Annotated in this window: 57 protein-coding genes, 1 tRNA gene and 1 pseudogene (1 of these 59 cut by a window edge); 49 read left to right on the top strand and 10 right to left on the bottom strand. The window is 60.6% G+C overall.

The genetic code is table 11. The features are described from left to right. Together QZY67_RS01000 and QZY67_RS00995 are read left to right on the top strand one after the other, a co-directional pair. Positions 1–523 carry the 3' end of an ABC-F family ATP-binding cassette domain-containing protein gene (locus QZY67_RS01000; protein ID WP_295368133.1) on the top strand. The gene continues 1268 nt to the left of window position 1, outside the view, so 523 of the gene's 1791 nt are visible here — the last part of the coding sequence; its start codon lies beyond the left edge, outside the window; it ends in the stop codon at positions 521–523. 10 nt (positions 524–533) lie between these two features. Beyond that, entirely contained in the window at positions 534–974 is a 441-nt protein-coding gene (locus tag QZY67_RS00995) for a hypothetical protein (protein WP_295368132.1), read from the top strand. A gap of 515 nt (positions 975–1489) precedes the next feature. On the opposite strand, the gene QZY67_RS00990 is transcribed toward QZY67_RS00995, so the two are convergent. The 3 genes from QZY67_RS00990 to QZY67_RS00980 all read right to left on the bottom strand — a co-directional run bounded on the left by QZY67_RS00990 (position 1490) and on the right by QZY67_RS00980 (position 3991). Continuing rightward, positions 1490–1566: transfer RNA gene (locus tag QZY67_RS00990), tRNA-Arg, on the bottom strand. 385 nt (positions 1567–1951) lie between these two features. After that, positions 1952–3232: a LysM peptidoglycan-binding domain-containing protein gene (locus QZY67_RS00985; protein WP_295368131.1), complete on the bottom strand. Its 1281-nt coding sequence runs from the start codon at positions 3230–3232 to the stop codon at positions 1952–1954. A 15-nt stretch (positions 3233–3247) separates the two neighbouring features. Continuing rightward, complete coding sequence (locus tag QZY67_RS00980; protein WP_295368130.1) at positions 3248–3991, bottom strand: N-acetylmuramoyl-L-alanine amidase; 744 nt, start codon at positions 3989–3991, stop codon at positions 3248–3250. Between the two features lie 251 nt (positions 3992–4242). On the opposite strand from QZY67_RS00980, the gene rplS reads away from it, so the two are divergent. The 47 genes from rplS to rsgA all read left to right on the top strand — a co-directional run bounded on the left by rplS (position 4243) and on the right by rsgA (position 49520). After that, on the top strand, positions 4243–4584 hold the full coding sequence (rplS, locus tag QZY67_RS00975) for a 50S ribosomal protein L19 (RefSeq protein WP_294532164.1): 342 nt from the start codon (positions 4243–4245) through the stop codon (positions 4582–4584). Positions 4585–4782: 198 nt separating this feature from the next. Then, positions 4783–5670, top strand: coding sequence for a ribosome biogenesis GTPase YlqF (ylqF, locus tag QZY67_RS00970; RefSeq protein WP_295368129.1), 888 nt, complete (start codon positions 4783–4785; stop codon positions 5668–5670). Beyond that, entirely contained in the window at positions 5667–6299 is a 633-nt protein-coding gene (locus tag QZY67_RS00965; RefSeq protein WP_295368128.1) for a ribonuclease HII, read from the top strand. The genes ylqF and QZY67_RS00965 overlap by 4 nt, the downstream gene beginning before the upstream one ends. A 39-nt stretch (positions 6300–6338) precedes the next feature. After that, positions 6339–6698: a YraN family protein gene (locus QZY67_RS00960; protein WP_294532173.1), complete on the top strand. Its 360-nt coding sequence runs from the start codon at positions 6339–6341 to the stop codon at positions 6696–6698. 29 nt (positions 6699–6727) lie between these two features. Continuing rightward, on the top strand, positions 6728–7681 hold the full coding sequence (locus tag QZY67_RS00955) for a dipeptidase (protein WP_295368127.1): 954 nt from the start codon (positions 6728–6730) through the stop codon (positions 7679–7681). Continuing rightward, entirely contained in the window at positions 7669–9156 is a 1488-nt protein-coding gene (thrC, locus tag QZY67_RS00950) for a threonine synthase (protein WP_295368126.1), read from the top strand. The genes QZY67_RS00955 and thrC overlap by 13 nt, the downstream gene beginning before the upstream one ends. Positions 9157–9180: 24 nt before the next feature. After that, a complete protein-coding gene (locus QZY67_RS00945; protein WP_295368125.1) occupies positions 9181–9870 on the top strand; it encodes a metallophosphoesterase in 690 nt (229 codons plus the stop codon). A 116-nt stretch (positions 9871–9986) separates the two neighbouring features. Beyond that, positions 9987–11387, top strand: coding sequence for a trigger factor (gene tig / locus QZY67_RS00940; RefSeq protein ID WP_295368124.1), 1401 nt, complete (start codon positions 9987–9989; stop codon positions 11385–11387). A gap of 152 nt (positions 11388–11539) precedes the next feature. Further along, positions 11540–12121 carry an ATP-dependent Clp endopeptidase proteolytic subunit ClpP gene (gene clpP / locus QZY67_RS00935; protein ID WP_294532187.1) on the top strand — a complete coding sequence of 194 codons (582 nt, stop codon included), beginning with the start codon at positions 11540–11542 and terminating at the stop codon, positions 12119–12121. Positions 12122–12268: 147 nt separating this feature from the next. Then, a complete protein-coding gene (clpX, locus tag QZY67_RS00930; RefSeq protein ID WP_294532191.1) occupies positions 12269–13585 on the top strand; it encodes an ATP-dependent Clp protease ATP-binding subunit ClpX in 1317 nt (438 codons plus the stop codon). 111 nt (positions 13586–13696) lie between these two features. Then, positions 13697–16105 carry an endopeptidase La gene (lon, locus tag QZY67_RS00925; protein ID WP_295368123.1) on the top strand — a complete coding sequence of 803 codons (2409 nt, stop codon included), beginning with the start codon at positions 13697–13699 and terminating at the stop codon, positions 16103–16105. Positions 16106–16120: 15 nt separating this feature from the next. Next, the gene (yihA, locus tag QZY67_RS00920; RefSeq protein WP_295368122.1) at positions 16121–16720 is read left to right on the top strand and encodes a ribosome biogenesis GTP-binding protein YihA/YsxC; all 600 of its coding nucleotides are present in this window, start codon (positions 16121–16123) and stop codon (positions 16718–16720) included. Next, a complete protein-coding gene (locus QZY67_RS00915; protein ID WP_294532199.1) occupies positions 16717–17469 on the top strand; it encodes a fumarylacetoacetate hydrolase family protein in 753 nt (250 codons plus the stop codon). Before yihA ends, QZY67_RS00915 begins: the two co-directional genes overlap by 4 nt. A gap of 248 nt (positions 17470–17717) precedes the next feature. Then, positions 17718–18407 (top strand): site-2 protease family protein, encoded by a 690-nt coding sequence (locus QZY67_RS00910; RefSeq protein ID WP_294532201.1) that lies wholly within the window; start codon positions 17718–17720, stop codon positions 18405–18407. After that, positions 18404–19210: a segregation/condensation protein A gene (locus QZY67_RS00905; RefSeq protein ID WP_294532205.1), complete on the top strand. Its 807-nt coding sequence runs from the start codon at positions 18404–18406 to the stop codon at positions 19208–19210. Before QZY67_RS00910 ends, QZY67_RS00905 begins: the two co-directional genes overlap by 4 nt. Before the next feature lie 20 nt (positions 19211–19230). Continuing rightward, complete coding sequence (gene scpB / locus QZY67_RS00900) at positions 19231–19866, top strand: SMC-Scp complex subunit ScpB (RefSeq protein ID WP_295368120.1); 636 nt, start codon at positions 19231–19233, stop codon at positions 19864–19866. Positions 19867–19870: 4 nt separating this feature from the next. Continuing rightward, entirely contained in the window at positions 19871–20488 is a 618-nt protein-coding gene (locus QZY67_RS00895; protein ID WP_295368119.1) for a DUF2953 domain-containing protein, read from the top strand. 2 nt (positions 20489–20490) lie between these two features. Beyond that, positions 20491–20904, top strand: a complete 414-nt coding sequence (gene ytfJ, locus QZY67_RS00890; protein ID WP_294532212.1) for a GerW family sporulation protein — start codon at positions 20491–20493, stop codon at positions 20902–20904. Positions 20905–20994: 90 nt separating this feature from the next. Further along, complete coding sequence (locus QZY67_RS00885; protein ID WP_295368118.1) at positions 20995–22173, top strand: D-alanyl-D-alanine carboxypeptidase family protein; 1179 nt, start codon at positions 20995–20997, stop codon at positions 22171–22173. A gap of 19 nt (positions 22174–22192) precedes the next feature. Further along, the gene (locus QZY67_RS00880) at positions 22193–22918 is read left to right on the top strand and encodes a pseudouridine synthase (RefSeq protein WP_295368117.1); all 726 of its coding nucleotides are present in this window, start codon (positions 22193–22195) and stop codon (positions 22916–22918) included. Between the two features lie 305 nt (positions 22919–23223). Beyond that, positions 23224–24111 (top strand): MurR/RpiR family transcriptional regulator, encoded by an 888-nt coding sequence (locus tag QZY67_RS00875; RefSeq protein ID WP_295368116.1) that lies wholly within the window; start codon positions 23224–23226, stop codon positions 24109–24111. Then, positions 24108–25370 carry an NAD(P)/FAD-dependent oxidoreductase gene (locus tag QZY67_RS00870; RefSeq protein ID WP_295368115.1) on the top strand — a complete coding sequence of 421 codons (1263 nt, stop codon included), beginning with the start codon at positions 24108–24110 and terminating at the stop codon, positions 25368–25370. Before QZY67_RS00875 ends, QZY67_RS00870 begins: the two co-directional genes overlap by 4 nt. Then, positions 25364–26044 carry a (d)CMP kinase gene (gene cmk, locus QZY67_RS00865; protein ID WP_294532292.1) on the top strand — a complete coding sequence of 227 codons (681 nt, stop codon included), beginning with the start codon at positions 25364–25366 and terminating at the stop codon, positions 26042–26044. Before QZY67_RS00870 ends, cmk begins: the two co-directional genes overlap by 7 nt. Then, entirely contained in the window at positions 26041–26658 is a 618-nt protein-coding gene (locus tag QZY67_RS00860) for a lysophospholipid acyltransferase family protein (RefSeq protein WP_295368114.1), read from the top strand. The genes cmk and QZY67_RS00860 overlap by 4 nt, the downstream gene beginning before the upstream one ends. Beyond that, on the top strand, positions 26655–28676 hold the full coding sequence (locus QZY67_RS00855) for a bifunctional 4-hydroxy-3-methylbut-2-enyl diphosphate reductase/30S ribosomal protein S1 (protein ID WP_295368113.1): 2022 nt from the start codon (positions 26655–26657) through the stop codon (positions 28674–28676). The genes QZY67_RS00860 and QZY67_RS00855 overlap by 4 nt, the downstream gene beginning before the upstream one ends. A 179-nt stretch (positions 28677–28855) precedes the next feature. Then, positions 28856–29332 carry a CarD family transcriptional regulator gene (locus QZY67_RS00850; protein ID WP_294532231.1) on the top strand — a complete coding sequence of 159 codons (477 nt, stop codon included), beginning with the start codon at positions 28856–28858 and terminating at the stop codon, positions 29330–29332. Positions 29333–29507: 175 nt separating this feature from the next. Continuing rightward, complete coding sequence (gene ispD / locus QZY67_RS00845; protein WP_295368112.1) at positions 29508–30236, top strand: 2-C-methyl-D-erythritol 4-phosphate cytidylyltransferase; 729 nt, start codon at positions 29508–29510, stop codon at positions 30234–30236. A 51-nt stretch (positions 30237–30287) separates the two neighbouring features. Next, complete coding sequence (gene ispF, locus QZY67_RS00840; protein ID WP_295368111.1) at positions 30288–30761, top strand: 2-C-methyl-D-erythritol 2,4-cyclodiphosphate synthase; 474 nt, start codon at positions 30288–30290, stop codon at positions 30759–30761. 221 nt (positions 30762–30982) lie between these two features. Further along, entirely contained in the window at positions 30983–31240 is a 258-nt protein-coding gene (locus QZY67_RS00835; protein ID WP_294532295.1) for a DUF3343 domain-containing protein, read from the top strand. Beyond that, complete coding sequence (locus QZY67_RS00830) at positions 31237–32382, top strand: aminotransferase class V-fold PLP-dependent enzyme (RefSeq protein WP_295368110.1); 1146 nt, start codon at positions 31237–31239, stop codon at positions 32380–32382. The genes QZY67_RS00835 and QZY67_RS00830 overlap by 4 nt, the downstream gene beginning before the upstream one ends. A gap of 231 nt (positions 32383–32613) precedes the next feature. Then, positions 32614–33507 (top strand): diadenylate cyclase CdaA, encoded by an 894-nt coding sequence (gene cdaA / locus QZY67_RS00825; protein WP_294532243.1) that lies wholly within the window; start codon positions 32614–32616, stop codon positions 33505–33507. 13 nt (positions 33508–33520) lie between these two features. Continuing rightward, positions 33521–34747 carry a CdaR family protein gene (locus QZY67_RS00820; protein WP_295368109.1) on the top strand — a complete coding sequence of 409 codons (1227 nt, stop codon included), beginning with the start codon at positions 33521–33523 and terminating at the stop codon, positions 34745–34747. 75 nt (positions 34748–34822) lie between these two features. Beyond that, a complete protein-coding gene (locus QZY67_RS00815) occupies positions 34823–35722 on the top strand; it encodes a DUF5685 family protein (RefSeq protein ID WP_295368108.1) in 900 nt (299 codons plus the stop codon). A 33-nt stretch (positions 35723–35755) separates the two neighbouring features. Continuing rightward, entirely contained in the window at positions 35756–36379 is a 624-nt protein-coding gene (locus QZY67_RS00810) for a DnaJ domain-containing protein (RefSeq protein ID WP_294532252.1), read from the top strand. A gap of 1 nt (position 36380) precedes the next feature. Continuing rightward, a complete protein-coding gene (locus QZY67_RS00805; RefSeq protein WP_294532255.1) occupies positions 36381–36911 on the top strand; it encodes a hypothetical protein in 531 nt (176 codons plus the stop codon). An 82-nt stretch (positions 36912–36993) separates the two neighbouring features. Next, complete coding sequence (locus QZY67_RS00800) at positions 36994–37860, top strand: YicC/YloC family endoribonuclease (protein ID WP_295368140.1); 867 nt, start codon at positions 36994–36996, stop codon at positions 37858–37860. A gap of 14 nt (positions 37861–37874) precedes the next feature. Continuing rightward, positions 37875–38150: an extracellular matrix/biofilm regulator RemA gene (gene remA / locus QZY67_RS00795; protein WP_295368106.1), complete on the top strand. Its 276-nt coding sequence runs from the start codon at positions 37875–37877 to the stop codon at positions 38148–38150. Further along, on the top strand, positions 38147–38758 hold the full coding sequence (gene gmk, locus QZY67_RS00790) for a guanylate kinase (RefSeq protein ID WP_295368105.1): 612 nt from the start codon (positions 38147–38149) through the stop codon (positions 38756–38758). The genes remA and gmk overlap by 4 nt, the downstream gene beginning before the upstream one ends. A gap of 74 nt (positions 38759–38832) precedes the next feature. Next, entirely contained in the window at positions 38833–39036 is a 204-nt protein-coding gene (gene rpoZ / locus QZY67_RS00785; protein WP_294532263.1) for a DNA-directed RNA polymerase subunit omega, read from the top strand. A 105-nt stretch (positions 39037–39141) separates the two neighbouring features. Further along, positions 39142–41616, top strand: a complete 2475-nt coding sequence (gene priA, locus QZY67_RS00780) for a primosomal protein N' (RefSeq protein WP_295368104.1) — start codon at positions 39142–39144, stop codon at positions 41614–41616. 13 nt (positions 41617–41629) lie between these two features. Further along, complete coding sequence (gene def, locus QZY67_RS00775; protein ID WP_294532270.1) at positions 41630–42124, top strand: peptide deformylase; 495 nt, start codon at positions 41630–41632, stop codon at positions 42122–42124. After that, the gene (fmt, locus tag QZY67_RS00770) at positions 42121–43056 is read left to right on the top strand and encodes a methionyl-tRNA formyltransferase (protein WP_295368103.1); all 936 of its coding nucleotides are present in this window, start codon (positions 42121–42123) and stop codon (positions 43054–43056) included. The genes def and fmt overlap by 4 nt, the downstream gene beginning before the upstream one ends. Before the next feature lie 69 nt (positions 43057–43125). Beyond that, complete coding sequence (rsmB, locus tag QZY67_RS00765) at positions 43126–44469, top strand: 16S rRNA (cytosine(967)-C(5))-methyltransferase RsmB (RefSeq protein WP_295368102.1); 1344 nt, start codon at positions 43126–43128, stop codon at positions 44467–44469. Between the two features lie 32 nt (positions 44470–44501). After that, on the top strand, positions 44502–45524 hold the full coding sequence (gene rlmN / locus QZY67_RS00760; RefSeq protein ID WP_295368101.1) for a 23S rRNA (adenine(2503)-C(2))-methyltransferase RlmN: 1023 nt from the start codon (positions 44502–44504) through the stop codon (positions 45522–45524). 67 nt (positions 45525–45591) lie between these two features. Next, positions 45592–46317, top strand: a complete 726-nt coding sequence (locus QZY67_RS00755) for a Stp1/IreP family PP2C-type Ser/Thr phosphatase (RefSeq protein ID WP_294532282.1) — start codon at positions 45592–45594, stop codon at positions 46315–46317. A gap of 150 nt (positions 46318–46467) precedes the next feature. Further along, positions 46468–48618, top strand: coding sequence for a Stk1 family PASTA domain-containing Ser/Thr kinase (gene pknB, locus QZY67_RS00750; protein WP_295368100.1), 2151 nt, complete (start codon positions 46468–46470; stop codon positions 48616–48618). Next, on the top strand, positions 48615–49520 hold the full coding sequence (gene rsgA, locus QZY67_RS00745; RefSeq protein ID WP_295368099.1) for a ribosome small subunit-dependent GTPase A: 906 nt from the start codon (positions 48615–48617) through the stop codon (positions 49518–49520). Before pknB ends, rsgA begins: the two co-directional genes overlap by 4 nt. 130 nt (positions 49521–49650) lie before the next feature. Here the strand turns inward: rsgA and QZY67_RS00740 are convergent. The 7 genes and pseudogenes from QZY67_RS00740 to speD all read right to left on the bottom strand — a co-directional run. Continuing rightward, positions 49651–49848 (bottom strand): annotated as a pseudogene (locus QZY67_RS00740) (manganese catalase family protein); the annotation flags it as partial. 18 nt (positions 49849–49866) lie between these two features. Continuing rightward, positions 49867–50988, bottom strand: coding sequence for a carboxynorspermidine decarboxylase (gene nspC, locus QZY67_RS00735; protein ID WP_295368098.1), 1122 nt, complete (start codon positions 50986–50988; stop codon positions 49867–49869). A gap of 3 nt (positions 50989–50991) precedes the next feature. Next, positions 50992–52251 carry a saccharopine dehydrogenase family protein gene (locus QZY67_RS00730; RefSeq protein WP_006572513.1) on the bottom strand — a complete coding sequence of 420 codons (1260 nt, stop codon included), beginning with the start codon at positions 52249–52251 and terminating at the stop codon, positions 50992–50994. Between the two features lie 37 nt (positions 52252–52288). Then, positions 52289–53149, bottom strand: coding sequence for an agmatinase (speB, locus tag QZY67_RS00725; protein ID WP_295368096.1), 861 nt, complete (start codon positions 53147–53149; stop codon positions 52289–52291). After that, positions 53130–53990: a polyamine aminopropyltransferase gene (gene speE / locus QZY67_RS00720; RefSeq protein ID WP_294537058.1), complete on the bottom strand. Its 861-nt coding sequence runs from the start codon at positions 53988–53990 to the stop codon at positions 53130–53132. The genes speB and speE overlap by 20 nt, the downstream gene beginning before the upstream one ends. A gap of 4 nt (positions 53991–53994) precedes the next feature. Beyond that, positions 53995–55467, bottom strand: a complete 1473-nt coding sequence (locus QZY67_RS00715) for an aminotransferase class I/II-fold pyridoxal phosphate-dependent enzyme (RefSeq protein WP_366448915.1) — start codon at positions 55465–55467, stop codon at positions 53995–53997. Positions 55468–55475: 8 nt separating this feature from the next. Continuing rightward, complete coding sequence (gene speD, locus QZY67_RS00710) at positions 55476–56234, bottom strand: adenosylmethionine decarboxylase (RefSeq protein WP_294532914.1); 759 nt, start codon at positions 56232–56234, stop codon at positions 55476–55478. Between the last annotated feature and the right edge of the window lie 635 nt (positions 56235–56869).

Here is a 56869-nt window from a genome sequence, read left to right as displayed (position 1 = left end):
GCTGCTGGACGAGCCCACCAACGACCTGGATATCCAGACGTTGGCCATTCTGGAGGACTATCTGGAGACCTTTCCGGGGGCGGTTATCACCGTCTCTCACGACCGGTTTTTCCTGGATAAGGTGGTGCGCCGTGTGTTCGCCGTGGAGGCGGACGGCGTGGTGCGGGCCTATCCGGGCGGGTACACCGAGTATCTGGCCGCCCGGCAGGCGGAGGAGAAGACCAAAGCACCCAAAACTCCAACGGCTGAGAAAAAGCAGGAGCGGCCTCAGGGCCCCAAGAAGCTGAAATTTAGCTACAAAGAGCAGCGGGAGTATGAGTCCATCGACGGAGAGATTGCCGCTCTGGAGGAGAAGCTGGCCGATGTGAAGCGCCGGCAGGAGGAGTGCGCCAGCGACTATGTTGCCCTCCAGCAGCTTCAGGAGGAGCAGGCCCGCCTGGAAGGGGAGCTGGAGGAGAAGATGGACCGGTGGGTCTACCTCAACGACCTGGCGGAACAGATTGAAGAGCAGAATCAGAAGTGAGGTGCGCGGGATGGTAATTGGAATCATGGGGGAGAGCTGTACCGGAAAATCTTTTTTGGCAGAGCAATTGAAATCGGCGCTCCACGCCCAGGTATATACCGGCAGGGACTACCTGCGCCTTGCCGGTAATGAAGCCGCAGCCCAAGCGCTCTTTTGCAAAAGGCTGCAGGAGGCAGTGGAGGGTGAATCTGTTATTTATGTCATCTCTGAGAAGAAGCACTTGACGCTGCTGCCGGACCGGGCGATCCGGATTTTGGTGACAGCAGATCTGGATACCATCAAGAACAGATTTACGCTCCGCATGCACGGAATATTGCCCGCTCCCGTGGCAGCCATGCTGGAAAAGAAGCACGGCTGCTTTGATAACGAGGCCCATCATATTCATGTGGTTGCCGGGCAGTATGATCCGGACCAAGTCTGCGCCGAAATTTGCAGCTTTGCCGGCCAATGAGGCGCTGACATGTCTGTTGGACAATAGAACTGGGGAGCATCCTGTTAAAGATGCTCCCCAGTGTTTGATTATGAGGCAAGTCCGTGATTATAAAAAAGTTCGCCGTAAGCGTTTTTGATTACTGCGAACTGGAAGAGAATATAAAAATCGATATTTGGGATTGACAGGACCGTTGCAGGAGAAGCGCCCAACAGGCCCTTCTGGGCCGCGGCGTAAGTACCGCCGTACAAGCGTTTTCACCGCAGATGAAAACCTTGGTGCAAGGGTGACTTTGCTGCCCTGAGCATTGAAATACCGCGGGGTGGAGGCCGCATAAGGCGGCCAGAACCCAAAAAGAAGGGATGGTTAAAATCGATATTTTTTAATGGAGAAAAATGCCGCCCGCAGGGCGGTTCACCAACTGTGAGCCCACACAGCAGGCCGCGGTTGAAAAGGAGGAGCAAGGGAGCGGCGGATGACGTCTTTTTTGCCCTGGGCAAAAAAGACGTCGGAGCAAAGCAAACTTTGCTCCGACGTGGTACGGCTGAAGGGATTCGAACCCCCGACCTTTTGGTTCGTAGCCAAACACTCTATCCAGCTGAGCTACAGCCGCATATCGTTTTGCTGGCGATTTCATCAACCACTCGCTGACGACTCGACTATAATATCACAAGAAAAAATAAAATGCAAGAGGAAATTTCAAATTTCCCGAAAAATTTCTTTTACAAAGAGCAAGGCGCGGCAAGAGCCGCGTCTCAAGCATTTCCTCTATAAAAAACGTCTGTAAAAGACGCTGAAATTTTGGTCTGTCTGCCCCGCAGAGAGCGATTGCCGCTCTGCGGGGAGACAGTGTAGGTTCCTGAAAAAGAGAGAGGAGGTCAGTTGTATGGGTTCCTGACATCTATAAGAATACCATGTTTTGAAAGAAAGTGGTGGACAGTTTGAGAACACGGAATGAACAAATTGTGAACGACAGCTTTTCTCCTGTTTCGCGGCGACTATGGGTCCAGAATATCGTACAGCGCGTTGAGCACCCGCCAGTTCTGGGGGAAGGCGCGCATTAGATTCCAGTAGCCCACGCCGCTCAAGCCGTATCGGGGTACAAGGGCAAGCTTGGCACGGATGCTGCGGGCATCCTCAAACCAGACCACATGGGCGGCGGCGCCTTCATCGGTATAATAGAAGAAGGGGGACTGCGCCTGGACCGAATATTGAATTTCAGCGCTGTACCGGATGGCCAGTGCCACCGCCTCCTGGCTGGAGAGGGAGCGGGCCCTGCTCTCGCCCTGGACAAAGGGGAGCGTCCAGTCATAGCCGTAGTTTGGGATGCCCAGCCACAGCTTTTCCGCCGGAATTTCTGTCAGGGCGTACTCCACCACCTGCTGTACATTGGGCAGAGGGGCCACCGCCATGGGCGGACCATAGGTATAGCCCCACTCATAGGTCATGAGAAACGCCCGGTTGACAGCCTCACCAATGGCCCGGTAGTTGTGCCCCTCGTAGAGCTGGCCCTTCTGATCGGCGGAGGTCTTGGGCGCCAGTGCCGCGATGACAGGGTAACCCATGGGGTTGAAGTGTGCGGAGAGCCGTCCGAGAAAGTCTGCATAGGCACCGGCGCCCTGAGGGAAGACAAACTCAAAATCCACATCCAGCCCCTGATAGCCCCGCTCCAGCACAGTCTCTTCCAGGTTGTCTATCAGCGCATCCTGTACAGCCATATCATTGAGCACCAGACTGGCCAGTTCGTTGGAAAAGCCGCCCTCCTCCGCAAGGGTGGAGAGATGGAGGAGAGGAGCTGTGCCGCTCTGAAGGGCTGTGGAGATCAGGGTGCTGTCGTCGGGAGGAATCAGTTTGCCCTGGGAGGTGATGCCATAAGTAAAGGGGGTGAGATAGGTGAGATAGGGGAGGAGCGCCTGAATCTCGCGCTGCCCGATGAAAGGATAGGCATAGCCATTGACTGTGAGGGCCCCCAGCTTCTCCCCCTGGAACGCGATAACCAGCGTCTGTCCGGGATAGATGAGGGTGTTGCCGCCCAGCACCGGATTGTTGCGCAGCAGCTGCCGGAGTGAGATGCCGTACTGGGCGGCAATGGCGGAGGTGGTCTCGCCGGGGCGGACGGTGTGGGCCAGACGGGGAAACTGGACCACCAGCGCCTGCCCTACCGCCAGCTGGTAGGGGGCGGAGAGGCCGTTGTCAATGGCCAGGAGGGAGAACGGGACGCCGTAGGCTTCGGCAATGGAGAAGAGCGTGTCGCCGGGGGCGACTACATGGATAACCATGGCGCGCCCTTCCGCTTAGGAGAGCAGGGTGATGAAGTCGCTGCTGGCATAGCCCACAACGCCGTCAAACTGCACCAGATACCACCCCTGCCATTGGTTTATCACCGTGAGCCGGGCGCCGTCGTAGGCCTTGGCAATCACTTGGGCGGAAGTGTCCGGGCGGCTGCGGATGTTGAGATAGCCCCAGCTGACATCTACGACGCCCTGCCGCGCCGGAACAGGCGTGAGGAAGGGAATGCCGAAATACTCTGTGAGGGAGAGCACCAGATTGCGGGCAACCGGCTCGATGTTGCTCTTAATCCAGGCCGCATCGTCCGGATTGTCGTGGTAGCCCAGCTCCAGAAAGACCGACGGCGCCCGCACCCGGCGCACCTCACCGATAGAGGTGGTGCCCTCCGCCCGGACATTGTTGGGGAGGGGATAGATGGTCTTCAGATTGTCGGCCATCATGACGGCAGCCCGCCGTCCCCTGGCGGAGGTAGGGTAGTAGAAGACGATGATGCCCCGGATTCGGCCGTATTGAGCGTCAGGGGCCGCGTTGGAGTGGAGGGCCAGGTGGAGATCGTACTGCCCCGCATTGGAGGCGGCGATGGAGGAAGCAGCGGTCATGTCCGGCGTGTTGCGGGTAAACTGGATGCCGCTGGAGATGAGGTAGGGGACCATGGCATCGGCCAGGCGGTTCATCCATTCCTCCTCCGTGCCGCCGTTGACATAGAGGTTATTTTCCTGGGTAGAGGGCGAGAGATAGATTTTCGGCATGGGAATACCTCCTTTTTGCCCCATCCTATGCAGCAGGAGGCGGAGGTGCCAGCGCAAACGTAATTCAAGCCGGCCGATGAAACAGAATTGTGGGAGAAAAGACGGCGGAAGCAGAAGTTTTCCTTGCATTTTGGAAAAGTATGTGATATCATATCTCAGTCTGAATAAAGGGTGTTCCTCTGCCGCTGCCGGAAAATGTGTCCGGCGTGTAAAAGCGGGCATGAACGCCTATAAACTAGGAGGAAATAACAATGGATCTGATGAAGGCATTTACCGAGAAGCACCTCAAGGCTGAGCCCCCCAAGTGCGACGTGGGCGACACCGTCCGCGTTTCCATCAAGGTTAAGGAAGGCAACCGCGAGCGTACCCAGGTGTTCGAGGGCACCGTGATTGCCAAGAAGCACGGCGGCATTGAGGAGACTGTCACGGTTCGCCGCGTCTCCTACGGCGTTGGCGTGGAGAAGGTTTTCCCCATCCATGCTCCCTCCACTGAGAAGATCGAGGTCGTCCGTCACGGCAAGGTCCGCCGTGCCAAGCTCTACTACCTGCGCGACCGCGTGGGCAAGAGCGCCAAGATCAAGGAGAAGCTCTAATCCAAAACCGCAGAAGGGGAGCCGCCGGAAGGCGGCTCCCCGTTTGCATTACCACAAAACAGGCCGGACAGGGTTTCATTTTCCGGCAGAGTTGTGTATAATGGAGCATGCTGAACAACCTTGGACCGATGGAACAGAGTTTGCGGCCGCCATTTAGTGCCTGACTTTGACGGTCGGCGGAAATACGGAGGAAAAAAGATGGAGATTCAGTGGTTTCCCGGCCATATGAAAAAGACCCAGCGGATGATCGCCGAGAACCTGAAGTATGTGGACATTGTGGCCGAGGTGATTGACGCCCGGATTCCGGTCTCCAGCCGCAACCCGGACATTGATGCCCTGGTGGGGGAGAAGCCCCGCCTCATCGTGCTCAACCGGGCCGACCAGGCCGACCCTGCGGGCAACCGCCTGTGGGGGGACTGGTTCAGGAGCCGCGGCTGGTCTGTGCTGGAGACCGACGCCAAGGAGGGAAAGGGAATTAACCAGTTCTCCCCCGTGGTAAAGGAGGTCCTGAAGGACAAGATCCAGCAGTGGCAGGCCAAGGGACAGGTGGGCCGTCCCATCCGCGCCATGATTGTGGGCGTGCCCAACGTGGGAAAGTCCACCTTTATTAATAAGGTGGCCCGCCGGAAGTCGGCCAAGGCCAGTGACAAGCCGGGCGTCACCCGGGGCAAGCAGTGGGTGGCGGTGGACGCCGGCCTGGACCTGCTGGACACGCCGGGCATCCTGTGGCCCAAGTTTGAGGACCCCCAGACCGGCCTCCACCTGGCCTTTACCGGCGCGGTGAAGGACGAGATTATGGACACCGAGACCCTGGCCTGTCACCTGCTGGAGGAGCTGGCCGCCGCCTACCCCGCCGCACTGACGGAGCGCTACAAAATAGTAGTGCCGGAGCGGGGAGAAGAAGAGAGCCTTGCCTACGGCTATGCCCTCCTGGAGCAGGCGGCCCGGAAGCGGGGCTTCCTCATCTCCGGCGGTGAGCCGGACACGGAACGGATGGGTAAGGTACTTCTGGACGAGTTCCGGGCTGGCAAGCTTGGACGCTTTACACTTGAGAAGCCCCAGGCAATTTCGGAGGAGATGGAATGAAGCAGACGGTGCAGGTTGACCTGTGGGAGATAGAGCGCTCCTGTAAGGCGCGGGGATACCGGCTTATCTGCGGCGCTGACGAGGCGGGGGCCGGCCCCCTGGCCGGCCCAGTCTATGCCGGAGCGGTGATCCTCCCCGAAGGCCTGGTTCTGGAGGGGCTGAACGACTCCAAAAAGGTGACTCCCAAGCGGCGGGACCGGCTTTTTGAGGAGATTCAGGAGAAGGCCGTGGCCTGGGCGGTGGCGTCGGTGGACGAGAAGGAGATCGACGCCATCAACATCCTGAACGCCCGCATGAAGGCCATGGAGTTGGCCATTCAGGCCCTGAAACCGGCCCCTGATTACGCCCTGATTGACGGAAACCGGGACAACGGCATCACCATTGCCCACGAGACTGTGGTCAAGGGGGACGGCCGGAGCGCCAACATTGCCGCCGCCTCTATCCTGGCCAAGGTGAGCCGGGACCGCTATATGGAGGAGATGGCGAGGATATATCCGGAGTATGAGTTTGAGCGGCACAAGGGCTACGGTACAAAGCGGCACTTTGAGCTGCTGATGAAGTATGGCCCCTGTCCCATCCACAGAAAGAGCTTTCTGAAAAAACTGGAGTTCGCTCAAAGCAATGACTGAACAGCAAAATGGCTTTATATAAAAAGGGAGAGAGGGCGTATGAACACCAGCCTGCTGGGCCGCTGGGGGGAATCCCTGGTGGCGGAGGAGCTGCGGCGGCGGGGCTGCCGCGTGGTGGCCTCGGGCTATCGGACCCGCTTTGGGGAGATCGACCTCATCGCGGAGGACGGCCCGTATCTCCTCTTTGTGGAGGTCAAGCTCCGCAAAAGCGACCGATTTGCCCCCGGCCGGGCCTCTGTGGACCGGGGAAAGCGGGAGCGCATCCGCACCACAGCGGAGCTCTATCTGGCCCAGAACCCCACGGAGCGCCAGCCACGGTTTGATGTGGCGGAGGTCTATGCCCCCCAGGGGACGGCCACGGCCCAGCCCCGGATCATCTATCTTGAGAACGCATTTTAGCCCGTCCCGCCACCCGGGGCGGAGAGGAGGTGATTCCGACGGAGCGGATATGTCTGTTTGACGGCCACTGCGACACCATTTCCCGCTGCCTTGAGCAGGGAGGCGGCTTCCGCAGAAACGCGGGCCACCTGGACCTGGAGCGGACGGCGGTCTTTGGGCCGTACGCCCAGTTTTTCGCCATCTTCGGCGACGCCGCCACACAGCCCGGCCTGCCGCTGCGGCAGCTGTTCCAAAAGGAATACGCCATTTTTCGGCGGGAGATGGCGGCAAACAGCGGCCTGGCGGTTCACTGCCGCACGGCTGAGGAGGCGGACGCCGCCTTTCGGGCCGGAAAGCGGGCTGCCTTTCTCTCCGTGGAGGGAGCGGAGCTGCTGGACTGCGACGTGGAGCGCCTGGAGGAGGCATATCGGCTGGGCGTCCGGGCGGTAAATATCACCTGGAACCACGCCAATATTCTGTCCGGCTCCAACGCGGAGGAGAAGGAGCGGGGACTGTCCGGGCAGGGAAGGGAATTTGTCCGCCGGATGAACCGTCTGGGCATGCTGGTGGACGTGTCCCACCTGTCCGATCCCGGTTTTTGGGACGTGGCGGAGTTGTGTAAAGGGCCTTTCATTGCCAGTCATTCCAATGCCCGTGCTGTATTTTCTGCCCCAAGAAACTTGACCGACGGGCAATTTACTGCCATAATAGAACATCATGGTGTGGCGGGGCTGAACATGTTTGCCGACTTTCTGGGGGCTGACCCGGACTGCGACACGGTGATTTCCCACCTGGAGCATTTTCTCTCCCTGGGCGGAGAGAAGAATGTGTCCATTGGCGGAGACTGGGACGGAATATCCAGAATGCCCCGGGGGATGTCCGGCATTCAGGATATGGCGGAGCTGTACGAACGGCTCCTGCGGCGCAATTATTCAGAAGCGCTGGTGCGCGATGTGTTCTTCAATAATCTGATGAGGGTTGTGAGTGAAGTATGTACTATGTGAGCACAAGAAACAAGCAGATGCGGCTTGCCGCTTCTCAGGCCATCGCACAGGGGCTTGCAGAGGACGGCGGTCTGCTGACCCCCGAGGTGTTTCCCAAGCTGTCCCAGAACGGGCTGAAGACCCTCACTGATATGTCTTACCAGCAGCGGGCCGTGTACATCATGAAGCCCTATCTGGACGACTTTACTGCCTCTGAGCTGGCATCCTTTGCCGCCAAGGCTTACAGCAAGGACAAGTTCGACGTCCGCGAGGTGGCCCCTGTCCGCAAGGTGGACGAGAATACTTACTGCCTGGAGCTGTGGCACGGCCCCACCTGTGCCTTCAAGGACATGGCGCTGCAGATGCTGCCCCACCTGCTGACCGCCTCCCTGAAGAAGAACGATGAGAAGAAGACCGCTTGCATTCTGGTGGCCACCTCCGGCGACACCGGCAAGGGCGCCCTGGAGGGCTTCCGGGACGTGGACGGCACCAAGATTCTGGTGTTCTACCCCAAGGACGGTGTCTCCGCCATTCAGGAGCTGCAGATGTGCACCCAGGAGGGAGGAAACGTCGGCGTCTGCTCCGTGGTGGGCAATTTCGACGATGCCCAGACCGGCGTCAAGCGTCTCTTCTCCGACGGGAAGCTCCGCGCGGAGCTGGCGGAGCGGGGGTATTTCCTCTCCAGCGCCAACTCCATCAACTGGGGCCGGGTGCTGCCTCAGATTGTCTACTACGCCTCCGCCTACTGCGACCTGGTGCGGGAGGAAAGGATCGCCCTGGGCGACCCGGTGAACGTCTGTGTGCCCACCGGCAACTTCGGCAATATCCTGGCCGCCTATTACGCCAAACAGATGGGAGTCCCCATCCAGAAGCTGATCTGCGCGTCCAACAGCAACAACGTGCTGACCGACTTCCTGAACACCGGCGTGTACGACCGCAACCGGCAGTTCTACAACACCATGTCTCCCTCCATGGATATCCTCATCTCCTCCAATCTGGAGCGGATGCTCTTTGAGCTGACCAACAACAACGACGAGGAGGTCCGGGGCTACATGGCTCAGCTGGCCGCCGAGGGACGTTATGGGGTCAGCGGGGAGATCAAGAAGAAGCTGGACAAGCTCTTTGCCGCCGGCTTCTGCGACGACGCCGAGACTCAGAAGGTCATCGCCAAGGTGTGGAACAAGTTCCACTACCTCATTGACCCCCACACCGCCGTGGCCTACGACGTGCTGGAGCAGTACCGCAGGGAGAGCGGGGACAACACCACCGCTATCGTGGTGTCCACCGCCAGCCCCTTCAAGTTCTGCGACACTGTCCTGGGCGCTCTCGGCGTGACGGAGCTGGCCGAGGGCACCGACATCATCGCCCAGCTGGCCAAAAAGACCGGCGTGGAGGCCCCCGCGCCCCTGGCCGGACTGGCCGGCAAGGCCAAGCGGTTTGACAAGACTGTCACCAAGGACCACATGGTGGACGCAGTCCTGGACATGCTCCGCTGAAGAAATTTTGCCTGGAGGTATGGCATGGCCCTTTACGCAATCGGAGATACCCACCTGTCCTTGGCAGTGGACAAGCCCATGGACGTGTTCGGCGGCAATTGGACAGGGTATGTGGAGAAGCTGAAACGGGGCTTTGAGCGGGTGGGGCCGGAGGATACCGTGGTGCTCTGCGGGGACATCTCCTGGGGCATGAGCCTCCAGCAGGCCCGGGAGGACTTCGCCTTCCTGGACGCCCTGCCCGGAAAAAAGAAGTATATTTTGAAGGGAAACCACGACTACTGGTGGACCACGGCCGCCAAGATGAATAACTTTTTCGCGGAGAATGGCTTTACCACCCTGAATATTCTCCACAACAACTGCGGGGAGTACGGCGACATTGCCCTCTGCGGCACAAGGGGCTGGTTCTATGAGGAGGACCAGAACGGCCACAATGAGAAGGTGTTCAACCGGGAGCTCATCCGGCTGGAGGCGTCCCTGAAGGCGGCTGGGGAGCGGGAGAAGCTCTGCTTTCTCCACTACCCGCCCCGCTACCAGGGGTACACCTGCCCGGAGATTATCGCCCTGCTGGAGCGGTATGGCGTGCAGCGGTGCTATTACGGTCATCTCCACGGCGGCAGCCACCGGCTGGCCATTGAGGGAAGGTGCGGCGCGGTGGAGTATCACCTGGTGTCGGCGGATTACCTCAACTTCCAGCCGCAAAGAATCTGTGAATAATTCGAAAAAAGACTGGTAATTTAGAAAAAGATCTGGTAGTATAAATCGGATAACGCAAATAGGCGCCCGGATGGCACAATTTTTTCGTCCCGGTGCTGACAGGAGGAAGTAACAAGATGAATGTCAAAAGCGTAGAGAAGCAGGAGAAGAGCAAGGTTGAGCTCGTCATCGAAGTGAGCCGCGAGGAGTTCGAGGCCGCCATTGACAAGGTCTATAAGAAGCAGCGCGGCAAGATCGCTGTCCCCGGCTTCCGCAAGGGCCATGCCCCCCGCAAGATCATCGAGGGTATGTATGGCTCCGGCGTGTTCTACGAAGATGCCATCAATGAGCTCTACCCCGAGGCCTACAGCAAGGCTGTGGAGCAGGAGAACCTGGACGTTGTGGCCTGGCCCGACGTGGAGGTCCTGGAGGCCGGCAAGGACGGCTTTTCCTTCAAGGCTGTCGTCACCGTGCGCCCCGAGGTGAAGCTGGGCGAGTATAAGGGCCTCACCGCCCCCAAGGCCGAGGTCAGCGTCACCGACGAGGACATCGAGAACGAGCTCAAGCCCTATATCCAGCGCGCCACCAGCCTGGTGGCTGTGGACCGTGAGGCTCAGCTGGGCGACACCGTGGTGCTGGACTTCGAGGGCTTTGACAACGGCGTGCCCTTCGAGGGCGGCAAGGCCGAGGGCCACAGCCTGGAGCTGGGCTCCGGTTCCTTTGTCCCCGGCTTCGAGGACCAGCTGGTTGGCATGAAGGCCGGCGAGGAGAAGGACATTGACATCACCTTCCCCGAGAACTATCACGCTGACCTGGCCGGCAAGCCTGTTGTCTTCCACGTGAAGATCAACGAGGTCAAGGAGAAGAAGGTCCCCACCGTGGACGACGAGTTCGCCAAGGACGTGTCCGAGTTTGAGACCCTGGCCGACTTCAAGGCCGACCTGAGCAAGAAGCTGACCGAGCGCCGGGAGAAGCAGGCGCAGGACGACTTCGAGAACGCCCTGCTGGAGCAGGTTGTGGCCAACATGGAGGTGGAGATCCCCGACGCCATGGTGGACTACCGTGCTGACCAGATGATGGACGACTATGCCCGCCGCATTACCTCCCAGGGCATCCCCTTCGAGAACTACCTCCAGATGATGGGCATGACCAAGGAGTCCATGCGTGAGCAGGCCAAGGACGGCGCCCTCCATCAGATTCAGGTGGAGCTGGCGCTGGACGCCGTCGCCGCCGCTGAGAGCATTGAGATCTCCGACGAGGAGAAGGAGGCCGAGTACAGCCGCCTGGCCGAGCAGTACGGCATGAAGGTCGAGCAGGTGAAGGCCGCCGTGGCTGAGAGCGATCTTGTCAATGAGCTGAAGACCAAGAAGGCCGCCGAGGTTGTCTACAGCAACGGCAAGGCGGGCGAGGCCAAGAAGGCCGAGGGCGAGGGCGAGGAGAAGCCCAAGAAGAAGGCCGCGCCCCGGAAGAAGGCCGCCAAGAAGGCCGAGGCTGAGGAGCCCAAGGCTGAGGGCGAGGAGCCCAAGACAGAGGAATAAGATTCCAAACGGCGGGTATACTTTAGCAGTATGACTGCCCGCCGCTTCGCCAGGGGTATGTGTGTGCCCCGGGGTGAGATGGGAGCGGACGTGCTGGACGGGGAAGCAGACCTTTTCCCGTGTCCCTACATCCGACAAAGGAGATCGTGAACATGAGCTTAGTACCTTATGTAGTGGAGCAGACCAACCGCGGTGAGCGTTCCTACGACATCTTTTCCCGCCTGCTGAATGACCGCATCATTTTCCTGGGCGAGGAAGTCAACGCCACCACCGCCAGCCTGGTCGTGGCCCAGATGCTCTATCTGGAGGCCCAGGACCCGGACAAGGACATCCAGTTCTATATCAACAGCCCCGGCGGCTCCGTGACCGACGGCATGGCCATCTACGACACCATGCAGTATGTCAAGTGCGACGTGTCCACCATCTGTATCGGCATGGCGGCCAGCATGGGCGCGTTTCTGCTCTCCGCCGGCGCCAAGGGCAAGCGGCTGGCCCTCCCCAATGCGGAGATTATGATCCACCAGCCCTCTGCCGGCACACAGGGCCAGATTACCGACATGGCAATCCACCTCAAGCGCCTGGAGGTCATCAAGAAGCGGATGAACAAGATCCTGGCTGACAACACCGGCAAGCCGGTGGAGGTCGTCACGGCCGACTGCGAGCGCGACAATTTCATGTCCGCGGAGGAAGCCTGCGAGTATGGCCTGATTGACAAGGTCATCTACCAGAGATAACCCCAAGACAGCGCGGGAGCATTCTGTGCCCCCGCGCTGTTCCAGCATTCCTTCGGCGGCCAGCGGCGGAAGGAACGCCGAAACTGAGGACCGGGCAGGCTCCGCCCGGCGCCGCCGCAATTGAACAGAGAGTCAAGAGGTAATGATATGGCAAAAAACGACGAAAAGAAATCGGTTCGCTGCTCTTTCTGCGGCAAGCATCAGGAGCAGGTATCCCGTATTATCGCGGGGCCCGGTGCCTATATCTGCAACGAGTGTGTCCATCTGTGCATGAGCATTCTGGACGACACCTATGATCCCGAGGAACAGTTCAGCCCGGATATCCCCGATGTCATCCCCACTCCCCGGGAGATTCGGGAGGTGCTGGACCAGTATATCATCGGCCAGGAGGATGCCAAGGTGGCCCTCTCGGTGGCGGTGTACAACCACTACAAGCGGATCTACTTCGGCGGCGGGGAGGACGTGGAGCTCCAGAAGAGCAATATCCTGCTGGTGGGGCCCACCGGCAGCGGCAAGACCCTGTTCGCCCAGACCCTGGCCCGGATTTTGAAGGTGCCCTTCGCCATTGCCGACGCCACCACGCTGACTGAGGCCGGCTACGTGGGCGACGACGTGGAGAACATCCTTCTGCGCCTGGTCCAGGCCGCCGACTTTGACATTGAGCTGGCCGAGCGCGGCATCATCTATATCGACGAGATGGACAAGATCGCCCGCAAGAGCGAAAACACCTCCATCACCCGGGATGTGTCCGGCGAGGGCGTCCAGCAGGCGCTGCTGAAGATCCTGGAGGGAACTGTGGCCAATGTCCCGCCCCAGGGCGGCCGCAAGCACCCCCACCAGGAGTTTATTCAGCTCAACACCAAGAACATCCTCTTTATCTGCGGCGGCGCCTTTGACGGCCTGGAGAAGATCATCGAGCAGCGGCAGGACCGTAAGACCATGGGCTTCGGCGCGGAGATCAAGAGCAAGAAGGAGCTGGACCGCTCCGCCGTGCTCAAGGATGTCCAGCCCCACGACCTCATCAAGTTCGGCATCATTCCCGAGCTGGTGGGCCGTCTGCCTGTGGTGACCACTCTGCGGGCCCTGAGCAAGGAGCAACTGGTGCAGATTCTCACCGAGCCTAAGAACGCTCTGGTGAAGCAGTACGAAAAGCTGCTGGAGTATGACAATGTGGCCCTGCACTTTGAGCCGGAGGCTCTGGAGGCCGCGGCCGACAAGGCCATTGAGCGGGAGATCGGCGCCCGCGGCCTGCGCGCGGTGCTGGAGGAGAGCGTAACCCAGATTATGTACGATGTGCCCTCCGACCCCACCATTACCGGTGTGACCATCACGGCGGACACCATCCGGGATCACGCGCAGCCCATCATCGAGCGCGACCCCAGCCGGACCGAGCGGCCCCGCCTTGGCGGCGCGGCCCTCCGGGCGGAGCGGGGCGGTATGCCGGCCCAGGGCAACGTGTCCTGAGGCTGAAAAAGCGTCCGGCCCGTCCTCACGGGGAGACAGCTGTAACATTCTGAGGGGCGGGGGATTATGGCTCCCGCCCCTTTTGCATTCCCTGAGAAGGAAGTGAATTCCATGTCTGAAGAGAAGATATCCGCCGTCATGCCCGCCCTGGCCCTGCGGGGCCTGACCATTTTCCCCAACATGCTCCTGCACTTTGACGTGGGCCGGGAGGCGTCCATCAAGGCGCTGGATGAGGCAATGACCAGCAGCCAGCCCATCTTTCTGGTGGCCCAGCGGGATCTGATGGTGGAGAATCCCCGGCTGGAGGATCTGTACACCATCGGCACTGTGTCCACGGTGCGGCAGATTCTGCGCCTGCCGGGGGACAATGTGCGCGTTATGGTGGAGGGCGTGGCCCGGGGCCGCCTGGAGGCCCTGACCCAGACCGCGCCCTACCTCCAGGCGCAGGTGGGGGAGATTGAGGCGGGAGAGCCGGTAAAGAACTCCGCCAGAACCGAGGCCCTGATCCGCCAGACCTATGATCTGTTTGAGTCCTATACGGAGCTGGCCCCCAGAATGACGCCGGATGTGCTCCTGAGCGTGATGGCCAGCGATGACCCCGGCTATATTGCCGACTATATCGCCCAGAACATTGTCATGCGCGGTGAGGACAAGCAGATCATCCTGGAGGAGCTCCGCCCTGTCCGCCGGCTGGAAAAGCTCCAGCAGATGCTCCGCCGGGAGGTGGAGATCCTGGAGCTGGAGCAGTCCATGCAGAACAAGGTGCGGGAGGGCCTGAGCCGGAGCCAGCGGGACTTTGTGCTGCGGGAGCAGCTGAAGGTCATCCGCCAGGAGCTGGGTGAGGACGCTGACAGCGACAGCGAGATAGAGGAGTACCGGCAGAAGATCGCCCGTGCCAAGCTGCCTGCCGAGGTGGAGGAGAAGCTGACCAAAGAATTGGGACGGCTGGAGAAGCAGCCCTTTGGCTCCGCCGAGGCCACCGTGCTGCGCAATTACCTGGACGTGTGTCTGGAGCTGCCCTGGAACAAGAAGACCAGAGAGCGGGTGGACGTGGCCGCCGCACGGAAAGTGCTGGACGGAGACCATTTCGGGCTGGAAAAGGTGAAGGAGCGGATCCTGGAGTTCCTGGCCGTCAAGCAGCTGGCCCCTGAGCTGAAGGGGCAGGTGCTCTGCCTGGTGGGCCCGCCGGGCGTGGGCAAGACCTCCATCGCCATGTCCGTGGCCAGAGCGACCAACCGGAAGCTCTCCCGTATCTCCCTGGGCGGCGTCCACGATGAGGCGGAAATCCGCGGCCATCGCAAGACATATGTGGGCGCAATGCCCGGACGCATCATCTCGGCCATCAAACAGGCGGGAAGTAATAATCCTTTACTGCTGTTGGACGAGATAGACAAGCTGGCCTCCGATATCCACGGTGATCCCTCCTCGGCGCTGCTGGAGGTGTTGGACGGGGAGCAGAACAGCACCTTCCGGGACAACTTTCTGGAGCTGCCCTTTGACCTGTCCGACGTGCTCTTCATCACCACCGCCAACACCACGGACACCATCCCAAGGCCCCTGCTGGATCGGATGGAGGTCATCGAGCTGACCAGCTATACCGATGAGGAAAAGCTGCAGATTGCCAAGCGGCACCTGCTGCCCAAGGAGCTCAAGCGCCACGGCCTGAAGCGCAGCCAGCTGCGCATCACGGATGACGCCATCCGGGAGATTATCTCCGGGTACACCCGGGAGTCCGGCGTCCGTGTGCTGGAGCGGCAGTTGGCCGCTGTGTGCCGGAAGGCGGCAATGCGTGTTGTGACAGATGATGTAAAGTCTATAAGCGTTACAGGCGACAGCTTGGAGGATATGCTGGGTGTGCGCCGTTATCAGCCGGAGAAGCGTCCCGTGCAGGCCCTGGTGGGCGTGGTCAACGGCCTGGCCTGGACCCAGGTGGGGGGTGAGCTGCTGGAGGTGGAGGCCAATGTGGTGCCCGGCAGCGGCAAGATTGAACTGACCGGCAACCTGGGCGATGTGATGAAGGAGTCGGCCCATGCGGCCCTCACCTATATCCGCAGCCGGGCGGCCCGGCTGGGTATTGAGCCGGATTTTTATAAGACGCGGGATATCCACGTCCATTTCCCCGAGGGCGCGGTGCCCAAGGACGGACCCTCCGCAGGCATTGCCATCACTGTGGCCATGGTCTCCGCCCTGACCGGTACGCCGGTCCGGCAGGATGTGGCGATGACAGGCGAAATTACGTTACGGGGCAGAGCCCTGGCCATCGGCGGCCTGAAGGAAAAGACCATGGCCGCACTGCGCAATGGCATCCGCACGGTGCTGATTCCGGCGGACAATGTGAAGGACCTGGAGGAGATCGACCAGACTGTCCGTTCCGCGCTGCACTTTGTCCCCATCGAGGAGGCGGACCAGGCTCTGGCTGAGGCGCTGTGTCAGGACTGCGCGGGCGGGGAAACAACGGCTCCGGCGGCTCCGCTGACGGAGCCCCGACACACGGACGGCGATGTCCGCATCAGGCAGTAAAGGAGGCGCGGCACCATGGCTTTGAATTTGCAGCGGGCGGAATTTGTCCGCTCCGCCGCCAAAGCGGCAGATTTTCCCCGGGACGGCCTGCCCCAGGTGGTTTTCGCCGGGCGGTCCAACGTGGGCAAGTCCTCGGTGATCAACAAAATTCTGCTGCGGAAGAACTTGGCGCGGGTGGGCGCGGCCCCCGGCAAGACCACCCACATCAACTATTTCCTCATCGACGAAAAGCTCTATCTGGTGGACCTGCCCGGCTATGGCTACGCCAAGGTGTCCCAGGCGGAGAAGGAGCGCTGGGGCCGGCTGATCGAGAGCTGGTTTGCGGACAACGCGCTGATGACCCTGGGCATCATGGTTGTGGACGCCCGCCACAAGCCCACGGCGAACGACTGCACCATGGGCGAGTGGTTCAAGCAGAGCGGAAAGCCCTTTCTGGTGGTGGCCAACAAGCTGGACAAGCTCCGCAAGAGCGAAATTGAGCCCAACCTAGCCCGCATCCGGGAGACCCTTGGATTGCCGGATGATGTAAAGGTAATTACCTTCTCAGCGGAGAAAGGAGAAGGGCGGCAGGAGCTCCTGGGTGAAATCCTGAAGAGCATGGGGGAGTCGGAATGAAGTTGGTGCGGATTGAGCGGGATGGAACGGCTGTCTGGGGTGTTTTAAAGGATGATGAAGTCCTGACCCTGGCCGGCGCGCCCTATGAGAGGCTGACCTTTGACGGCGGGCGCCTGCCCCTGAAGCAGTGCCGGCTACTGGCGCCCTGTGAGCCCACCAAGATTGTCTGCGTGGGCAAGAATTACTACGACCACGCCATGGAGATGGGGGAGGGCGTGCCTGACCGGCCCATCCTCTTCCTCAAGGCGCCCAATACGGTCAACCGCCCCGAGGGCGAGGTGTCCGCGCCCAGCTTTGTGGAGCGGCTGGACTACGAGGGTGAGCTGGCCTTTGTGGTGAAAAAACGGGCCAAGCACGTGAAGGCGGAGGAGTACAGGGACTATATCCTGGGCTACACCTGCCTCAACGACGTAACGGCCCGGGACGTGCAGAAGGCGGACGGCCAGTGGAGCCGGGGCAAGAGCATGGACGGCTTTGCGCCCATCGGCCCTCTGGTGACGGACGAGGTGGACGGCTCTGACCTGAAGATTGAGACCCGGCTCAACGGCAGGACCGTGCAGAGCGCCCGCACGTCTCTGTTTATGACCAAAATTCCGGCGCTGATGGAGTTCATCACCGCCTCCATGACCCTGGAGCCCGGCGACGTGGTCACCACCGGTACCCCCGCGGGCATCGGCGCCATGCGGCCCGGCGACGTGGTGGAGGTGGAGATCGAGGGCATCGGCGTCCTGCGCAATTACATCCGGTAAAAAGCGGCCGGCCCGGTGACGGATATCTGTCCCCGGCCCGGCCTTTTTCCGCTGCCATATCCGGGAAAAACTTGAAAAACAGCGGCGAGAGGGCTTTTCCTTGTGTTTTTCGTTTATCTTTGATATAATATTTTCTCTACGATTGATTCCGTCGCCTGTTTCGGAGCGGATCCCGGGATGGCGCCCGTGCTGTGGGGCGGTGCAGACCCGCGAAAGGGGACTTTTTTGTGCACAGAGTAATGGAATACATGACGAATATGAACTGGATGGGGCTGCTCTCTCTGCTTGTGAGCGCAGTGGCGGCACTGGTGTGCATCACGTTCCATGAACTCTCCCACGGCTATGTGGCCTACCGCCTGGGGGACCCCACCGCCAAGCGGATGGGCCGGCTTACCCTCAATCCCATCAAGCATCTGGATGTCATCGGCTTTCTGATGATGATTTTCGCGGGCGTGGGCTGGGCCAAGCCGGTGCCGGTGGACATGCGCTACTTCAAAAATCCTAAGCGGGATATGGCGGTCACCGCCCTGGCGGGGCCCGTCTCCAATTTCCTGATGGCCATTGTGACCATGCTGATCTGCTCCCTGGTATACCGTCTGTTGCTGCCCACAGACAGTATAGTGCTGCTGGTTGTGTTTTATTTCCTGTGCAATGTGGCTATTCTGAGTGTGGGCCTGGGGCTGTTCAACCTGATTCCCATCTCGCCTCTGGACGGCTCCAAGGTGCTCTTTTCCTTCCTTCCTGACCGGGTGTACTACACCATCCTGCGCTATGAGCGGTATATCATGATCGCGGTCATTTTGCTGGTGTTCTTCAATGTGCTGGACGGGCCGCTGTCCTTCTGCATCAACGGCGTGCTGCAGTTCCTGTGCCGGGTCACCGGACTGCCCTGGGAGGCGCTGGTGATCGGCTCGCAGATTCTGGACATTCTGGGGTGAGTGACATAGAGACGCCGATTTTTCATCTGGAAAAGGTGGTCAAGGCAAAGGCGGAGGACATGGAGGACTTTACCGGCCCTCTGGACCTGATCCTCAGCCTGCTGGCCAAGAACAAGATGGAGATCAAGGACATCCAGATTGCGGTGATTCTGGACCAGTACATGGACTGGATGAACAAGCGCAAGGAGCTGGACCTGGAGGTGGCCAGCGAATTTGTAGCCATGGCGGCCCAGCTGGTATTCATCAAGACCAGAATGCTCCTCTCCATCCACGACGAGGAGGCCCTCTCCGAGATGGAGCAGCTCATCGCCTCCCTGGAGGAGCACCAGCGCCACGAGAATTTTAACCGCATCAAGGCGGTCATTCCGGCGCTGGCCGACCGCAATGAGGTGGGCCGGGACTACATCACCAAGACGCCCGAGCTGATTCCAACCAACAAGGCTTACCGCTATGTCCACAAGGCGGAGGATCTGCGCCGGGCCATGCTGGCGGTGCTGGAGCGGTCGGACAACCGGCTTCCGCCGCCCATGGCGGCCTTTGAGGGAATTGTGGGCCGGGAGCCCTACCCGGTGGCCGACAAGGCGGGGGAGATTCTCCGGCAGCTCATTCGTTTCGGCGTGACCCGGTTCCGGGCCCTGTTCAAGGGGAACCGCAGCCGCAGCGAGATTGTAGCCACCTTCATCGCCGTGCTGGAGCTGTGCCGGGCCCGGCGGGTGCGCCTGGCGGGCACGGAGACCGACTGCACGGTGACCTGCACCGACGAGGCGGCGGAGGATTTTGAGTTTACCACGGATGTGAACTGACAACACAGGGAGGGCTGCGCATGGAAGTGAAGGAGATAGAGTCCGCCATTGAGGGAATTCTCTTTGCCGCTGGTGACCCGGTGGGCGTGGAGCGGCTGTGCATGGCGCTGGACCTGGACCGGGCCACGGTGGATGCCGTCTGCCAGCGGCTGGCCGATTATTACAGCTACGAGCGCCGGGGCGTGCGCCTGCTGCGGCTGGAGAACAGCTACCAGCTCTGCTCTGCGCCGGAGCATGCCGACTGTATCCGCCGGGCCTTTGAGAGCCGCCGCCCGGCCCGGTTGTCCCAGCCCGCCCTGGAGGTGCTGGCCATCATCGCCTACTATCAGCCCACCACCCGGGCCTATGTGGACCAGATCCGGGGCGTGGACAGCGCCTATACCGTGGGGCTGCTGCTGGAGCGGGACCTGATTGAGGAGTGCGGCCGCCTTTCCGTGCCCGGACGGCCAATCCTCTACCGTACCACCCAGACCTTCCTGCGGTCCTTTGGCCTGAGCAGCCTGGAGGACCTGCCCGAGCTCCCCAGCGCCAGCCCGGAGGACGGACAGATCACCATGGAGATGCAGGCAAACCTGGAGCGGCTGAAGGCAGTGCAGGAGGACGCGGCGGCCCAGACAGAGGACAACGGGCAAAGCGGCGAGGGGACGGAGGCGTGAGCGCATGACGGTATGGGTTGTCCTGGGGGCAATCGCCGCCGCGCTGGTGCTGCTCTCCCTGGTCCGGGTGGGCGGTACGGTGGAGTACAGCCGCTCCGGCGTGCTGATCCGCCTGCGTGCGGGCCCGTTGCGTATCAGGGTGTACCCGCCCAGGCCGAAGAAGGCGGACGGGCAGGAAAAGCCAAAGCGGGTAAAGAAGAAACCGAAACCCGAGGAGGAGCAGCCGGAGCCCAAGCCGGGCGGGCAGCTCGGCCCGCTGAAGGCGATACTCCCGCTGGTAGCGGACGCGGCAGGCCAGCTGCGGCGCAAAGTGCGGGTGGACAGGCTTCTGCTGGATGTGACGGCGGCGGCTTCCGACCCGGCGGCGGCGGCCCTGGCCTTTGGCGGCGTAAATGCGGCAATCGGTATGATCTGGCCCCTGCTGGAGAATAATTTCAATATTGGCGACCGGCGTATCAGAACCAGAGTGGATTTCAACCTGACGGAGCCGGAGATCTATCTCTATGGGTCCTTCTCCCTGCGCTTGGGGCAGGCGGCGGCTCTGGCCCTGAGGCTGGGAATTCGATTTTTAAAGCTGTGGTCCGGACGGAACCAAGAGCAAACAAAGAAAGAGGCGGTCTGACTATGGAAAACAAGCAGCATCCCATCGGCGACCTGATGAGCACCACCATGCAGAAGATCCGCGAGATGGTGGACGTCAATACCATTGTGGGCAAGCCCATTGAGGCGGGAGATGTAACCATTATCCCTGTGTCCAAGGTGAGCTTCGGCTTTGCCTCCGGCGGCAGCGACTTTACCACCAAGAACCAGAAGCCTGAGGCGGACAACGCCTTCGGCGGCGGCAGCGGCGCCGGCGTGAACATCATGCCCATCGCCTTCCTCATTGTCAAGGGGGACACGGTGCGCATGCTGCCTATCGCGCCGCCCCCCGGGACCACGGTGGACCGGGTGGTGGAGATGGTGCCCGAGGTCATCGACAAGGTGACAGGCTTCATCGAGAAGCAGCAGGAGAAGAAGGCGGAGACGGAACCCTTCTGATTTCAGGTATGTTCCGGCCCGATTCGGCTCATACTAGCATCAACATGCGCCCGCGGCGTAGGGCTGGCGGGCGGCCTGAGGTGATGCTGTATGAAGCGCGTTTTCGCGGCGGTTGCAGCCACTCTGCTGTGCCTGACCTGGCTTCCGCTGTCCGCCGATGGGGCCGGAACGCCGGGGGTTTCGGCGTCCTGCGCCATTTTGGTGGACGCGGAGAGCGGCCGGGTGCTGATGGAGAAAAACGCCCATGAGGAGCGGGCCATTGCCAGCATTACCAAGCTGATGACCGCGCTGGTGGCCGTTGAGTCCACCTCTGATCTGGACAGGGCGGTGACCATCCAAAAAGAGTGGACTCTGGCGGAGGGGTCCTCCATGTACCTGCGGGAAGGGGAGGAGCTGACCCTGCGGGAGCTGCTGTACGGCCTGCTGCTGGTGTCGGGCAATGACGCCGCCCTGGCCATTGCCGGCTTCTGCGCCGGAGACGTGGACACCTTTGTGGAGTGGATGAACCTGCGGGCCCAGGAGCTTGGCATGGAGCACACCCATTTCGTCAACCCCAACGGCCTGCCGGCGGAGGGACACTACTCCACTGCGGCGGATATGGCAAAGCTGGCCATTGTGGTCATGGAGCAGCCGGACCTGGCCGAAATTGTGGGCACAAAGTCCGTCACCATGGCGGGGCGGACTATGACCAACCACAACAAGCTTCTGTGGCGGTATGAGGGCTGTGTGGGCATGAAGACTGGCTACACCGACGCGGCGGGCAGGACCCTGGTGTCCTGCGCCGAGCGGGACGGGCAGCGGCTTATTGCCGTCACCCTCAACGCGCCCAACGACTGGGCCGACCACGCGGCCATGTTTGACTACGGCTTCTCCCAGTGGCCGTCCATTCTGCTGGCGTCCGCCGGGCGGGACCTTCGCACACTGCCCATTGCCGGGAGTCTGGTCCGGTTTGTGCCGGTTCAGGTTGAGCGGGATGTCCGCTATCCGCTGGCGGCAGACGAGCGGGTGACGGCGAAGATTGATCTGCCGGATGAGGTGGAGGCCCCGGTGAAGGAAGGCGACATCGCCGGGAGCCTGACCTATTATGTGGACGGGAAAGAGGTGGGCAGCACCTATCTGGTGTATTCCCACAGCGTGGAACGCAATGCAGCTCAGCCCAAGAGCATATTGGAACGGATTTTTTCCTTTTTCCTGGGTGAAGGCGGCGGCATGAAGGCCGCGTTTTATCCCCAGATACTAAATTCGTACAGCCGGCGGCAGTGGAGCTGACGAAATTCGGAGGCAGCTTATGGAAGAGAGAATCCAGAAAATATTGTCTGCCGCCGGCCTGGCCTCCCGCCGGCGGGCGGAGGAGTACCTCTCGGCGGGCAGGGTGACGGTCAATGGCCGCACCGCCGCGCTGGGCGAAAAGGCAGACCCGAAGCAGGATGACATCCGGCTGGACGGGAAGCCCGTCCGCCCGGCGGGCGCCCATACATACCTGATGCTTTATAAGCCCAGGGGCTATGTAACCACCCTCTCCGACGAGCGGGGGCGCAGGACGGTAGCGCAGCTGGTGTCTGGCTGCGGCGCCCGGGTCTGGCCGGTGGGGCGGCTGGACCTGGATTCGGAGGGCCTGCTGCTGATGACGGACGACGGGGACTTTACCCAGCGGCTGATTCACCCCAGCCACCAGGTGGAGAAGGAGTACCTGGTGACAGTAGAGGGGGACGTGGATCGAGCGCTTCCGGTGCTGTCCGGCCCCATGGAGCTGGACGGCGTGCCGCTCTCACCCGCCAAGGTGGGGGTGCTCAGCCGGGAGGGCGCCGCCCGGGCCCGGCTGTCCGTGGTCATTCATGAGGGGCGAAACCGTCAGGTGCGCAGAATGTGCGCCCTGGCGGGTCTGGAGGTAAAGCGCCTCAAACGGGTGCGGGAGGGCGACCTGACCCTGGGCGGCCTCCGCCCGGGGGAGTGGCGGCGGCTGACGCTCCGGGAGCTCCGGCTGGCGCTGGGGGAGCGGGGAGAGGAGACATAATCCCACCCGGAAAAGACAGTTGATTTTCTTACGGATAACCGCTATCATTAAAACAGCCGCCTATTCAGGGCGGCTGCCTCCGCGCGGCGAAACAGCCGCGCTGTTTTTCCGAAAGACTGTGACAGGCGGCGATGCCTGCCGCTCTGTGAGCCGCGCTGCGGCTTGCCCGCGCATCAGCCCGGCGCACGGCTGATGCGCGGTATCTTTGCCGCATATCCGGCGCCGAACGGTATACCGGCGACTTAGCAGGCAGCCATAGACCGGGGCCGGACAGCTTCATTGTGCAGACGCAGGAGGTCGCATTCATGCCGAGAGATGTTCTAGCATCCATTCAGTCCAATATGAGCACCTTCTCCAAGGGGCAGAAGCTCATTGCCAATTTTATACTGGAGTCCTATGACAAGGCCGCCTTTATGACGGCCAGCAAGCTGGGCAAGACGGTGAACGTCAGCGAGTCCACGGTGGTCCGCTTTGCGGCAGAGCTGGGATACGACGGATACCCCGCCATGCAGAAGGCTTTACAGGAGATGATCCGCAACAAGCTCACCAGCATCCAGCGGATTGAGGTGTCCAATGACCGTATCGGTGACCACGATATTCTCTCCATGGTGATGCAGGCGGATATGGAGAAAATCCGCCTGACCATGGAGGAGACCAACCGGGAGGCGTTCACCGCCTCTGTGGACGCCATTGTGTCCGCCAGACGGATCTATATTATGGGTATCCGCTCCGCCTCCGCCATTACCAGCTTTCTGGGCTTCTATTTCAATCTGATTTTTGACAATGTGGTGGTGGTGCATACCTCTGCCGCCAGTGAGCTCTTTGAGCAGCTGCTCCGGGTGGGGGAGGGCGACGTGGTCATCGGCGTCAGTTTCCCGCGCTACTCCCGGCGGACGGTGCGGGCCATGGAGTTTGCGCGGAAGCAGGGGGCCACGGTGCTGGCCGTTACGGACAGCGAGGCGTCCCCGCTGGCGGCCATTGCCGACCACGCCTTGCTGGCCAAGAGTGACATGGCGTCCTTTGTGGACTCCCTTGTGGCGCCCCTCTCCCTGATTAACGCCCTGATTGTGGCGGTGGGCCGGAAGAAGAACGACGACCTGTCCGAGACCTTTGGAAAGCTGGAGAAGATCTGGGACGAGTATGAGGTCTATGAAAAAATTGAAGACGGAACAGATAGGAGCGGGGGAACTTGACCATAGAGACAGAGATTGTTGTCATTGGCGGCGGCGCGGCGGGCTGCATGGCCGCCCTCACCGCGGCCCGGAACGGGGCGTCCGTCATACTGCTGGAACGCAACCAGAAGCTGGGCCGCAAGCTGTACATCACCGGAAAGGGCCGCTGCAACGTCACCAACGACTGCGGCCCCGACGAGGTATTGAAGAACATCCCCCACAACGGCCGGTTTCTCACCAGCTCGGTGACTCGATTCCCACCCGCGTCGGTAAAGGAGCTCTTTACCTCTCTGGGGGTGACCCTCAAGACGGAGCGGGGGAACCGGGTGTTTCCCCAGTCTGACAAGGCGGCGGATATCATCGACGCTCTGTTGTTGGGGCTGCGCCGGGCGGGGGTGGAGATCCGGGAGGAGCGTGCGGCGGATATCCGCTCCTCCGGGGAGGGCCTGCGGGTGCGCACGGAGCGGGGTGAGTACCATTGTAAGGCGGTTATCCTTGCCACCGGCGGCGTCTCTTATCCGCTGACCGGTTCCACCGGCGACGGCTATCAGATGGCGGCGGCGCTGGGCCACACCATCATTCCGCCCAAGCCCTCCCTGGTGCCGCTGGTGGCAGAGGGAGAACTGTGCCGCAGAATGCAGGGGCTTTCCCTGCGGAACGTGGCGATTAAGGTGAAAAACAGCAAGAAAAAGGTGATTTACCAGGAGCAGGGGGAGATGCTGTTCACCCATTTCGGCCTCTCCGGGCCTCTGATTCTCAGCGCCAGCGCCCATATGCGGGACTTTGACAAGGAGCACTACACGGTCTGGATTGACATGAAGCCGGCGCTGGACGAGAAGACCCTGGACGCCCGCCTCCTGCGGGACCTGGGGGAGAACCCCAACCGGGAATTTCACAATGTGCTGGACGGCCTGGTCCCCCGGCTGATGGTGCCGGTGCTGGCGGAGCTGACCGGCATCCCGGCCGGGACAAAGGCCAACTCTGTGACCCGGGAGGGGCGGAGGCGGCTGCTGGAGCTGCTGAAGGGCTTTCCGGTGGAGATTACCGGTCCCCGGCCGGTGGAGGAGGCCATTGTGACCTCTGGCGGCATCAAGGTGACCGAGGTGGATCCCAAGACAATGCAGTCAAAGCTTGTAAAGGGCGTTTACTTTGCAGGTGAGGTGCTGGACGCCGACGCCTACACCGGCGGCTTTAATCTTCAGATTGCGTGGTCTACCGGCCATGCGGCGGGAGAATCTGCCGCGGAGACTGTATTACAGGCGGGAGGAGATTTATATTGAAGTACAGAAGCATTGCGGTGGACGGGCCGTCCGGCGCGGGAAAGAGCACACTGGCCAGGATGCTGGCCAAATCCCTTGGGTATCTCTATGTGGACACAGGCGCCATTTACCGCACGGTGGGGCTGGCCGCCTGGCGCAGCGGCATTTCGCCGGAGGACAGCGGCGCCGTAATCGGCATGCTGCCCGGGCTGTCCATTGACCTGCGCCACGGTGCGGACGGCCTCCAGCATATGTACCTGGACAATGAGGATGTGAGCGAGGAGATCCGTCTGCCCGAGATCTCCCGCTATGCCTCAGCGGTGTCTGCGGTCCCCGAGGTGAGAGCCTTCCTGATGGATATGCAGCGGGATCTGGCCCGGCGGCAGAATGTGATTATGGACGGCCGGGATATCGGTACTGTGGTGCTGCCGGAGGCAGACGTAAAGATCTTTCTCACCGCCACCTCCGAGGATCGGGCTCGCCGCCGGTATGCCGAGCTGAAGGAGCGGGGCGTGGACAGTGATTACGACACTGTGCTCTCCGAGATCGTGGCCCGGGATGAAAAGGACACCCAGCGGGCCGCCGCGCCGCTGCGCAAGGCGGAGGACGCGATTCCGGTGGATACCACCGGCAACTCCCTGGAAGAGAGCTATGAGGTGCTGCTGAAAACCATTAAGGAGCGTCTGGACGCATGAGAAGCATATATAGAGTATATTCCATTCTGTGGACCATTATCTGGCCCTTCTTCAGCCTGTGCCACCCCTGCCGGGCCATCGGGAAAGAGAACCTGCCCCAGGGCGGGGCCCTGTTCTGCGCCAACCACTCCTGTCTGAACGACCCGGTCTGCCTGGTGATGGCGGTGGGGCGGAAGTATCAGCTCCGGCCCATGGCCAAGTCCGAGTTTATGAACATCCCGGTGCTGGGCTGGCTGCTGAAAAAGGCAGGGGTATTTGCCGTCGACCGCGGCAAGTCCGACGTGACCGCCATCAAGACCGCTATCAAGTACCTAAAGAGCGGTGAAAAGGTGCTGCTCTTCCCCGAGGGCACCCGCGTAAAGGGCGGCGTGGATAAGCATGGCCACGAGAGCGAGGCCAAGAGCGGCGCGGCCATGTTAGCCGTCCGTACCGGCGCGCCGATTGTCCCGGTTTACATCCCGGAAAAAAAGAAGTGGTTCCGGTTTACTAATATCGTGATCGGTGAGCCATACTATCCCCATGTGGAGAGCAAAAAGGGAACCGCGGAGGAGTATAAGGAGATCGCCGAAGAGCTGATGGAGCGCATCCACGCCCTGGGGGCCAAGGCGGCATGAGCAGGGTGACAATGGCGGAGCACGCCGGCTTCTGCTACGGCGTCAAGCGGGCGGTGGAGATGGCGGAGCAGGCGGCCGCCTCCGGGAAGCGATGCGTCATGCTGGGCAGCCTGATTCACAACGACAGCGTGGTGCGCCATCTGGAGTCCATGGGCCTGACCAGCGTGTCGCGGCCCGAGGAGGTCCCCGAGGGAGCGGCGGTGCTTATCCGGTCCCACGGTGAACCCAGGGCGGTCCATGAGGTGCTGAGGGCCCGGGGGGAAATTCTGGATGCCACCTGCCCCAATGTGTCCCGCATTCACAGAATTGTGGCCGAGGCGGAGCAGGCGGGCCGACAGCCCGTTATCATCGGGACGCCCAACCATCCGGAGATCACCGCGATTGCCGGATGGTGCGCCCATCCGGTGGTTTTGGAGAACGCGGAGGCGCTGGGAAAATGGCTGGAGAAAGAGCCTGAAAACCGGGAAAAGCCCCTTACTTTGGTTTCTCAAACCACCGCTGCCAGAAAAAGTTGGGATTTGTGCGTAGAAAAAGCAAAAAAAGAGTGTACAAATTTAAAAGTTTTTGATACAATATGTAGTGCTACGTGCAAGCGCCAGGAAGCGGCCCAGGCTCTGGCCGCCCAAAGTGATGCCATGATTGTAATTGGAGACCGCAAGAGCTCCAATACGAGAAGGCTTGCGGAGCTGTGCGCGGCCCTCTGTCCTCAGGTCCTCTGGATCGAAGGGGCGGAGGATCTGGAACCTTCCAACCTGTACGGGAAGGCTTCTATTGGAATCACCGCGGGTGCGTCCACGCCCGGGTGGATTATAAAGGAGGTCTATGACAAAATGAGCGACGAAACCATGGAGATCGAGGAATCCTTCGCTGAAATGCTGGAGAAATCGATCAAAACTTTAAATACAGGGGAGAAGGTTACAGGCGTTGTCACTGGCATTACGCCCACTGAGATCTATGTCGATCTCGGCACCAAGCACGCCGGTTACATACCGGTGTCTGAGCTGACCGACGATCCCACTGTAAAGGTCGAAGATCTGGTCCACGTGGGCGACGAGATCGAGACCTATGTCATGCGCGTCAACGATCAGGAGGGTGTTGTCACCCTGTCCAAGAAGCGTCTCGACACCGTCAAGAGCTGGGACGATATTGAGCAGGCCCGTGAGGATCACACCACTGTCGAGGGCGTTGTCACCGAGGAGAACAAGGGCGGCGTTGTGGTCAGCATCAAGGGCGTCCGGGTGTTTGTGCCCGCCTCCCAGACTGGCCTGCCCCGCGAGACTCCCATGAGCGAGCTGCTGAAGAAGCACGTCCGCCTCCGCATCACTGAGGTTAACCGCGCCCGCCGCCGCGTGGTGGGCTCCATCCGCGCTGTCACCGCCGAGGAGCGCGCCGCCAAGGCCGCCGAGGTGTGGGAGAACATCGAGGAGGGCAAGAAGTACACCGGCACCGTGAAGTCCCTGACTTCCTACGGCGCCTTTGTGGACATCGGCGGCGTGGACGGCATGGTCCACATCTCTGAGCTCTCCTGGAGCCGTATCAAGCACCCCTCTGAGGTGGTGAAGGTGGGCGACACCGTGGAGGTGTACGTCATTTCCTTCGACAAGGAGAAGAAGAAGATCTCCCTGGGCATGAAGGACCGCAGCCAGGATCCCTGGACTGTGTTCACCACCAAGTACGGCGTGGGCGACACCGCCAACGTCAAGGTGGTCAAGCTGATGACCTTCGGCGCCTTTGCCGAGATCGTCCCCGGCGTGGACGGCCTGATCCACATCTCCCAGATTGCCGATCACCGCATCGACAAGCCCGGCGATGTGCTCAGCGAGGGCCAGATGGTAGATGTGAAGATCACCGATATCGACATGGACCGCAAAAAGGTTTCCCTGTCCATCCGCGCTCTGCTGGAGGATGCCCAGCGCTCTTCCGCCGCCGATGCTGACGGCGCCGACGCTCTGGTTGCCACCTCTGACAGCGAGGGCACCGAGGTGGCCGGCGACTTTGCCGGTACCGACGCGGAGTAATTCCACAATAGGCAAAGCCCGGAAGCGGCCTGTTTTCTTCTGAAAACAGGCCGCTTTTTCACAATATTTACAGTTTGGTTAATGATTTTGCCGTTTTTCCCTTGCAAAATGAGCGAAAATTGACTATAATATAACTATAAAAGTATAGTGGAGGTATGAGCGGTAACTGGAGGTGTAACATGTTTCAGGTAGGCGATAAAATCGTCCATCCAATGCACGGTGCAGGCGTAGTAGACAGCATTGTCCGCAAGAAGGTAAACGGTGTGGTGCGGGAGTACTACATTCTCAAGCTGCCTGTTGGCGGGATGCTGGTTATGGTCCCCACGGAGCACAGCGAGGAGATAGGTGTGCGGCCTGTCTGCAGACGGGACGAGGCAGACAGGGTCCTTGCCGCCATACGGGACATTGAGGTGGATATGACCCAGAACTGGAACCGCCGCTACCGGGAAAACATGATGCGCCTAAAGAGCGGCGATCTGCTGGAGGTGGCCCGGGTGGTCAAGGGGCTGATGCGCCGCGATGTGGACCGGGGACTCTCCACCGGGGAGCGCAAGATGCTGCACTCTGCAAAGCAGATTTTGATTTCTGAGATTGTCCTCTCACAGAATGCCAGCTACGAGGACGTGGAAGCGCGTATAAACGGCGCGATGGCCTAATAAAGATAGAAAAGAAGGATTGTCTGCCGCAGGCCGGAAAGCCTGCGGCTCGTCGGAAGCATAACTTCCCCTCGGCTGACGCGGGGGCGTCAAGAGTCGGGAGGAAGTTGTGCTTTTTTGGTATATCCATGGCGGAAAAGAAGGCGGGGCACGCTACCTGAAAGGGAGAAGGAACGTGGGACTGATTAAAAGGCTGCGAAGGAAACGGGAGCCGCAGGGGCCGCGGTGCGCGGCGGTTGTGCCTGCGGCAGGTTCATCCCGGAGAATGGGGGGGCAGGACAAAATCCTGCTGCCCCTGGACGATATCCCCGTCCTGATGCATACGCTGCGGGCGCTGAGCGCCTCGGAGCGGATTCAGGAGATTGTGGTGGTCACCCGGGAGGATTTAATTGTGCCGGTGGGACAGCTCTGCCGGGACTGCGCGCTGGACAAGGTGACAAAGGTGCTGGTTGGCGGCGCCACCAGGGCGGACTCCGTGCTGATCGGCGTGGAGGAGGTGAGCGGCAGGGCGGAGCTTATTGCCGTCCATGACGGCGCCCGACCGCTGGTGACAGTGGAGGTGATCGACGCGGCCATCCGGAAGGCTGCGGAGTGCGGCGCCGCCGCGCCGGCGGTGCCGGTGAAGGACACCGTCAAGCGGGCGTTGGATGGCGTGGTGGTGGAGACGCCGGACCGGACACAGCTTTTTGCCGTCCAGACGCCTCAGGTGTTTGACAGCGACCTGCTGCTGGGCGCACTGCGCAGAGCTGGGGAGGACGGCGCGGCCATTACCGATGACTGCGGCGCGGTGGAGCGCATTGGTATGAAGGTCTGCCTGACAGAGGGTTCCTATGAGAACATCAAAATTACAACCCCGGCAGATATGCTGATGGCCGAGGCCATTCTGCACAGCAGGGATACATAGAGATATTATGCTGCCCGGACAGCAGGGGCAGAGGAAAGCGAGTGAGCGGGATTGCGGATTGGACATGGATATGACGTGCACCGCCTGGTATCGGAGCGGAAGCTGATTCTGGGTGGGGTGGAGATCCCCTGGGAGAAGGGACTGCTGGGGCACTCGGATGCCGACGTGCTGACTCATGCATTGATGGACGCCCTTTTGGGCGCTGCGGCGCTGGGGGACATCGGGAAGCTGTTCCCCGACAACGACCCGGCCTATGGGGGGATCTCCAGCTTAGTACTGCTGGACCGGGTAATGGAGCGGCTGCATTCCAGTGGGTTCAGACTGGGAAATGCGGATATGACCATTCTAGCCCAGCGGCCCAGGCTGGCGGGCCATATTCCCGCTATGCGGGCTGTGCTGGCGCAGCATATGGGCGTCCCTGAGAGCCGGGTAAACGTGAAGGCCACCACAGAGGAGGGCCTGGGCTTTACCGGAAGCGGGGAGGGGATTGCCGCCCACGCGGTTGTCCTGCTGGAAGAGGTATAATGAGGGGCGCTGCCATTTGGCGGCGCCCCTTTTGCCGTGCTCCGGGCGCATGGAAGTTCTCGTCCGGTGACCGGACGCCTCTGAACGGCATATACTGGGGCGAGAGGAGCGTTTTGTCCCGCCATGCCCGGCAGGGGCAGCGCAGAACGCAAGGAACAATGACATTCCTCTCAGAAGGCTGCGGCCATTGAGAATACCCAGGAAAGGAATGGTCATGTTTGATGGTATACTACCTGATTATCTGCCGCTCCCTGACCTATGCCCAGCGGACAGCCCAGGCATTGGAGCGGGCTGGTATTACGGCCCACATTCTGCGCTCCCCCAGAAGTATTTCCGGAGAGGGATGCAGCCACGCGGTGAAGGTGTCAGAGCGCAATCTGGCGGATGCCCTGACAATTCTGGGGCGGGTGGGGCTCGCCCCCAGACGGGTCTTTATCCAGTCCGCCGACGGGAGCTACAAAGAGGTACGGCTGCTATGATATATCTGGACAGCGCTGCCACAACCATGCAGAAGCCGCCGTCCGTGGCCCGGGCGACGGCCTATGCCATGGGGCATATGGCCAGTCCGGGCCGCGGGAGCCACCGTCCGGCGGCGCTGGCGGCAGATACCGCGTTTGCCTGCCGTCAGGCCGCCGCCGAGCTGTTCCGGGTGGAGAACCCTGAGCAGGTGGTGTTTACCATGAACGCTACCCACGGGCTCAACCTGGCGATCAAATCCCTGGTCCATCCGGGAGATACCGTGCTCATCTCCGGCTATGAGCACAATGCGGTGACCCGCCCGCTCCACAGTATGCGGGACGTGCGGATTAAGGTGGCCTCCGGGCCACTGTTTTGTCCGGACCAGCTGGTCCGGCAGTTTGAGGAGCAGCTGACCGGAGAGGTACGGGCGGTGATCTGCAACCATGTGTCCAACGTGTTCGGCTATATTCTCCCCATAGACCGGATTGCCGCGCTGTGCGGGGAGCGGGGCGTGCCGTTCATCCTGGATGCCTCCCAATCTGCCGGCTGCCTGCGGGTGCACATGGATGAGCTGAGAGCGGCCTTTATTGCTATGCCAGGGCATAAGGGGCTGTACGGTCCCCAGGGCACCGGGCTGCTTCTGTGCGGCGCGGAGACGCAGCCCCTCCTGGAGGGGGGCACAGGGAGCCTTTCGGCCCTCCAGGAGATGCCGGATTTTCTGCCTGACCGGCTGGAGGCGGGCACCCACAATATTGCGGGCATTGCCGGTCTGCTGGAGGGAATCCGATACGTATCCAGAATGGGGACAGATAAAATTTTTGCACACGAAGCGATGCTTACCAGACGTACTGCCCGGGCGCTGGCTGGAATTCCCGGTGTGACCGTATATGCGGCGGGAGAGGGCACAAGGCAGGCGGGGGTCCTGTCTTTCTGCGTTCAAGACATGGACTGCGAGGAGGCAGGAGCCGCGCTGGGAGAGATGGGAATTGCGGTCCGGGCGGGGCTTCACTGCGCGCCGCTGGCCCATCAGTCTGCGGGCACACTGGAGACAGGCACAGTTCGTGCCAGCTTTTCCGCCTTTAACAGCCTTTGTGAAACAGAGCAGTTTGTCCGGGCCGTGAGGTGCATCGCCGCCTGTGCGCAGGACACTGTCCGGCATTAAAAAGCCGCTATGCTTTGCAGCCCAAAGCATAGCGGCTTTTTCATAAAACAGTGGAAAAGAGAAGGACAGCAGTAGAGGACCGCGGGAATTTATAGAAAATTCATGTCTGCTGTATTGCCATTTCCACAGCGATAAAGTATAATCTTTAAAATAGGCAGAGTATGAAAACGTCAGTCCGACCAGTCCATAGATGAACATACCCGGACGGCTAAAGTGCAGGTGAAGGGAAGAATGGAACAGATAATACAGTGGGTTCAGGAGACCTTTATGGCCTTTCCTGCCATTGGTGTAGCAGATATCCTGGACATCATTATCATGGCGTTTATTTTCTATAAGCTGCTGATGATTGTCCGCCGCACCAGCTCTGGTCAGGTTATGAAGGGCGTTCTCCTTGTAATCGTGGCCTTTGTGCTGGTCAGCGCATTTAACCTTCGGATGCTCAGCTATGTGATGGGCAGGGTGTTGGAGTGGGGCGTTCTGGCCCTGGTCATTTTGTTTCAGCCTGAGATACGGCGTTTTTTGGAGCAGATGGGCCGCAGCCGTATCGGCAGCGTGTTTGTCAGGGAAGAGGCGCCCGGCGAGCTGGAGAATGCCATTACCCAGACAGTGCGGGCCTATACGGACCTCTCTAAGACCAAAACCGGCGCATTGATGGTCTTTGAAAGGAAAAACCAGCTGGATGACGCCATAAAAACCGGAACAGCTCTGGACTGCGTGGTCAATGCCGAACTGCTGAAGAATATTTTCTGGAACAAGGCGCCGCTCCATGACGGCGCGGTCATTGTAAGGGCCGGGCGGATTGCGGGCGCAGGCTGCATGCTGCCCCTGTCCGGAAATGTGAATCTCTCCCGTGACCTGGGCATGCGCCACCGGGCCGGTATCGGCGCCAGTGAGCATTCAGACGCGGTAGTGGCCATTGTCTCGGAGGAGACAGGCTCCATCTCCGTGGCAACGGGGGGCATGCTGAAGCGCCATCTGGCGCCTGAGACCCTGGAGCGTCTGCTGCGCAACGAGCTTCTGCCTCAGAGCGATGAGAATGATAAGCCCAAATTCAACCCCCTTAACATCATTTTTAAGTCGAGAAGAGGTGAGAAGGCCGATGTGGAAAAAAGTAAGGGACAGTAAGTGGCTCTACGTCGTGATCTCACTTCTGATGGCCTTTGTCCTTTGGATCTATATTGTGAAGGAGGCCAACCCCACAGTGGATCACTCCATCACCAATATTCCCATCACCTTTACCGGGACGGAAATTCTGGCGGCCCGCAACCTGATCATCTCAGAGGGCGCGGATCAGACCATGACGCTGAACCTGGAGGCAAAGTCAGATGTGTTCGCCAAACTGAGCCGGGAGAATATTACCCTGAGCGTGGATGTGTCCCAGATCTCAGAGGCGGGCACCTACCGTATGCTGGTAAGGCCCAGCTATCCGATCAACGTCAACCAGCTGGATGTAACGGTAAACAACGATGTGTCTGAGCTCTATGTGGAGTTCACCGTCTCTGAGCTGGAGAGCAAGGAGATTCCCGTCCGTCTGGAGTTCAACGGCAGCTACGCCGAGGATTATATGGCGGGAAAACCCACCATTACGCCGGGCACTATCAGCATCAGCGGCCAGCAGGAACTGGTGAACCAGGTGGCCTACGCAAAGGTGGTGCTCACCATCGAGAACATGAGCGAGCGCTACGAGGGGGACCTGTCCTTTGTATATGTGGGCGCGGACGGTACAGAACTGACGGATCTGGATGTGACATCCAATGTGGATACCGTTCACGTGGAGTACCCCATTGTCAAGACCAAGCAGGTCCCGGTGACCGTTGACATTATCCCCGGCGGCGGCGCCACAGAGGAAGATGTGGACGTCACCTACGGCGTCAACCAGGAGACGGTTATGTATCTCACCATCTCCGGCCCGGAGGATGAGCTGGAGGCATATGATAAAATTGTCCTGGGTGAGATTGACCTCTCCAGGGTATATACCCAGGAGACCTTTACCTTCCCGGTGGTGCTCAATGAGGACTTTACCAACGAGAGCGGCATCAGTTCGGTGGATGTGACGGTTACCATTGATGACACCAGGCTGACAACCCGGGAGTTTACCGTGGACAACATCCAGATGATCAACAAGCCGGAGGGCTATAACGCCGAGCTGGTGACCGAGTCCCGTCTGGTGACCGTCCGCGGCCCCGAGGAAGCGGTGAATGCCCTCTTCCAGTCCCAGCTGCGGATTGTGGTGGACCTCTCCCAGGCCCAGCTGGCCACAGGGCGGCAGACCGTCCAGGCACAGGTTATCATAGACGGCAGCAGCGAGGTAGGCGTGCTGGGCGGCGAATATGACGTTCTGGTCAACTTCACCTTGGCAGAATAATGGCAGGAGGCAGTATTATGGCGGAGGCCGCCGGATTAAGACAGCGCAGGGACCTGAACGGCAGGCAGAGCTGACATGTTTGGATATATTCGCCCCTGCCGGGAAGAGCTGAAGGTTCGGGAGCTGGAGGACTATCAGGCTGTCTACTGCGGTCTGTGCCATGTTATAGGCAAGCGCTGCGGCTTTGCCGCCCGGATGCTACTCAACTATGATTTTACCTTTCTGGCCATGCTGCTCGCACAGCCTGAGTCCCGGCCGTCCACCTGCATGTGCCGCTGTCCCGCCAAGCTCTTCCTGCGAAAGAAGTGTGCCTGCGTTTCCAGCCCCTGGCTGGAGACGGCGGCAGACGAGAGCGTCATCCTCAGCTATTGGAAGCTGCAGGACAGCATTGAGGACGGCGGCTTCTGGGAGCGGCTGGGCGCCAGGATACTCTCTCTGCTCCTCAGGCGGGGTTACCGCCGGGCTGCTGCGGCAAGGCCGGAATTTGATCGGGAGGTCCGCCTTCAGCTGGAGACGCTGCACCGGCTGGAGGAGGAGCGCACGCCCTCGCTGGACCGGACGGCGGATACCTTTGCACGGATTCTTCAGGCCGCAGCCCCCAAGACAGGGGATGAGACGGAAAGCCGTGCGCTGGAGCAGCTGCTTTACCATGTAGGACGGTGGATCTATCTGGTGGATGCGTGGGATGACCTCCAGGAGGACGTGGCTGCGGGAAGGTACAACCCCATTCATGCCCGCTTTGGCGGCCGGGAGGGGGAAGAGCAGGACTATCTGCGCACCACGCTGCTCCACTCCCGCAATCTGGCCCTCTCGGCCTTTGCTCTTTTGAAACGGGGCTGCTGGGAGCCGGTATTGGGCAACATTTTATGTGTAGGCATGCCTATGGTGGAGGAGCTGGTGTTCCGCGGCTGCTGGAGGCAGATGAAGCGGCAGGCCATATTGGGCGCTGGAGCGGGCAGAGCCCGACAGAAATAAATGCCAATGACTTATGACAGGAGAAAATGACACATGAGCGATCCATACAGCGTTCTCGGGGTATCCCCTAACGCCAGCGATGAAGAAATTAAGAAAGCATATCGCGAACTGGCCCGGAAGTACCATCCGGACAATTACCAGAACAACCCTCTGGCCGACCTAGCCGAGGAGAAGATGAAGGAAGTCAACGAGGCCTACGACGCCATCAACAAGATGCGCAGCGGCGGCAGCCACAGCGGCGGCGGGAGTTACGGTGGAAGCGCCTACCAGCAGAGCGGCGGCTATGGCTACGGCTATCAGCAGCGCCAGTCCTCCTCGTCCGGCGCGCTGTACAGCCGCGTCCGCCAGGCCATTAACGCGGGCAATATTGACGCCGCTGAGCGCCTGCTGCGGGAAGCTCCCACTCAGGACGCGGAGTGGCACTTCCTCTCCGGCTGCATCGCCTACCGCCGCGGATGGCTGGATGAGGCCCGGCAGCAGTATCAGATTGCCTGCAACGCAGACCCGGGCAACATGGAGTACCGTCAGGCTCTGAACATGATGCAGCAGGGAGGACAGGCTTACCGCCCCTATGGCAATACAGCTACGGGTATGGAGGCCTGCGACTGCTGCACTACGCTGATGTGCGCACAGTGCCTGTGCGGAGGCTGTAACTGAGATGAGACGGCGAAATTCAGGAGGCGCCGGGCAGGTGGCGCTGGTAGGGGTTTTGGCGGCGCTCTCGCTGGCGCTTCTGCTGCTGGCGTCTTTCTCCCCGTCGGGGCGTATGGGTATTGCGGCAGTGGCCGGACTGGTCAACGCCGCGGCCGTGATATCGGGCGGGCTTCACTCCGGGTTTTTGTGCTGGGCTGTGGCTGGTATTCTGGGCCTGATTCTCTCACCCGACAAGGGGAACATACTGCTCTATTTGGTCTTTTTCGGCCTTTACCCCATGGTGAAGAGTCTGATTGAACAGCTGCATAAGGCACCGCTGGAGTGGCTGTGCAAGCTGGCGTTTTTTAACGCGGTGCTGACCTTCTGCTGGTTTGTGCTGCGGGATGTGCTGCTGGCGGGGCTTCCGGCTGTGTTTGAGCAGCTGTGGGTGCTCTATCTGGGCGGGAACATTGTGTTCCTGATCTATGACTACGGCTTCTCCAAACTTGTGATGTTCTATGCCGCACGGATTGACAAAGCGATACGGCGGAGATAGAGGGTTTTCAAAGCGGGAAAAATCTGATATAATAGATTGCTAAACAATTGAAAGAAGGGAAGCGAACCCTTTGGTGAAGAGCATGACCGGCTATGGAAAAGGTGAGGCGGCGCTCCACGGACGCACCATCACGGTGGAGATCCGTTCCGTCAACAACCGCTATCTCGACTGCACCATCAAGCTGCCACGCATCTATGTCTTTGCTGAGGATGCCATCAAGACCCGGGTGCAGAAGAGCATCTCCCGGGGCAAGGTGGACGTCTTTGTGACCATTGGTCAGTCTGAGAGCGGCGATGTGTCCATCTCCCTGAACAAGGGCGTGGCGGACGGCTACTACGCCGCGCTGTGCCAGATGCGGGATACTTACGGCCTGCGGGACGATATCTCGGTCTCTCTGCTCTCCCGGTTCCAGGATGTGTTCCTGGTGGAGAAGAACCCGGAGGATCTGGAGGCGGTGGCTGCCGATATCTGCACTGTGCTGGATATGGCGCTGGCCGATTTTGACGCCATGCGCACCCGGGAGGGCGGCAAGCTGAAGGAGGATATTCGCAGCCGGGCCGTCACCATCGGCAACCTGACCTCTCTGGTGGAGGAGCGGGCGCCCGGCATCGTGGCGGGCTACCGGGCCCGCCTGGCGGCCAAAATGACAGAGGTGCTCCAGAACACCCAGATCGACGATAGCCGCATCCTCACCGAGGCGGCTATCTTTGCAGACAAGGTGGCGGTGGATGAGGAGACGGTGCGCCTGCGCAGCCATCTGGACCAGCTCTCCCACATGCTGGACCAGGGCGGCGCCATTGGCCGCAAGCTGGACTTCCTGATTCAGGAGTTCAACCGGGAGGCCAACACCATCGGCTCCAAGTGCAACGACATTGAGACCGCCCGTTATGTGGTGGACATCAAGGCGGAGATCGAGAAGATCCGGGAGCAGGTCCAGAACATCGAGTAAGGAGGCGGAGGGCAGTGAAGCTTATCAACATCGGATTTGGCAATATGGTCTCCGCCGGCCGCCTCATCGCCATTGTGAGCCCGGAGTCTGCGCCTATCAAGCGTATGATTCAGGAGGCAAGGGACAGGGGCATGCTGATTGACGCCACCTACGGACGCAGGACCCGGGCCGTTTTGATCATGGACAGTGACCATATCGTCCTCTCGGCCATTCAGCCGGAGACCGTGGCGGGCCGCCTGAGCGGCAAGGACGCGCCGGAGCCGGCAACCGAGGAGGATGACGAGAAATGATACGAAAGAAAAAGACCCGCGGCCAGCTGATTGTGCTCTCCGGCCCCTCCGGGGTTGGAAAGAGCACTGTGATTGCGGAGCTGCTGGGAGAGCGGAAGGATATCTATTTCTCCGTCTCTTTCACAACCCGCAGCCCCCGCGTGGGCGAGGCGGATGGAGTGAACTACAACTTTGTCAGCCGCGAGGAGTTTGAGCGGATGATTGCCGCCGACGAGCTGCTGGAATACGCCCAGTACGTGGGCAACTACTATGGCACCTCTCTGAAGGTCATCCAGGACAAGCTGGCAGCCGGCGTTGATGTGTTGCTGGATATCGATGTCCAGGGTGCCGCCAAGGTGCGGAGCAAGTGCCCCGAGGCGGTGCTGATTTTCATCATCCCGCCCTCCTTTGAGGAGCTTTCCCGCCGCCTCCATGGCCGCGCCACCGACAATGAGGACGTGATTGCCGGCCGGCTCCAGAAGGCGCGGGAGGAGTACCAGCAGATCCCCAACTACGACTATCTGGTGGTCAACGACAAGGTGTCCACTGCGGCGGCGGAGATTATCTCCATCCTGACGGCGGAGGACTGCCGTACCCGGAACCGCCTGGCCCTGGTAGAGGGAGTTTAACAGCCTCCGGCTGTCTGCCATAATGCGCACCGCCATAAATGACGGTCGCGCCCCAGAGAAAGGAACGATGCTTTATGATGCTGAAACCTGCAATGAACGAACTGCTTGACCAGATCCCCAGCCGCTATATGCTGGTGAACGTGGTGGCCCAGCGTGCCCGCCAGATTGCCAGCGAGGCAGAGGAGGAGGGCATTTCCCTGGAGGATAAGCCGGTTTCCCTGGCCCTGCGGGAAGTGGCCGAGGGGAAGTGCGTTCCCCAGGCTGAGGATGAGGAGTAAACGGAACACGGGTTTCTGCGGAAGGCAAGTGAGAGGGCGGCAGCGCCTGTCACTTGCCTTTTGCGGGATAGTTGGACAAGTCTCATCACCGGAGGGAGCGGCGGCGTGGAACAGGTCATTCTGGCAAAAGTAGCCCTCAGCGCGGCCACCTTTGCGATTGATAAGCCCTACGACTATCTGCTCCCCGACGAACTGCGGGAGAGCGCCGCCCCGGGTATGCGGGTCCTTGTACCCTTCGGGGCGGGGAACCGCCGGATCGAGGGCATTGTTCTGGCGCTGGGGCTGGGGAAGCGGACCCCGCGGCTGAAGGCGATCATCGCCCTGCTGGACGGCGCCCCTGTGCTGGACAGCGAGAGCATCCAGTTGGCGCTTTGGATGCGGGAGCGGTATTTCTGTACCGTATATGAGGCGGCCCGGGCCATGCTGCCGGCGGGACTGTATTTTTCCCTTCAGGACCAGTACCACATCGCCAGGGGTGTGGACAAAGAAATGGCCTATGAAGCGGCCGGCCGCTCAGAGCATGCGCGGCGGATTCTGGACCTGGCTTACGCCTGCGGCGGTACCGCCGAGATGGGACAGATCCGCGCGGCGTTCGGTACCAAGGACCCAATCCCGGCCATTAAGCTGCTGACGGAGCGGGGCGTCCTGACCCTGGAGACCAGCGCGTCCCGGGGCGTGGGGGACAAGACCGAGCAGATGGTGTCCCTGGCCGTCCCGCCGGAGGAGGCGCTGGCCCTGGTAGCGCCCAAGCGCAAGACCGCGCCCCTGCGCTACGCGGTTGTGGAGCTGCTGTCGGCAGTGGGGCAGGCATCCTCCAAGGAGATCTGCTATTTTACCGGCGCGTCCACAGCCACGCTGCGGTCTCTTGTGAAGAGCGGAATCGCGGTGATGGAAAAGCGGGAGGTGTTCCGCCGCGCTGCCCCGGAACAGGTCGAACCCGCTCCGCCGGTGGTGCTCAACGAGGAGCAGACGGCGGCCTTTGAGGGGATTGACCGGCTGTGCGCGGCGGGAAAGTCCGCCGCAGCCCTGCTCTACGGCGTGACCGGCAGTGGCAAAACCCAGGTCTACATCCGCCTCATCCAGGAGACGCTGAAGCGGGGGAGAAGCGCCATGGTGCTGGTACCGGAGATTGCGCTGACGCCTCAGCTGCTGCATATCTTTGCCTCCCACTTCGGAGACGCCATCGCCGTGCTTCACAGCTCCCTGCGGGCCGGAGAGCGGTATGACGAGTGGAAGCGGGCGCGCTCTGGAAAGGCCAGGGTGGTCATCGGGACCCGGTCGGCAGTGTTTGCGCCGCTGACCAACCTGGGCCTCATCGTGCTGGATGAGGAGCAGGAGTACACCTATAAATCGGAGAACGTCCCCCGGTACCATGCCCGGGATGTGGCCAAGTTCCGCTGTGCCCGCAGCGGCGCGGTGCTCCTGCTGGGCTCTGCCACCCCCTCTGTGGAGAGTATGTATCTGGCCCAAACTGGGGTCTACCGCCTCTTCACCCTCCGCAGCCGGTACAACACCCGGGCTCTGCCTCAGGTGCGGATTGTGGACATGAAGCAAGAGCTGCGGGTCGGAAACGGTTCCGACATCAGCCAGCCGCTGCGGGAGGAACTGGAGGCCAATCTGGAGCGGGGAGAGCAGAGCATCCTCTTTCTCAACCGCCGCGGCAACAGCCGGATGGCCGCCTGCGGCGAGTGCGGCGAGGTGCCGTCCTGTCCCCGGTGCTCGGCCTATCTGACCTACCACTCGGCCAACGGGCGGCTGATGTGCCACTACTGCGGACACTCGGAGCGCCTGCCGGATGCCTGCCCCCACTGCGGCGGGGCATTCCACTTCATCGGCACAGGCACACAGAAAGTACAGGAGGAGCTGGAGGCCCTGTTCCCCGGCACCGAGGTGATGCGGATGGACACGGACACCGTGTCTGCCGTGCAGTCCCATGAAAAGCTGCTCTCCCGCTTTGAGGGGGAGAAGGTTCCAATCTTGGTGGGCACCCAGATGGTGGCCAAGGGACTGGACTTCGAAAACGTCACCCTGGTGGGAGTCATCTCGGCGGACCTCTCCCTGTATGTGGACGACTACCGGGCGGGGGAGCGGACCTTCTCGCTTCTGACCCAGGTGGTGGGCCGGGCCGGCCGGGGGGAAAAGACCGGCCGGGCTATCATTCAGACCTTTACACCGGAGAACGAGGTCATCGCCGCCGCCGCGGCCCAGAACTATGACACCTTTTATCAGCAGGAGATTACCATGCGCCGGGTGCGGGGCTGCCCGCCTTTCCGGGACCTCTTTGTACTCACCGCCTCCGGGACAGAGGAGAGCCGGGTGCTGCGGATGTGCGTACGGCTGCGCCGCACGCTGGAGAGCTGGTTTGCCGACCCGGCCTATCAGGGACTGGACGTCCAGCTGCTGGGCCCGGCGCCTGCCACGGTGGCCAAGGTGAACAACCGCTACCGCTACCGGCTGACCATATCCGGGCATAATTCAAAGACCATGCGCTCACTGGTGGCGGCGCTGCTCTGCGCCGCCCACAGCGACAAGGAAATGAGAGGGGTGTCCGTGTTTGCGGATATAAACCCCATGGATTAAGGAGGAATACCATATGGCACTTCGTACTATTATTACAAAAGGCGACCCGGTGTTGAATAAAAAGGCCCATCCGGTCACCAATTTTGATGAGAAGCTGGCGATTTTGCTGGACGACATGGTGGAGACCCTGCGGGACTCCGGCGGCGTGGGCCTGGCAGCCCCCCAGATCGGCATTCTCCGCCGGGTCGTGGTGGTCATCAACGAAGCGGATCAGGTCATCGAGCTGGTCAACCCGGAGATCATCGCCACCGAGGGGGAGCAGGTGGGCTTTGAGGGCTGCCTGTCCGTGCCCGGCCGCTGGGGCAAAGTGAAGCGACCCATGAAGGCCAGAGTCAGGGCCCAGAACCGGCAGGGCGAGTGGTTTGAGGTGGAGGACGAGGGCCTGACCGCCCGGTGCTTCTGCCATGAGCTGGATCACCTGGACGGGCATCTCTTTACGGAACTGACCGACAAGCTCTATACCTCTGAGGAACTGGATAAGCTGATGGAGCAGGAGGACCAGGCGTGAGAATTCTCTTCATGGGCACCCCGGAATTTGCCGTCCCCTCCCTGGAGGCCCTGGTGGCTGCCGGGCACGAGGTATGCGGGGTGTTCTCTCAGCCGGACAAGCCGGTGGGACGGCATCAAAACAGACTCCAGCCAACACCTGTAAAGGAATGCGCCATCACATATAATATCCCGGTTTTCCAGCCCGTGAAGATGCGGGACGGCACCGCCCTGGCTCAGATCCAGGCTCTGGCGCCCGAGCTGATTGTGGTGGCGGCCTACGGCAGAATCCTGCCGGACGAGATTCTGGACTGCCCGCCCAAGGGATGCATCAATGTCCACTCATCTCTGCTGCCCAAGTACCGGGGCGCGGCGCCCATCAACTGGGCGGTCATCAACGGGGACACGGTGTCCGGCGTGACCATCATGCACATGGCCACCGAGCTGGACGCGGGGGATATTATCACCCAGGAGTCCACCGAAATTGGGCCGGATGAGACGGCGGAGGAGCTGTACCGCCGTCTGTCCATTCTGGGCGCCGGGCTGCTGGTCCAGGCGGTCAGCGCCATTGAGGCGGGCATCGCCCAGCGGACGCCTCAGAACGGGGCGGAGGCCACCCTGGCGCCCATGCTGGGTAAGGAGCTCTCGCCCATGGACTGGAGCCGCACCGCCCACGCCCTCCACTGTCAGGTCCGTGGCCTGCTGCCATGGCCGGTGGCGTCCACGGACAAGCTGACTGGCGAGACCATCAAGATTTACCGCACGGAGGAGACGGGGGAACGGACACAGGCCCGGCCCGGTACCGTTCTGGCCGCCGGGAAGCAGGGCATCGATGTGGCCTGCGGCGAAGGCACAGTGCTCCGCATCACCGAGCTCCAGGCTCCGGGCAAAAAGCGGATGAAGGCGGCGGACTATCTGCGGGGGCACCCCATTTCCACCCAGCCGCAGGACTGATTTTTGAAGCATGCAGCGGCATGATGGACAGACTGCTGCATCAAGACAGAGAGAAAGAGGGAAATACCCATGCCAAGCACCGAACAAACTGCCCGGGAGACTGCGCTGCTGGCGCTGTCCGCCTGTGAGCGGCAGGGGGCCTGGTCCGACGGGTTCCTGAAAAAGACACTGCGGGAGGCCGGGCTGGACAGCCGGGATGCGGCGCTGGCCACACGGCTGTGCTTCGGAGTGCTGCAGAACCGGTTGCTGCTGGATTTCTATATCGGAAAATTCTCCACCACACGGCCGGAGAAGATGGAGATCAAGGTGCGCAACGCCCTCCGCCTTGGAGTCTACCAGATGGCCTTTATGACCAAAATCCCCCACAACGCGGCGGTAAACGAGTCGGTGGAGCTGACCAAGAAGCACTGCAAAAACCCCCGGGCCGCGGGCATGGTCAACGGGGTGCTCCGGAACGTGTCCCGGAACATCGACCGCCTGCCGGTGATTGAGAGCGGCAGCCGGGAGGAATACCTCTCCATCCGGTACAGCCACCCCCTGTGGCTGGTGCGGGAATTTACCAATCTGCTGGGCAGCGAGGAGGCAGAGGCCCTGCTGGAGGCGGACAACGGCCAGCCGCCCATTACCGCCCAGATCAACACCTGCCGGGCCACCATGGAGCATACGCTGGAGCGCCTGGCGGAGGCCGGCGTGGAGGCCCATCCCCACCCCTGGCTGCCCGACTGCCTGGTGCTGTCCGGGACGGGGAATCTGGAGCATCTCACCGCCTTCCGGGAGGGGCTGTTCTATATCCAGGACCCGGCCGCCCGGCTGGCTGTGGAGGCTGCGGACCCCAGGCCGGGAATGAGGGTGCTGGACGCCTGCGCCGCCCCCGGGGGCAAGACCTTTGCAGCCGCCATCCGCATGGGCGGAGCGGGAGAGATTCAGTCCTGCGACATCCACGCCCACAAGGAGAAGCTGATCCAGGCCGGTGCGGAGCGGTTGGGCTTCACCTGTGTCAAGACCGCTGTGATGGACGGAAAGAAGCACCGCCCTGCCTTCGAGAACGCCTTTGATGTGGTGATTGCCGACGTGCCCTGCTCCGGACTGGGCATTATCCGCAAAAAGCCGGATATCCGCTACAAGGACCCGGAGCCGCTGGCGGGACTGCCGGCGGTACAGAGCGCCATTCTGGACAACGTGGCCACATATGTAAAGCCGGGCGGTGTGCTGCTCTACGCCACCTGCACGCTTCTGGAGCGGGAAAACGGCGATGTGGTGCGCGGATTCCTTGACAGGAATAAAGACTTTACACTTGAGAAATTTCAACTGCCGGAACCGCTTGGAAGGGCGGAGAACGGCATGTTCACCTTCTGGCCTCAGCGCCATGGGACCGACGGATTCTTCATCGCAAAGCTGAGGAGGAACACCTGAGCGGCATTGCCGCTTCAAGGAGCGACACAGATATGATCGACATCAAATCCATGAACCAAGCGGAGATGGCAGGCTATTTTCGAGAACTGGGAGAGCCGGCCTTTCGGGCCAAGCAGGTGTTTCAGTGGCTCCACCGAGGCGCCGTTTCCTTCGACGATATGACCAATCTCTCCAAGGGCTTGCGGGAGAAGCTCCGGGGCAGCTGCTATATCACGGCCCCCGTTGTAGAGCGAAAACAGGTCTCAGCCCAGGATGGAACCATAAAATACCTCTGGAAGCTGAGGGATGGAAACTGTATTGAAACTGTTTTGATGCGCTACCACCATGGGAATACTGTATGCATCTCTTCCCAGGTGGGCTGCCGGATGGGATGCGCCTTCTGTGCGTCCACACTGGGCGGCAAGGTAAGAGACTTGACACCATCTGAAATGCTGGACCAGGTCCTCTTTACCCAGTTGGATTCCGGGGCGCCTGTCTCCAATATTGTGCTGATGGGAATCGGTGAGCCGCTGGACAACTTTGACACGGTTATGCGCTTCCTGGAACTGGTAAACCACCCGGAAGGACTCAATATCGGCATGCGCCACATCTCTCTGTCCACCTGCGGCCTGGTCGAAAAAATTGACAAACTGGCCGATCTTCGGTTACAATTGACGTTGTCCGTCTCCCTGCATGCGCCGGACGACGAGACCCGCTCCCGCATCATGCCGGTAAACAAGGCTGTTGGTGTGGAGCGGCTGTTCAAAAGCTGCCGCCAGTATTTCGAAAAGACCGGGCGGCGGATTTCCTATGAGTACGCCATGATTGACGGCGTCAACGACTCCGACTGGCAGGCCGACCTGTTGGCCAAGCACCTCAAGGGAATGCCGGGGCATGTAAACCTGATCCCGCTCAACGAGGTAAAGGAGAGCCCGCTGAAGCCAAGCCGCAGGGTAGAGGCCTTCCAGAAGCGGCTGGAGCAGTATGGCATCACGGTAACGGTGCGGCGCAAGCTGGGCGGAGACATCGACGCATCCTGCGGCCAGCTGCGCAGAAAGGCCATGCAGGAGAGCTGAGAGAAGACGCCGCCCGCTTGCGGAGGGCGGCAGAGAGAAAACTGTCCGCAGAGAAGAGGCAATCGACATGATAAAAGCGTGGGGTATCACGGATCGTGGTGCCGTCAGACATCAGAATCAGGATGCCTATTACCTGGACGTTCCGGACGAAGGTCTGGCATTGGCGGTTGTCTGTGACGGAATGGGCGGCGCCAAAGCGGGCAATGTGGCCAGTACGCTGGCAGTGGATGCATTTGTAGAGGCGCTGCGCAGCGGCAATATTGATGCCCAGGAGCCGGACGAGGCCCTCGCCGGGGCCGCAGAGCTGGCCAACCGCGCGGTCTTTGACCGGGCGGGCAGCGATCCGGCCTGTCAGGGCATGGGAACCACCATGGTGGCGGCGCTGGTGTCCGGGCGGAGGGCCCATATCCTCAACATCGGAGACAGCAGGTGCTACCTGGCAGCCGAAGAGGGGATTACCCGCGTGACCCGGGACCACTCCGTGGTGGAGGATTTGGTTCAGAAGGGCCGGATTACGCCCGAGGAGGCCCGGCTTCATCCCCGTAAGAACCTGATTACACGGGCACTGGGCGCGGAGGAGCATGTGCGAGCCGACCTTTATCGCCTGGACCTGAAGGATGGGGACTGCCTTCTGCTGTGCTCCGATGGGCTGTCCAACATCGTTACGGATCAGGAGATACTCTATGAGATTATCCACGGCGGAGAAAGAGCGGACTGCTGCCGACGGCTGCTGGATATCGCCATGTCCCGGGGCGCGCCGGACAATGTGACGGCAGTGCTGCTTCAGGCATGACGTATTGTGCCGCACCCAGTGTGCGGCAGATGCCGGCTGTCGGGCAAAAACGGACAGCAATGCGGCGTATCCCGGCTTTTCCGCACAGCCGCACGAAAATCCGGCCATTCTCACCTGACGTGAACAAGGCCCCCGAGGAGGAGATTTACCATGGATCAATACATAGGTAAATTACTCGATAACCGATATGAAATTCTGGAGCGCATCGGCTCCGGCGGCATGGCAGTGGTATACAAGGCCCGCTGCCACCGGCTCAACCGGCTGGTTGCCATCAAAATTCTGAAGAGCGACCTGGCTCAGGACGCTGAGTTCCGGCGCCGGTTTCATGACGAGTCCCAGGCTGTCGCCATGCTGTCCCACCCCAATATCGTTGCGGTGTACGACGTCTCCCACTCTGACGATCTGGACTATATCGTGATGGAACTGATTGACGGGATTACCCTCAAGCAGTATATGCAGAAGAAGGGAGAGCCGCTGAACTGGCGTGAGGCGCTGCATTTTATCACCCAGATTATGAAGGGCCTCTCCCACGCCCACAGCCGGGGCATTATCCACCGGGACATTAAGCCCCACAACATCATGGTGCTGCGGGACGGCAGCGTGAAGGTGGCTGATTTCGGCATTGCCCGGCTTACCTCCGCAGCGCAGAACACCCTGACCCAGGAGGCGCTGGGATCTGTCCACTATATCTCGCCTGAGCAGGCGCGGGGCAGCTATATCGACGCCCGCAGCGATATCTATTCCGCCGGTGTGGTGCTCTATGAGATGCTGACCGGCCGCCTGCCCTATGAGGGAGACTCTCCCATCTCGGTGGCCATCCAGCACATCAACTCCATCCCGCTCTCGCCCCGTGAGATTAACCCGGATATCCCGGAGGCGCTGGAGGAGATCACCATGAAGGCCATGGCCTCCAACGTGGACCAGCGCTATATCTCCGCCGACGCCATGCTGGCGGATTTGGAGGAGTTCCGGAAGAACCCAAGCATTAACTTTGACTACGCGGATGTAGACCTGCTCAACAGCAGCGACGAGCCTACCCAGGTCATGAAGACCGGTGGGATGCACAGCAATACGCTCCACGGAGCGGGCGGCGCGGCGGCCCGCCAGACTGCCGGAAATGGTCAGAGGAGGGGCACACCGGAGCCCCAGCGGCACCGCAAGAGCCGGGAGGAGGACTACGAGGACGATTATGACGACGTTGACCGCCGCGATCGGTCGGAGAAAGGCAGCCCGGTCCCGATCATTCTTGCCATAGGTGCCATTATCATCTTCCTGGCGGGAATCGGATATTTCCTCTGGGTGTCCTTCCTCGGCCCCCTGCTCAATCCTGACATCCCGCTCTATACCACCCCGCGGGTCGTGGGGATGACCCTGGAAGAAGCACAGAATAGCAGCACTGTACTGGATAATGGCTTTACAGTGGAAGTCGAGAAAACAGTGGAGAGCGAGGAATACCCGGAAGGGGAAATCATGGAGCAGAGTCCTGAGGCCAACACTCAGGTCCAGTCCGGCGAACGTACCATCAAGGTGACGGTCAGCGGCGGAAGCTCCTCTGACATTAAGATGGACGACTATGAAAACAGAAGGCTGGACGAGGTCAGGACCCTGCTGGAGAGCAAAGGAATTATTGTAAATGTGGAAGAGCAGTCCTCGGAAGAAGTGACAAAGGACTATATCATCTCCCAGAGCCCTGAAGAGGGGACCGCGCTCAAGGCGGGAGATGAGGTTACGCTGGTGGTGAGTACCGGACCCAACCTTGAGCCCGTCACCATGATTGATCTGCGGGGTCTCACTCTGGAGAAAGCCAGAGAGTGGTTGGATAAGATGGACCTGATTTTGGGAACCCCTGTGGAGGTCTATGACGACGTCCAGCCCGCCGGTGTTGTGGTCAGCCAGGACAAGGAGCCCAGCACCGAGGTCCTGCCCAAGACCATTGTCAACCTGACGGTCAGCAAAGGACCGGACCCCAATGCAGGGGCCACCGAGTCGCCCGAGCCCTCCGAGAGTGGCGGTGAACCTGCTACCCCACCGCCTACGGAGAGCACGGAACCCAGCCCGTCCCCCTCGCCCTCTCAGCCCACTGTACAGAAGACCATCCGTATTGAACTGCCTTCCGACCGGGATCTGGTCCACGTGGTGGTGACAGTAAACGGGCAGACCCAGTACGATGACACGGTTGATACGGTATTCCGGGTGATCACGCCGCCCCTTACTGCGCCTGAGGGCACCATGCAGGCGGAGGTGTGCGTGTACCTGGACGATCAGCTCCAGAGCACAACCTATATTGATTTTGTAAAATGAGGGAAGGCATTATTTTAAAAGCCCTCAGCGGCTTCTATTATGTGGACGACGGAAGCGGCGCCCCCCCGACAGCCTGCCGGGCCAGGGGGCGCTTCCGCCACGCCAAAATCTCCCCGCTTGTGGGAGATCGGGTCCGCTTTACGCCGCTGCCGGATGGCAGCGGTGCTGTGGACGAGATCCTGCCCCGCCGCAACCAGTTCCAGCGCCCGGCGGTGGCCAATATCGACCAGATGGTGATCATTGCCTCGGGCGCCGTCCCGGTTACAGATCCGTTCCTCATAGACCGCATGATCTCCTTGGCAACTTGGAAGGGCTGCGAAAGCATCGTGTGCCTCAATAAGTGCGATTTGGATTCTGCCCAGTCTCTCTATCAGATTTATCGGTCCGCCGGCTTTACGACGCTGCGTGTCAGCGCCGAAACAGGGGAGGGAATCGATGCGCTGGCTGAGATAATAGCCGGAAAGGTATCTGCCTTTACAGGGAACTCCGGCGTAGGCAAATCCAGCATCCTCAATGCGCTGGAGCCGGGCTTTGGACTTCCGGTAGGCGCGGTCAGCGATAAGCTGGGGCGCGGCAGGCATACGACCCGGCATGTAGAGTTGTTCCGGCTGAAAAACGGAGCAATTGTGGCGGATACACCTGGATTTTCCTCGTTTGATACGGAACAGATGGAGGGGTGCCGGAAGGAGGACCTTGCGGCAACGTTCCGGGAATTTGCGCCCTATCTGGAGCAGTGCCAGTTTACGGGATGTGCTCATGTAAAGGAAAAAGGCTGTGCAGTCCTTGCGGCGCTGAAGGAAGGGAAAATTGCGCCCAGCCGACATGCGAGCTATGTCCGCCTCTACGATGAGACGGCCCAGCGGAAGGATTGGGAAGAGAAAAAAGGGAAAAATAAGGGATAGATATCCCACCTAATGCGTGCTGCTTTTATTCAGAAGATTCGATAAGCAAGCTTTGATCAGACACCGCGCTGTCCGCTGCCAGATTGGATCGAGAGCGCCCCCGACACATGTGCCGGGGGCGCTCGTTTTCTTATTTGTCGAAGGCGGGGTTGGTGAAGTAGACGTTTTTCTGGTCCATCTTCTCCTTGGCCAGGCGGACTGCTTCGCCAAAGCGCTGAAAGTGGACGATCTCCCGCTCGCGGAGGAAGCGGATGACGTCGTTGACGTCGGGGTCGTCAGACATACGCAGAATATTGTCGTAGGTCACGCGTGCTTTCTGCTCTGCTGCGTCGGCATAAGAGCAACCTTAGGAAAGACGGCCCTTGAAGTCCTCATAGCCAAACTGCCGGACCACCCGCTGCTTGCCGTCCCTGTCCCTCCAGACGATGGAGGGGAGGGGCATGCCGTTGAAGGTGTTGGTCTTGACCATGGTGTAGAGAGCCATATCCTCAAAGACCAGAGTGTCCTCCTCCTGGAGGGGAGCGTCAAAGGAGTAATCCCCGATAATATCCCCAGCCAGGCAGGTGGGGCCGCCCAGACGGTAGGTATAGGGCTTCTCGCCGGGCTGCCCGCTGTTCTGAAGGGGAGGCCGGTAGGGCATCTCCAGCACGTCGGGCATGTGGCAGGCGGCGGAGGTGTCCAGAATGGCGATGTCCATACCGTTGTGGATGGTTTCCAGCACGCTGGTCACCAGGAATCCGGCATTGAGCACCACCGCCTCGCCTGGCTCCAGATAGACCTCCACGCCGTAGCGGTCTTTCAGACGGCGTACCAGGCCGACGAGCCGGTCCCGATCGTAGTCGGCCCTGGTGATGTGGTGCCCGCCGCCCAGATTGAGCCACTTCAGGCCCTTCAAATAGGGACCGAACTTTGCCTCAAAGGCGTCCAGAGTGGTCTCCAGATCGTCGGAGTTTTGTTCGCAGAGGGTGTGGAAGTGGAGCCCGTCCAGCAGCGGCAGCTGCTCAGGTTTGAAGTTGGCCAGGGTGGTGCCCAGCCGGGAGCCGGGGGCGCAGGGGTCGTAGATGGCGTGACCCTCCTGGGTGGAGCACTCGGGATTGACCCGCAGACCCACCTGCTTGCCCGCCGCCCTGGCCCGCAGGGCGTACTTCTCCAGCTGGCGGGGGGAGTTAAAGAGAAAGTGGTCGGCATACTGGAGAAGAGCCTCAAATTCATCCTCACGGTAGGCGGGGGAGAAGACATGGACCTCTCCGGGGAAGTGTTCCTTCCCCAGACGGGCCTCGTAGAGGCCGCTGGCGGTGCTGCCGGAGAGGTACTGTGCCAGCAGGGGATAGCAGGCGAACATAGAGAAGGCCTTCTGGGCCAGCAGGATTTTGGCGCCGGAGCGCTCTGACACATCCTTCAGGATCTCCAGATTGCGGACCAGCCGCTCCTCGTCCACCAGAAAATAGGGGGTGCGCAGCTCCGCCATGGCTCAGTCCACCAGGGCGGGGTTGTCGTTGATCTGCCAGGGCAGGCCCCACTTGTTCAGCGCGTCCATGTAGGGATCGGGATCAAACTCCTCCACGGTGTACACGCCGGGCTTGTTCCACTTGCCGGTGAGGAGCATCATGGCGCCGATCATGGCGGGCACGCCGGTGGTGTAGCTGATGGCCTGGGAGCCAACCTCCTTGTAGCACTCCTGGTGGTCGCACACGTTGTAGATGTAAGCGGTCTTCTCCTTGCCGTCCTTCTTGCCGGTGAAGATGCAGCCGATGTTGGTCTTGCCCACGGTGCGGGGACCCAGGGAGGCGGGATCGGGCAGCAGGGCCTTGAGGAACTGGATGGGCACAATCTGGTGGCCCTCAAACTCCACGGGAGTGGTGGACAGCATGCCCACGTTCTCCAGACACTTCATGTGGGTCAGGTAGCTCTGACCGAAGGTCATGAAGAAGCGGATGCGCTTGACGCCGGGGATGTTCTTGGCAAGGGACTCGATCTCCTCGTGGTGGAGGAGGTACATGTCCTTCTGACCCACCTGGTCGAAGTTGTACTCCCGCTTGATGGACATGGCGGGGATCTCCACCCAGTGGCCATTCTCCCAGTAGGAGCCGGGAGCGGACACCTCGCGGAGGTTGATCTCGGGGTTGAAGTTGGTGGCGAAGGGGTAGCCGTGGTCGCCGCCGTTGCAGTCCAGAATGTCGATGGTGTCGATCTCATCAAAGAGGTGCTTCTGGGCGTAGGCACAGTAGGCCTGGGTCACACCGGGGTCAAAGCCGGAGCCCAGCAGGGCGGTGAGGCCGGCCTTCTCGAACTTCTCCTTATAGGCCCACTGCCAGGAGTAGTCGAAGTAGGCGGAGAAGCCTTCCTCCTTGCAGCGCTTGTCGTAGACGGCACGCCACTCGGGGTCGTCGATGTCCTCGGGCTCATAGTTGGCGGTGTCCATGTAGTTGACGCCGCAGGCCAGGCAGGCGTCCATGATGGTGAGATCCTGATAGGGGAGGGCGATGTTCATCACCAGGTCGGGCTGAACCTTCTTGATGAGGGCAATCACCTCGTCCACCTTGTCGGCGTCCACCTGGGCGGTGGTGATTTTGGTCTTGGTCTTGCCTTCCAGCTGGGCCTTCACAGCCTCGCACTTGCTGACGGTGCGGCTGGCGATGCAGATCTCCTCAAAAACCTCGCTGTTCTGGCAGCACTTGTGAATGGCCACCCCGGCCACGCCGCCGCAGCCGATAATCAGAACCTTTGCCATGTTTCATTCCTCCTGTATGTTGAAAAATAACAGACACTCAATTCCCACTGCTGAGGGCCAGCAGCATCTCACGGACCACCTTGGCGGCCACTGCGTTGGACACGCCGCTCTGGTCGAAGGGGGGGCAGAGCTCATTGACATCGCAGCCCACCACGTTGCAGCGGCTGCACACCAGAGTCACCGCCCGGCGCAGGGCGTCAAAGGACACGCCGCCGGGCTCGGGGGTACCGGTGCCGGGGAATACCGACGGGTCCATCACGTCCAGGTCCACGGTGAAGTAGACCGGGGCATTGCCCAGTCGATCCACCACGTCCTCCAGCCCCTCCAGGTCGAAGGGGTGGCAGGTCACATGGTCCCTGCCCCAGCGCCACTCTTCACGGTCGCCGGAGCGGATACCGAACTGAAAGATTTTGCCGTCGCCGGTCAACTCCCAGCAGCGGCGGATGACGCAGGCGTGGGACAGGGGCACGCCCAGGTAGTCCTCCCGCAGGTCAGTGTGGGCGTCAAAGTGGATGATGGCCACATCGGGATATTTCCGGCGCACAGCCCGGAAGGCGCCCAGGGTCACCAGGTGCTCTCCGCCGATGAGGAAGGGGCGCTTGCCGGCGGAGAGAATCTCCTCCGTCCTGGCCTCAATGTCCGCCAGCGCCAGCTCGGAGCTGCCCATGGACAGCTCCAGGTCGCCGCTGTCCAGCACGGCGCAGTCGGACAGGTCCCTGTCCTGATAGGGACTGTACAGTTCCAGTCCGTAGGACTCCCGCCGCAGGGCGGAGGGGCCGAAGCGGGTACCGGGCCGGTTGGAGGTGGTGGAGTCGAAGGGCGCGCCGAAGAGCACTGTTTCGGCCTGCTCAAAGGGGCAGTCGCAGCCCATATACACGTCAATCTGCGGATTCAACATTTTTCAGCAGCTCCTCTACGTAGGCGGGGATGTAGAACGCGCCCTTGTGCAGCATGGTGGTGTAGTATCTGCAGCTGAGCTTCCGGGCGTTCCAGCGGACCTCGTCCAGGTCCCGCAGGGGGTGGTACTTCTTGCTGGCAAAACCGAAGAGCCAGTGGCCGGAGGGGTAGGTGGGGATGTGGGCCTGGTACACCTTGGCCAGCGGGAAGGACTCCACAATCCGCTTGTGGGCCCGCTGGCAGGCCACGGCATCCTCCTGATAGAAGGGGCTCTCGTGCTGGTTGACCATGATGCCGTCCGCACGCAGGGCCTTGGAGCAGTTGCCGTAGAACTCCCGGGTGAACAGCCCCTCGCCGGGGCCGAAGGGGTCGGTAGAGTCCACAATGATGAGGTCATACTGCTCCACAGGGGTGCGGACATACCGCAGACCGTCCTCATAGTGAATGGACACTCGGGGGTCGTCCAGGCTGCAGGTAGTGAAGGGGAGATACCGCCTGCACACCTCCACCACCTGGGGATCGATCTCCACCAGGTCGATGTGTTCAATCTCCGGATAGCGGCACAGCTCCCGTACTACGCCGCCGTCGCCTCCGCCAATGACCAGCACGTCCTTCACGTTGGGGTGGACCGCCATGGGGATGTGTACCATCATCTCGTGGTAGATGAACTCGTCCTTCTCAGTGAGCATCATATAGCCGTCCAGGGTGAGGAAGCGGCCGAACTCCTGGGAGTCGAACACATCAATCCGCTGGAACTCGCTCTGGCCGCTGTACAGCTGCTTGTCCACCCGGATAGACAGCTTTACATTGGGGGTGTGGGCCTCACGAAACCAAAGCTCCATACCGTCAGTCCTCCTTTAAGTCCAAAACATTCAGGCAGGTGATATCAGGGTCCTCCGGGCCGGTCATGGAGCAGCCCTTCTCCTTGGCGTAGAGGATGTAGGCGATGATATCCTGCGTAATGCGCTCGCCCGGCGTAAGGATGGGGATCCCGGGGGGATAGCACATGACAAACTCACTGCACACACGGCCCACGGTATTCTCCAGCGGCAGGCACTCCTTGGGGGCGTAGAAGGCCCGCTGGGGGGACACCACCACCTCCGGGTCGATATACTCCTGTTTCATCAGCCCGGCGCTGCTATTCTTGCCGAAACGGCGGCGCACCTCGCTGAGGGCGCTCACCAGCCGTTCAATCTCTCTGGGCCGGTCGCCGATGGAGAGGTAGGCCAGAATATTGCCCAGATCGCCGAACTCGATCTGGATGTCGTACTCGTCCCGCAGCAGGTCGTATACCTCAATGCCCGCCAGGCCGATGTCCAGGGTGTTGACCGACAGCTTGGTGATGTCAAAGTCGTACACGCTGTCGCCGTTGATGAGCTCTCTGCTGTAGGCGTAGTATCCGCCGATGGCGTTGATCTCCTCCCGGGCGTAGTCTGCCATCCGCATCACCCGGCCGAACTCCTCCCGGCCCCGGAGGGCCAGGTTCCGCCGGGCGATGTCCAGGCTGCTGAGGAGCAGGTAGGAGGCGCTGGTGGTCTGGGTCAGGTTGATAATCTGCCGCACGTGGCCGGGGGACATATTGGGACCGGCCAGCAGCAGGCTGCTCTGGGTCAGGCTGCCGCCCGACTTGTGCATGGACACGGCGGCCAGGTCCGCGCCGGCGGCCATTGCGGACATGGGCAGGTCCTCGTGAAAATAGAAGTGGGTACCGTGGGCCTCGTCGGCCAGGCAGAGCATGCCGTGGGCGTGAGCCAGCTCCACAATGGCCTTCAGGTCGGAGCAGATGCCGTAGTAAGTGGGGTTGTTTACCAGCACCGCCTTGGCGTCCGGGTTGGCCAAAATGGCCCGCTCCACCTCGCTGACCTTCATGCCCAGGGGGATGCCCAGGCGGTCGTCACACTCCGGGTTGACATAGACGGGGACCGCGCCGCACAGCACCATGGCGCCCATGACGCTGCGGTGCACGTTCCGGGGCAGGATAATCTTCTCTCCGCCCTTGACCGCCGAGAGTACCATGCTCTGCACGGCGCTGGTGGTGCCGCCCACCATCAGGAAGGCATGGGCCGCGCCGAATGCGTCCGCCGCCAGCTCCTCCGCGTCCCGGATAACCGAGACAGGGTGGCACAGGTTGTCCAGAGGCTTCATAGAGTTGACGTCCATGCTCACGCAGGTCTCGCCCAGCAGCTTGGCCAGCTCCGGGTTGCCCCGGCCCCGCTTGTGGCCGGGAACATCAAAGGGAACCACACGCATGCTGCGGAAGCGCTCCAGCGCCTCATAGATTGGCGCGCTGGTCTGGTCCAGAACCGGCATGCTTCTCATCTCCTCCATCAGTAGATATTGCGGCCGCTGAAGATCTCGATCATCTCACGGCGGATATTGTCCATAATCTCCAGCCGCACCTGGGGAGGAAGCTCGTAGACGTCAGTCTTGAACAGATAGTTCTGCAGGTTGATATCCTTCAGCATCATCTTGGTGTGGTAGAGGTTGGCGCTGTATACGTTTACGTCCACCGCGTCGTAGCGGCGGAGGGTGGCCGGGTCGATGTAGTCCTGGATGGAACGGACTGTATGGTCCATGAAGAGCTTCTTGCCGTTCACATCCCGGGTGAATCCCCGGACCCGGTAGTCCATGGTGATAATATCCGAGTCAAAGGAGCCAATCAGATAGTCCAGGGTGGAAAGGGGGGTGATCTCGCCGCAGGTGGCCACGTCAATGTCTACCCGGAAGGTGGCCAGGCTGGTCTCCGGGTGATACTCCGGATAGGTGTGCACCGTCACATGGCTCTTATCCAGGTGGGCAAGCTGAGTTTTGCCCGCCGGGATCATGGAGCCCTCGGCAATGAGGATGGTCACCGAGGCACCCTGGGGTTCGTAGTCCTGCTTGGCGATATTGAGCACCTTTGCGCCAATCATATCGGTCAGGGAGGTGAGGATATTGGTCAGCCGCTCAGAGTTGTACTGCTCGTCAATATAGGCGATATAGTCCTTCTGCTCCCGGGGGGTCTTGGCATAGCACACATCGTAGATGTTGAAGCTCAGCGCCTTGGTTAAATTGTTGAAGCCGTAAAGCCTCATTTTCTCTCCCATTTCCCAACACTCCTGTCCGGGGCCTGTGCAGAGCCCCCGATACTTCCTGACAAACACGCGCCGAAAAAAGAAAAACAGGTAATGTGAAAACCACATTACCTGTAAAACAGTCTTTTTATAAAGCCAAACCATCCAGTCCACAGCGCGGCGCAAAAAGGGAACCGCAGCCAAACAGGCGGCAGAGCCCCGCTGAATCCTGAGAAGTCGGTTGATACAGCTTCATACAGAGTCTATATAGCAAATACTTACTTTTACTACTCTTATTGACCGTTTTACAAGTTGATGCGTGGATTTCACGCGGCGGTACCAGATAGAACCAACTTATAAAATTGAGCTTTTAACTCAATCAATAATGGCAACATTTCAGTTGCCTTCGGCAGTTGACCCGGCTGTCCGTATGGCCTTAACCCGAGCGGGTGGTCAGAAGAAATATTTGCATGGATACTCTGTAAAAACTCATATCACATGACAAGAGTCAGTATATCGAAAAAACCGGCATTTGTCAATGATTTTCCATCGCATCCGACATTTTGTGCGTGTAGGAGTACAATACATGTTGGACAAATGAATAAAAAAGGATGAAGGATACGGCCTCATCGGTTATAGTTGGAGTTGCAGACAACAACTGTACGAGA

The sequence above is a fragment of the uncultured Pseudoflavonifractor sp. genome (genome assembly GCA_904419835.1).
In the GTDB taxonomy this organism is placed as follows: domain Bacteria; phylum Bacillota; class Clostridia; order Oscillospirales; family Oscillospiraceae; genus Pseudoflavonifractor.
Note: the sequence above shows the minus strand (reverse complement) of the source record. Positions and strands in the feature narration are given on the sequence as shown.

What these genes read in the sequence shown, in the direction of transcription:
- QZY67_RS00995 (WP_295368132.1), top strand. Translation starts at nt 534, where the DNA reads ATGGTAATTGGAATCATGGGGGAGAGCTGTACCGGAAAATCTTTTTTG.
- QZY67_RS00985 (WP_295368131.1), bottom strand. Translation starts at nt 3,232, where the DNA reads ATGGTTATCCATGTAGTCGCCCCCGGCGACACGCTCTTCTCCATTGCC.
- QZY67_RS00980 (WP_295368130.1), bottom strand. Translation starts at nt 3,991, where the DNA reads ATGCCGAAAATCTATCTCTCGCCCTCTACCCAGGAAAATAACCTCTAT.
- rplS (WP_294532164.1), top strand. Translation starts at nt 4,243, where the DNA reads ATGGATCTGATGAAGGCATTTACCGAGAAGCACCTCAAGGCTGAGCCC.
- ylqF (WP_295368129.1), top strand. Translation starts at nt 4,783, where the DNA reads ATGGAGATTCAGTGGTTTCCCGGCCATATGAAAAAGACCCAGCGGATG.
- QZY67_RS00965 (WP_295368128.1), top strand. Translation starts at nt 5,667, where the DNA reads ATGAAGCAGACGGTGCAGGTTGACCTGTGGGAGATAGAGCGCTCCTGT.
- QZY67_RS00960 (WP_294532173.1), top strand. Translation starts at nt 6,339, where the DNA reads ATGAACACCAGCCTGCTGGGCCGCTGGGGGGAATCCCTGGTGGCGGAG.
- thrC (WP_295368126.1), top strand. Translation starts at nt 7,669, where the DNA reads ATGTACTATGTGAGCACAAGAAACAAGCAGATGCGGCTTGCCGCTTCT.
- QZY67_RS00945 (WP_295368125.1), top strand. Translation starts at nt 9,181, where the DNA reads ATGGCCCTTTACGCAATCGGAGATACCCACCTGTCCTTGGCAGTGGAC.
- tig (WP_295368124.1), top strand. Translation starts at nt 9,987, where the DNA reads ATGAATGTCAAAAGCGTAGAGAAGCAGGAGAAGAGCAAGGTTGAGCTC.
- clpP (WP_294532187.1), top strand. Translation starts at nt 11,540, where the DNA reads ATGAGCTTAGTACCTTATGTAGTGGAGCAGACCAACCGCGGTGAGCGT.
- clpX (WP_294532191.1), top strand. Translation starts at nt 12,269, where the DNA reads ATGGCAAAAAACGACGAAAAGAAATCGGTTCGCTGCTCTTTCTGCGGC.
- lon (WP_295368123.1), top strand. Translation starts at nt 13,697, where the DNA reads ATGTCTGAAGAGAAGATATCCGCCGTCATGCCCGCCCTGGCCCTGCGG.
- yihA (WP_295368122.1), top strand. Translation starts at nt 16,121, where the DNA reads ATGGCTTTGAATTTGCAGCGGGCGGAATTTGTCCGCTCCGCCGCCAAA.
- QZY67_RS00915 (WP_294532199.1), top strand. Translation starts at nt 16,717, where the DNA reads ATGAAGTTGGTGCGGATTGAGCGGGATGGAACGGCTGTCTGGGGTGTT.
- QZY67_RS00910 (WP_294532201.1), top strand. Translation starts at nt 17,718, where the DNA reads ATGACGAATATGAACTGGATGGGGCTGCTCTCTCTGCTTGTGAGCGCA.
- scpB (WP_295368120.1), top strand. Translation starts at nt 19,231, where the DNA reads ATGGAAGTGAAGGAGATAGAGTCCGCCATTGAGGGAATTCTCTTTGCC.
- QZY67_RS00895 (WP_295368119.1), top strand. Translation starts at nt 19,871, where the DNA reads ATGACGGTATGGGTTGTCCTGGGGGCAATCGCCGCCGCGCTGGTGCTG.
- ytfJ (WP_294532212.1), top strand. Translation starts at nt 20,491, where the DNA reads ATGGAAAACAAGCAGCATCCCATCGGCGACCTGATGAGCACCACCATG.
- QZY67_RS00885 (WP_295368118.1), top strand. Translation starts at nt 20,995, where the DNA reads ATGAAGCGCGTTTTCGCGGCGGTTGCAGCCACTCTGCTGTGCCTGACC.
- QZY67_RS00880 (WP_295368117.1), top strand. Translation starts at nt 22,193, where the DNA reads ATGGAAGAGAGAATCCAGAAAATATTGTCTGCCGCCGGCCTGGCCTCC.
- QZY67_RS00875 (WP_295368116.1), top strand. Translation starts at nt 23,224, where the DNA reads ATGCCGAGAGATGTTCTAGCATCCATTCAGTCCAATATGAGCACCTTC.
- QZY67_RS00860 (WP_295368114.1), top strand. Translation starts at nt 26,041, where the DNA reads ATGAGAAGCATATATAGAGTATATTCCATTCTGTGGACCATTATCTGG.
- QZY67_RS00855 (WP_295368113.1), top strand. Translation starts at nt 26,655, where the DNA reads ATGAGCAGGGTGACAATGGCGGAGCACGCCGGCTTCTGCTACGGCGTC.
- QZY67_RS00850 (WP_294532231.1), top strand. Translation starts at nt 28,856, where the DNA reads ATGTTTCAGGTAGGCGATAAAATCGTCCATCCAATGCACGGTGCAGGC.
- QZY67_RS00835 (WP_294532295.1), top strand. Translation starts at nt 30,983, where the DNA reads ATGGTATACTACCTGATTATCTGCCGCTCCCTGACCTATGCCCAGCGG.
- QZY67_RS00830 (WP_295368110.1), top strand. Translation starts at nt 31,237, where the DNA reads ATGATATATCTGGACAGCGCTGCCACAACCATGCAGAAGCCGCCGTCC.
- cdaA (WP_294532243.1), top strand. Translation starts at nt 32,614, where the DNA reads ATGGAACAGATAATACAGTGGGTTCAGGAGACCTTTATGGCCTTTCCT.
- QZY67_RS00815 (WP_295368108.1), top strand. Translation starts at nt 34,823, where the DNA reads ATGTTTGGATATATTCGCCCCTGCCGGGAAGAGCTGAAGGTTCGGGAG.
- QZY67_RS00810 (WP_294532252.1), top strand. Translation starts at nt 35,756, where the DNA reads ATGAGCGATCCATACAGCGTTCTCGGGGTATCCCCTAACGCCAGCGAT.
- QZY67_RS00805 (WP_294532255.1), top strand. Translation starts at nt 36,381, where the DNA reads ATGAGACGGCGAAATTCAGGAGGCGCCGGGCAGGTGGCGCTGGTAGGG.
- QZY67_RS00800 (WP_295368140.1), top strand. Translation starts at nt 36,994, where the DNA reads ATGACCGGCTATGGAAAAGGTGAGGCGGCGCTCCACGGACGCACCATC.
- gmk (WP_295368105.1), top strand. Translation starts at nt 38,147, where the DNA reads ATGATACGAAAGAAAAAGACCCGCGGCCAGCTGATTGTGCTCTCCGGC.
- rpoZ (WP_294532263.1), top strand. Translation starts at nt 38,833, where the DNA reads ATGATGCTGAAACCTGCAATGAACGAACTGCTTGACCAGATCCCCAGC.
- def (WP_294532270.1), top strand. Translation starts at nt 41,630, where the DNA reads ATGGCACTTCGTACTATTATTACAAAAGGCGACCCGGTGTTGAATAAA.
- rsmB (WP_295368102.1), top strand. Translation starts at nt 43,126, where the DNA reads ATGCCAAGCACCGAACAAACTGCCCGGGAGACTGCGCTGCTGGCGCTG.
- rlmN (WP_295368101.1), top strand. Translation starts at nt 44,502, where the DNA reads ATGATCGACATCAAATCCATGAACCAAGCGGAGATGGCAGGCTATTTT.
- QZY67_RS00755 (WP_294532282.1), top strand. Translation starts at nt 45,592, where the DNA reads ATGATAAAAGCGTGGGGTATCACGGATCGTGGTGCCGTCAGACATCAG.
- pknB (WP_295368100.1), top strand. Translation starts at nt 46,468, where the DNA reads ATGGATCAATACATAGGTAAATTACTCGATAACCGATATGAAATTCTG.
- rsgA (WP_295368099.1), top strand. Translation starts at nt 48,615, where the DNA reads ATGAGGGAAGGCATTATTTTAAAAGCCCTCAGCGGCTTCTATTATGTG.
- nspC (WP_295368098.1), bottom strand. Translation starts at nt 50,988, where the DNA reads ATGGCGGAGCTGCGCACCCCCTATTTTCTGGTGGACGAGGAGCGGCTG.
- QZY67_RS00730 (WP_006572513.1), bottom strand. Translation starts at nt 52,251, where the DNA reads ATGGCAAAGGTTCTGATTATCGGCTGCGGCGGCGTGGCCGGGGTGGCC.
- speB (WP_295368096.1), bottom strand. Translation starts at nt 53,149, where the DNA reads ATGTTGAATCCGCAGATTGACGTGTATATGGGCTGCGACTGCCCCTTT.
- speE (WP_294537058.1), bottom strand. Translation starts at nt 53,990, where the DNA reads ATGGAGCTTTGGTTTCGTGAGGCCCACACCCCCAATGTAAAGCTGTCT.
- QZY67_RS00715 (WP_366448915.1), bottom strand. Translation starts at nt 55,467, where the DNA reads ATGAGAAGCATGCCGGTTCTGGACCAGACCAGCGCGCCAATCTATGAG.
- speD (WP_294532914.1), bottom strand. Translation starts at nt 56,234, where the DNA reads ATGGGAGAGAAAATGAGGCTTTACGGCTTCAACAATTTAACCAAGGCG.